The sequence below is a fragment of the Mycobacterium lentiflavum genome (assembly GCF_022374895.2).
GTDB classification, from domain to species: Bacteria; Actinomycetota; Actinomycetes; order Mycobacteriales; family Mycobacteriaceae; genus Mycobacterium; species Mycobacterium lentiflavum.
Map to the genome: position 1 here is coordinate 2,674,562 of NZ_CP092423.2, position 57,671 is coordinate 2,732,232.

Below are 57,671 nucleotides of genomic sequence, written 5' to 3' on the forward strand. Positions count from 1 at the left end.
CGATGCAGAGCGCAGCGATGTGCCCGCTTGCGGGAGAGAGGAGGGGCGCTCGTGACTGAAGACCTGCCCGACCTCGATCTCGCCCCGGGTATGGAAGGCATCCCCGACATCGCCGAAGCAGCGCCGCTGGACGACGAGGAGTTGCGCGGCGTGCTGGAGGCGCTGTTGCTGGTGGTGGACACCCCGGTCGCCGAGGAGGCGCTGGGCGCCGCCACCGGGCAACCCGTCTATCGGATAGCCGCGAAACTGCAGCTGATGGCCGAGGAGCTCACGCAACGCGACAGCGGCATCGACCTGCGTAGGACCGGCGAGGGCTGGCGGATGTACACCCGCGCCAAGTACGCGCCCTACGTGGAGAAGCTGCTGCTGGACGGCGCGCGCTCCAAGCTCACCCGGGCCGCGCTGGAGACCCTGGCCGTCGTGGCCTACCGCCAGCCCGTGACCCGTGCGCGGGTCAGCGCGGTGCGCGGGGTCAACGTCGACGCCGTCATCCGAACCCTGTTGGCGCGCGGCCTGATCACCGAGGCCGGCGTCGACGAGGACAGCGGCGCGGCCACCTTCGCCACCACCGAGCTGTTCTTGGAGCGGCTCGGGCTGGAGTCGCTGACCGACTTGCCCGATATCGCACCGCTGCTTCCCGACGTCGACGCCATCGAGGATCTGAGCGAATCCCTGGACAGCGAGCCACGTTTCATCAAACTGTCGGGCGGCCAGACGCCCGAACAGTCGCTGTCATTTGACGTGGACCAGGATTAATGGCCGAAGATCAGGGAATCCGGCTGCAAAAAGTGTTGTCCCAGGCCGGAATTGCGTCGCGCCGGGCCGCCGAGAAGTTGATCATCGACGGTCGCGTCGAGGTGGACGGGCAGGTGGTGACCGAGCTGGGCACCCGCGTCGACCCCGATGCCTCCGTGATCCGCGTGGACGGCGCCAGGATCGCCCTCGACGAGTCGCAGGTGTATCTGGCGCTGAACAAGCCGCGCGGGATGCACTCGACAATGTCCGACGATCGTGGCCGGCCGTGCATCGGTGACCTGGTCGAGCGGCGAGTGCGGGGGAACACGAAGCTCTTTCACGTCGGACGTTTGGATGCCGACACCGAGGGGCTGATCCTGCTGACCAACGACGGCGAGTTGGCACACCGGTTGATGCACCCCTCCCACGAAGTGCCCAAGACGTATCTGGCGACGGTCGCCGGAAAGGTACCGCGTGGGCTGGGCAAGCAATTGCGGGCCGGCATCGAGTTGGAAGACGGCCCAGCGCGTGTCGACGACTTCGCGGTGGTGGATGCCATTCCCGGAAAGACGTTGGTGCGCTTGACGTTGCACGAAGGACGCAATCGGATCGTGCGACGGATGCTGGCTGGGGTGGGTTTCCCGGTGGAGGCGCTGGTACGCACCGAGTTCGGTGGGATCGCGCTGGGTAAGCAGCGGCCGGGCAGTATCCGGGCGCTCAGCCAGGGCGAGATCGGGCAACTGTACCAAGCGGTGGGCTTGTGAGCGGAACGAGCGGAACGGGCGGCGTGGTGGTGGCGATCGACGGCCCGGCCGGAACCGGAAAGTCTTCGGTGTCAAAGGGATTGGCGGAAGCGTTGCAGGCGCGTTACCTGGACACCGGCGGGATGTACCGGATGGTGACGTTGGCCGTGTTGCGCGCCGGGATCGACCCGGCCGATGCAGAAGCGGTCGCACGGGTCGCCGAGACGGTGCAGATGTCGGTCGACTACCACCCCGAGGGTGATCGTTATTTCCTTGGCGGCGAGGATGTCTCGGCCGAGATTCGCGGCGACGAGGTCACCCGCGCGGTGTCGGCCGTGTCGTCGGTGGCCGCCGTTCGGACCCGGCTGGTCGCCTTGCAGCGCGAAATGGCCCAGGGGCCGGGCAATGTCGTCGTCGAGGGGCGTGACATCGGGACGGTGGTGTTGCCGAACGCGCCGGTGAAGATCTTCCTGACCGCGTCGGCCGAGACCCGCGCCCGTCGGCGCAATGACCAGAACATCGCCGCTGGTTTGGCCGACGACTACGACGGGGTCCTGGCCGATGTGCGCCGCCGGGATCATCTGGACTCTACCCGCACGCTGTCGCCGTTGCGACCGGCGGCGGACGCGGTGATCGTCGACACCAGCGACATGACCGAGGCGCAGGTGATCGATCACCTGCTGGAGTTGGTCAAGCAGCGAAGCGAGGCAGTGCGGTGAGTCAGGACGGTACCTGGTCCGACGAAAGTGATTGGGAGGTAGTCGATTCCGATTCGGGAGACTTCGACGAGCCCGGTCCCGCTCCGGTGGTCGCCATTGTCGGCCGGCCCAACGTCGGCAAGTCAACATTGGTCAACCGGATCCTGGGCCGGCGCGAAGCGGTGGTGCAGGACATTCCTGGCGTCACCCGCGACCGGGTGTCCTACGACGCGCTGTGGACCGGTCGCCGGTTCGTCGTGCAGGACACCGGGGGATGGGAGCCCGACGCGAAGGGTCTGCAGCAGCTGGTGGCCGAACAGGCGTCGGTGGCGATGCGTACCGCCGATGCGATCATTTTGGTGGTCGACGCTACGGTCGGTGCCACCAGCGCCGACGAGGCCGCCGCCCGCATCCTGCTGCGCTCCGGCAAGCCGGTCTTCTTGGCTGCCAACAAGGTTGACAGCGAGAAGGTCGAATCGGACGCGGCCGCGCTGTGGTCGCTGGGTCTGGGCGAGCCCCATGCGGTCTCCGCGATCCACGGCCGCGGTGTGGCCGATCTACTCGACGAGGTGTTGGCCGCATTGCCCGCCGTGTCCGAGGCGGCCCCGGCGGCCGGCGGCCCGCGCCGGGTGGCGCTGGTTGGCAAGCCCAATGTCGGCAAGAGCTCGCTGCTGAACAAGCTTGCCGGCGACGAGCGCTCGGTCGTGCACGACGTCGCGGGAACCACGGTCGATCCGGTGGACTCGTTGATCGAATTGGGCGGCAAGATCTGGCGTTTCGTCGACACCGCGGGGTTGCGCCGCAAGGTCGGTCAGGCCAGCGGGCACGAGTTCTACGCGTCGGTGCGCACGCACTCGGCCATCGATTCCGCCGAGGTGGTGCTCGTGCTGATCGACGCGTCACAGCCGCTGACCGAACAGGACCAGCGGGTACTGAGCATGGTGATCGAGGCCGGCCGGGCGCTGGTGCTGGCCTTCAACAAATGGGATCTGGTCGACGAGGATCGCCGCGAGCTGCTGGACCGCGAGATCGATCGTGAGCTGGCGCAGCTGCAGTGGGCGGAGCGCGTCAACATCTCCGCCAAGACGGGACGGGCCGTGCAGAAGCTGGTGCCGGCGATGGAGACCGCGCTGGCGTCGTGGGACGCCCGGATCCCGACCGGCCCGCTGAACAGCTGGCTCAAGGAAGTCGTCGCGGCCACGCCGCCTCCGGTGCGCGGCGGCAAGCAGCCGCGCATTTTGTTCGCCACCCAGGCCGCCGCCCGGCCGCCGACGTTCGTCCTTTTCACTACCGGCTTCCTCGAAGCCGGCTACCGACGCTTCCTGGAGCGGCGGCTGCGCGAGACGTTCGGGTTCGCCGGCAGCCCGATCCGCATCAATGTGCGGGTCCGCGAAAAGCGCACCGCCAAGCGCCGCTGACTCTCGGGGCCGCGCTGTATGCCCCCTTTCGTCCGCGTCGAGTGCGCGTCTGGGGCGCCCTGAGTGCACACTCGCCACCCTGACCGCACACTCAACGGCGCGTCGGGCGCTTGATCCCACAATGCGGTCAATGATGTCTGTATCACAGGATTCAACGTTGACTTTGGCGTCGGCCTAACAGTAACGTCCTCTTGTATAGCGGGTTGCTATACCCGTACTGCGGGATTGCATGGAGGCATCGTGAACGCGTCGCGATTCAGCGTGCAGGACAAGTCGATCCTGATCACCGGCGCGACCGGCGCCTTGGGCAGCGCGGCGACCCGGGCCCTGGCCGAGGCCGGGGCGCGGCTCACCCTGGCCGGAGGCAACACTGAGCGTCTGGCCGAGCTGGCTGCTGAGACAGGCCGGCACGACCTGGCGGTGGTGGTCCGCCGCCCCGATACCCCGGCCGACGCCCAGGCCATGGTCGATGCCGCGGTGGCCAAGCATGGCCGGCTCGACGGCGTCCTGGTTGCTTCGGGCATGAACCACGTCCAGCCGATCACCGAGATGGCCGTCGACGACTTCGACGACGTGATGAAGGCCAACGCGCGCGGCGCCTGGCTGGTATGCCAGGCGGCCGGGCGGGTGCTGCTAGAGCAGGGCGGGGGAGGCAGCGTCGTGCTGGTTTCCTCGGTGCGCGGCAGCCTCGGTCATCCCGCCGGCTACAGCGCCTACTGCCCGTCGAAAGCGGCGACCGACCTGCTGGCCAAGTCGTTGGCCGCTGAGTGGGGTCCCCACGGGATACGGATAAATGCCTTGGCGCCAACGGTTTTCCGCTCGGAACTAACCGAGTGGATGTATGCCGCCGACGAGAAGGGGCGCCAGACCCGCGAGGCGATGTTCGCACGAATCCCGTTGCGCCGCTTCGCCGAACCGGAAGACTTCGTCGGCGCGCTGATCTATCTACTCAGCGACGCGTCGAGTTTCTACACCGGCCAGGTGATGTACCTGGACGGCGGCTACACCGCATGCTGATACGAAAGGAACTGTCGTGACCATGACCTGGCCGCTCGGCGAAGCCGAATCGAAGCTAGAGTTCTACGATCTGTCCCACCCCTGGGGACATGGTGTGCCGGCGTGGCCGTACTTCGAGGACGTCAAGATCGAACGACTGCACAACATGGCCAGAAGCCGCGTCCTCACCCAAAAGATCACCACGGTTATGCATTCCGGCACGCACATCGACGCGCCGGGTCACGTGATCGAAGGCACGCCGCTGCTAGACGAGATTCCACTGAGCGCGTTCTTCGGCACCGGGGTCGTCGTGTCGATCCCGAAGCGGAAGTGGGAAGTCGTCACCGCCGCGGACCTGGAGAATGCCACGCCGCAGATCCGGCCCGGCGACATCGTCATCGTCAACACCGGCTGGCACCACACCTACGCCGACAGCGCCGAGTACTACGCGTACTCGCCGGGCTTCTACAGGGAAGCCGGGGAGTGGTTCGCGGCCAAGGGCGTCAAAGCCGTCGGCACCGATACCCAGGCTCTGGACCATCCGTTGGCCACCTCGATCGGCCCGCACGGCCCCGCCGAGCATACGGGTGGTCTATTGCCTTGGGCGGTAAAGGAATACGAGGAGCAAACCGGCCACAAGGTGCTCGACGACTTCCCGGAATGGGAGCCCTGCCATCGCGCGATTCTGTCCAAGGGGATTTACGGCTTCGAGAACGTGGGCGGCGACCTGGACAAGGTCACCGGCAAGCGGGTCACCTTCGCGGCTTTCCCGTGGCGCTGGGTCGGCGGCGACGGCTGTATCGTGCGCCTGGTGGCGATCACCGACCCCACCGGCAGCTATCGTCTCGAGACCGGAGCCTGACATGAGCGTGGACGCAGAAGAGGCCCGCGGCAGCGGAATTCAGGTCATCGCGCGCGCGGCCGAGATGCTACGGCTGCTGCAAGCGCATCCCGGCGGGTTGAACCAGGCCGAGATCGGCGAGCGGCTGGGCATGGCGCGCTCGACCGTGAGCCGGATCCTCAATGCGCTCGACGACGAGGGCCTGGTGGCGTCGCGAGCGGCGCGGGGTCGCTATCGGCTGGGACCCGAGATCGCCCGCATGGCCACCACCGTGCGCCGCAGCGTCGTGTTCGACGTGCACCCGTTCATCGAGGAGCTGTCCCGCGAACTGGAGGAGACGGTCGACCTGTCGATCCTGGACGGCGACCGCGCGACCTTCGTCGACCAGGTCGTCTCGCCGCACCGGCTGCGGGCGATCAGCGCGGTCGGAGAGTCGTTTCCGCTGCACTGCTGCGCCAACGGCAAGGCGCTGCTGGCCAACCTGTCGGCCGAGGAGCAAGCCCGTGCGCTGCCGAGTCGGCTCGCCAAGCTGACCGCGAACACCATCACGACGCCGGCGGCGTTGCGCAAAGAGCTCGACCGCGTCAAAGCCGAAGGCGTGGCGTATGACCGCGAAGAGCAGAGCGAAGGGATCTGCGCGGTCGGCGCGGTGCTCAAGAACGTGGGCGACGAGATGGTCGCGGTCAGCGTGCCCGTACCGTCGCAGCGGTTCTACCGCCGCGAATCCGAGCTCGCGCAGGCGCTGCTGGTCTGGGTCGAAAAGGTCGACGCCTGGTTCGCGAAAGCCGGCGACCACGAGGCTCGCAGGTCAGCCGGGCAATAGCGGCTAGGCGCCGCGGCTACGGTAGGCTGTCGACCTGCTGCTGGTGGACTCATCGGCACACGGGCTGTGGCGCAGTTTGGTAGCGCACTTGACTGGGGGTCAAGTGGTCGCAGGTTCAAATCCTGTCAGCCCGACACAGGTCAGCCCGACCAGCCCATCTCGAGCGGCCCCGACGCAATCAGGGGCCTGCTGGTTGAGCGACGTCCGCGCCGGAATCCGCTGCACTGCCGTCCGTCATGGTACGGCCGCGGAAGAAGTCCGGGGTTATCGCCCACCAGATCACCATCAGGATCGATCCCAGCAGCAGCGCGCCGATGCCGACCGCTGCGACGGCGCCGACTCCCAGGATCGTGATGTTGTTGCCGTTGTCGTCGGTCAGCCACTCGGGCCGAGCGTACTGGTTGAGCCCGTAGATGAGCACGATCAGTAGGGTGACGCCGCCCAGCAACGGGATAACGCCGCGCGCCACAAGATTTCGCACCGATCTGGTCAGGGTGTTGCGGTAGTACCACGCGCACGCAAATCCGGTGAGCCCGTAATAGAACGCGATCATCAACCCCACCGATCCGATCAGCGCGGCGAGCAGGTTCTCGCTGATGAGCGTGAAAAGGACGTAGAAAACGACGGACACCACGCCGACCGCGATGGTGGAGGTGGTCGGTGTGAGGTAGCGATGGTGGGTCTTGGCGAACGACTCCGGCAGCGCCTTGTATACCCCCATCGATAGGGTGGTGCGCGCGGTCTTCAAGATCGTTGTCTGCGTCGACGCCAGGGCAGATGTCAGGATCGACGTCGCCAGCAACAGCAGTGCGATCCTTCCGAGGATGCCGTTGCCGAACAGTGCTGGACCAATCGCTGCGAAGGTGTCTTTCGAGTTGTGGGGGTTGCTCAGCCCGATGCCCTGGGTCCCGACACCGGCGAACGCGATGGCCGACACGGTCACCAGGGTGTAGGTCGCGAGCAGCAGGAGAGCCGAGATGATGGCGGCACGGCCAGGTGTGCGGCTGGGGTCGTCGGATTCCTCGTTGCATGCGACGGCGGTGTCCCAGCCCCAGTACATGAAGATGGCCATCAGGGCTGCAGGGGCGATGGTGTTCCCGAAATCGAGACCGCCGGGCCAGAACCAGGACAGTGCCGGGTGCAGCGAAACCCCCTGTGCATCAAGGGTATAAGTCTTAATTAGTGCGACCACCGAGAACACGACTAGCACCACGATTTGAAAGGCCAGCAGCGCGTGCAGCACTCTGGCCGAGACCTGGATTCCGCGGTAGCAGATATAGGTCATCGTTACGATCCAGAAGACGCCTACCACCGTCGGCCAGAACCCGTTGCCGGCCACGTCCGCGAGCGAAAGCCAGCCCAGGTCTGCGGCGAATCTGAACGAATAAGCCGCGGAGATCTCCGCCAGGTTGGCCATCACAATCACTTCTGCGGCGATGATGCCCCAGCCACCCAGCCAGCCGACGATGGGTCCAAATGCCCGCGACGCCCAGGTGAACGTGGTGCCGCAGTCCGGTATGGCCCTATTGAGTTCCTGGTAGGCGGTGGCGATCAAGTACATCGGGATGAATGAAATGAGCACGACGGCTGGGGCTTTGACGCCGCAGAGTTGCGCGCCGCCACTGGCAACGATCAGACCCAGCGTCGCGGCGAGGCTATAGGCCGGGGCCATGGACGCCAACCCGACAACCACGCTGGAGAGCAGCCCGAGCGCGCCGCCCCGGAGGCCTTTGCTCCTGACGGTCACCGCTGCAGCCCCGCTCTCCCGACCGGTCATGACCTCACCTTTGCTCATCGCATCGCTTCGCACCATCTGGGGAGCATTTGGGACCGCACGGCATGCGAAAGGGACTGCGCCAGTGGGTGTCTGATCACTCGTTGCACCCGCTCGGGTCGGAAAGGACTTTGGACCCTATTTCTCCCATCGACGCGCGTGCAATCTTAATGTAACCGCATGACACATATACATTACGACGTCGCGACAGATAGATAACTGAAGGAGTTCCGTGTCCGAGGACTTGACTAACGTGCAGCTACTCCGCGAACTTGAACCGGTAGTTGAACGTCTACTCAACCGCCACCTGTCGATGTTCAAGGAATGGAATCCGCACGATTACGTGCCGTGGTCGGATGGCAGAAATTTCTATGCGCTGGACGGCCAAGATTGGGAGCCTGGACAGAGCCGACTCCCCGATGTCGCCCAGGTTGCGATGGTGCAAAACCTGCTGACCGAGGACAATTTACCGTCCTATCACCGTGAGATCGCGATGAACTTCAGCATGGACGGCCCCTGGGGGCAATGGGTGAATCGGTGGACCGCGGAAGAGAACAGGCACAGCACGGCGCTGCGCGATTACCTGGTGGTGACCCGCGCGGTCGACCCGGTCGAGCTGGAAAAGCTCCGCCTCGAGCAAATGACGCGGGGCTTCAGCCCCGGCCAGAACCGACAGGGCGATATGTTTGCTGAGAGCTTGTTTGACTCGGTCATGTATGTCTCGTTTCAAGAATTAGCCACCCGCGTCTCGCATCGCAACACGGGCAAGGTCAGCAATGACGCGATCGCCGAACAGTTGATGGCCAGGGTGTCGCACGACGAGAACCTGCACATGATCTTTTATCGGGATGTCAGTGCTGCAGGTCTGGACATCGCGCCCAATCAGGCGATGAAATCGGTGCACCGAATCCTGCGCAACTTCAAGATGCCCGGGTTCACGGTCCCGGAGTTTCGGCGCAAGGCGGTAATTATCGCCGTTGGCGGTGTTTACGACCCGCGCATCCATCTCAACGAGGTGGTCATGCCCGTGCTCAAGAAGTGGCGCATCTTCGAACGGGAAGACTTCACCGGCGAGGCCGCAAGGATGCGCGACGACCTCGCCTTACTGGTCAAGGAACTCGAAGAAGCCTCCGACAAATTCGACGAATCCAAGCAGCGCTATCTGGAGCGTGAGGCACGTAAGACCGAGAAAATCACCGTCAGCAAAGTGCTCCAAACGAAGGGAACGCTGACGCTAAGCGGGCACTGAGGACGCGGTGACCAGCGGATGGTGTTGCTGCGCCACTCGGAGCCGCCGCGGGCTCAGTGTCCGGCGGCGGTGAGCTGGTGATCCGCCTCGAGCAACATCCACGCGCTCAGCTGTACCGAGAGATCGCGGCCCGGGTTCGGTGGGGACGCGCGCGACGAGTCCGCGAGCTGGGTAAAGGTTTCCAGACCTGCCGGCGCAGTGACCGGGCGGTTCCAATGCGCACCGAACAGTGGCAGCCCGTCCACCTCGGCCCGGTTGTCCCAGGCGGCCCGCGCGGACGCGTGCACGAGCTCGGCGGCGGTGGTGTCGCCGAGGGCCACTGCGGTCTGAGCGAGATACCTGGCGAGGATGCCCATGAACAGCCCGGAGTCGTTCCCGGCGCACCCGGCGATCACACCCCCGTCGGCGAGCCTGTGGGCGGTAGCGGCGACGAGCGCCGCGGCACGGTCGCGATGGGTCGAATCGTTTGTGCGCAGCGCTAATTCGGTCTCCAGCCCGATGGCCACACCCTGACAGTAGGTCAGCAAGGAGCGGTCCATCCGCCCGCTAGGTTCGTGCACCCCGTCGAAGATCAGACCGCTTTCGGGGTCGCGCAGCCGGTTGTGCAGGTAATCGGCGAGTCGTTCGGCCCGGGACAGGTTGCCCAATCGCGCCATCGCGATGCCGGTCGGACCGATCCCGGAGGTGCTGTAGTAATCGTGGCCGATCTTCCAGGGCACCGCGCCGACGGTGGGGTTCCAGCCGTCGAGCAGCGCGGTCCGCAGCTTCGGAATGGCGTCGTCGAACCGGACGCCGAGCAGCCGGTCGGCGCGTTCGAGCGCCAACACCAACCACGACATGTCGTCGCAGTACGAGTTGGTCCAGGTGGCGAGATTGCGGGTGTGAATGCCGCGCGCGACGGCGCCGATGCGGTCGATGCGTTCGGGGGTGCGCGCGCGGTACGCGGCATCCACCGCGCAGTCCAGCAGGTGCGCCTGCCACCAGTAACACCAACGGAACAACAACAATTGGTCGAACAGGGAAGACGGCCAGTGCAGCGTGCCCAGTTGCATCCCGGACTGCCACCAGAGCGTGTGCACGTGCCGCTCCATGACCGCCCGCTCCGCCAGGTCCGCGCGCTCCGTGGGCCCCACCGGGCCGGGGGACGACTTCTGCATAATCGCCGCCGCCTGGGTCGGTTGATTCACCGCGGTGAGTGCGACGGCGCCCGCGACCGCGAAAAACAATCCGCGTCGGCTGATTCCCTTGTTCGGGCGATCCATCCGCTCGAGCTCTCCTTTGCTGAACGACGATCGGCGGCCGGAAACCGCGCAGCTATTTTATTCTGACACCAAATCTCGAAGGAGCAGAACGCCGGCGCGTCTGGACGTCGTGTCCGCCAACAGGGTTACTTTGTGTCCGACACGGTCGCGCACGCTGCAAATTCACTGTCGTGCAAGCAGACTCGATTGGCGTGCGGTAAGCCGATCATTCATCGGGGGCTTCTCCGGTTGCCTGGAATATGACACGACGTCCGATTTCGACGGCGTGGTCGGCGAAGCGCTCGTAAAAGCGGCCTAACAGCGTGACATCGACGGCGGTCGATACACCGTGCGGCCAGTCTTTCTCTTTGAGGACGGTGAAGAGGTGTTGGTGCAGCCGATTCATCTCTTCGTCATCCCGGCTGATCTGTGCCGCCTGCTCCGGATCGCGTGAGAGCACGACATCTCTTGCGCTTCGTCCCAAGTCCACCGCAATTCGTCCCATCTCGGCGAAGTCGCCAGTCACTTCTGTGGGTAATACCCGGTCCGGGTGTCGGCGGCGTGCGATCCTGCCGACGTGCAGCGCCAAGCCCCCCATCCGTTCGGCATCCGCGACGCTTTGCATGGAACCGACCACGGTTCGTAGATCGCTTGCGACGGGCGCTTGTAGGGCCAGCAACACGAATGCCGCATCCTCGGCATCACTTCGCATCTGGGCAAGGCGCGCGTGGCTCGCGATCACAGCTTCGGCTATCGACAGATCGGCCTGTAGTAGCGCGTGAGTCGCCCCCTCCATCGCCTCACCCGCCAGGCGGCACATCTCGCTCAGTGTCGCGGTCAGCGAATCGAGCTGCTCGTGGAACGCTGGGCGCATGGTGCAACCTTAATTGGGCCAGTACAAACGGTGGCGCCGTGGACAAACCAGTGACAGGCCGCTTCTGGTGAGTGCATGCTGATTGCTCCTCGATGAAATCACCCGTCCAGCAAATGTGACCCAGAGTTGCGACCACCGCTGCCGGTTCCGTGACACTCGCCGGGCGCTGCTTCCGCTGACACGCATCCTGGTACGGCACAACGTGTTTCGAGGACGGTAGCCCTTGATTCATGCCGGCAATAGGCTGCGAGTATGAAGCCTGTTGTGCTGCAACACTATGCGCTACGGAATGAGGCCTTGATGGCTTGGGCAGTAGACCGTCACTGATGCCGTGACGAATTTGACCGCGGTGCGGGTGACGCGATCGGGAACCAGGTGTAACGACGGACTGCCCGAGTACGTCGTATTCGTTTCCTCGTCGACGACGGACTGGAACGACCCGCCGCGATCGAGTTCCCCACAGATTTCGCGAGCCCGGTAGACCAACCCGGGCACGTTGTCGATGACGGGAATCTGTAGCTGCGCGAGCGTCGCCACAAACTGATCTTCCTGCGCATCGGCGCCCGCCGCGCCAGCACACGTGGTCGCGGCGGCAAGTATCGCCGAGGCGCTAACCAGTGCGCCTGCAACCCTGGTGATGTGGATGCGCACGGCAAGTTTCCCGCTTCGTCGGTGTCACCTGCTCGGCGTCTAATCAGTTCGACACCAACCGGTAACAATGGAGGCAACCAGCGCCTGCAATGATGGAAATCGTAACTGGCTACCACCGTGAATCACCACTCGGCTTTCGCGTGCACTCGCAGATTAGGGGAGGGGCGCGACGGTCGCGCAGGGGTATGACCGAATCGAACCGTAGCGGGATGGCGCCGTCTCACACGATGGCTGTCCACGGGCGGCCGATACCTGCTCTGTTGGTGGTGATCGCCGCCCTGATCGGCTCGGGTGTGGCCGGTGCGACGAGCGGGCCGATGCACCGGACCGCCGTGGGCACGGCAAACAGGGCTCATTCGGCAAACATTTCGTCATTTGGCGAGCGGGGCTGGCTGCTTACCGGACTGATCGCGCCGGCTCCCTCGGGGGACATCACACCGGACCCGCCGCCGGGCATCCCGGCACCGACGGCAAAACCGCTCGAGCCTCCCGTGGCGGCGCCGCCGCCGCGAGCACAACAGCCGCAAGCGCCTAAACCGCAACCACAGGCACCCTTACCGCAAGAGCAAGGACCCGCACCGGCGCCGGAGGCGCCGCCGCCTCAGGCTCCGCCGCCGGCTCCACCTCCGCCGCCGCAACCTCCCCCGTCGCCGCGGCCGCCGGGGGGCCATGTCCAGCTCTCGCCGTGAGACAGACGATCCCTGACACCCTTATGCGCCGAGACGCTGCGCACGGCCAGCGGCGCGGGCACACTTGTGGGCATGCAGATGCGTGAGCTCACCGTGTTGACCGAAGCCGCCCGAGCCTCGACGTCACCGCGGCAGGCGTGATCGTGGCGCCGGAGCCCGAGCGTCGCGTGCTGAACGGCCTGTCGGACATACGCGCGTTCTTTCACACGAACAAGGTGCCGCTGTACTTCATCTCGCCGACTCCGTTCAATTTGCTCGGCGTTGACCGCTGGATACGAAACTTCTTCTACCTCACCTACTTTGACTCTTTCGAGGGCACCCATTCGCGCGTGTTCGTGCCCCGGCGACGCGACCGTCGTGATTTCGATTCGATGGACGAGGTGTGCAGTCACCTGCTGTCCGATCCAGAAACGCTGGACTTCATCGGGGGCAAAGGTCCCGGCGGCAAGTGTTGCTTTGTGATGATGAACGAGGAAATCCAGGGCCTCGCGCGACAGGCGGGTCTCGACGTCATGCACCCGCCGATCGAGTTGCGCAATCGCCTGGGCTCCAAGATCGTCATGACGCGCCTGGCCAACGAGGCGGGCATACCGAGCGTGCCCAACACGATCGGACGGGCCGGCTCCTACGACGAACTGCTGGCGCTCGCACAAGACGCCGGATTGGGAGACGACCTGGTCGTCTCGATCGCCTACGGCAACGCCGGCAGCGGGACGTTCTTTGTGCACGGTCAGCGTGACTGGGACGAGCACGGTGGCGACATGGTCGGCCAGGAACTCAAAGTCATGAAGCGCATCCGCAACGTCGAAGTCTGCCTCGAGGGCGCCGTGACCCGACATGGCACCGTGGTCGGCCCCGCAATGACGAGCCTCGTCGGCTATTCCGAGCTCACCCCCAGCCGGGGCAGCTGGTGTGGCAATGACATCTGGCACGAGGTGCTGCCGCCCGCCCAGACCCACGCCGCGCGAGAAATGGTGACAAAGCTGGGCGACGTCATGCGCCGCGAGGGTTACCTCGGCTACTTCGAGGTGGACCTGCTGCATGACCTCGACTCCGACGAGCTCTACCTCGGCGAGGTGAATCCGCGCCTGAGTGGCGCCAGTCCGATGACCAACCTGACCACCGAGGCGTACGCCGACATGCCGCTGTTTCTCTTTCATCTGCTCGAGTACATGGACGTCGACTACGAGCTCGACATCGACGACATCAACGCGCGCTGGGAGCGCGGCTACGGCGAGGACGAGGTCTGGGGCCAGGTGATCATCACGGAGACGTCGCCGGATCTGGAGATCTTCACCGCGACGCCACGCACCGGGGTATGGCGCCTCGACGACGATGGCCGGGTCTCCTTTTCGCGAACCGCCAACGACTGGGCCACGCTGCTCGACGGCTCCGAGGCCTTTTACATGCGCGTCGCAGCGCCCGGCGACTTACGGTCCGAGGGTGCCCAACTCGGCGTGCTCGTCACGCGCTCACACCTGCAGACCGACGACTATCAGCTCAGCGACCGCTGCCAACGCTGGGTCAAGGGGATGAAGGCGAAGTTCGTCTCGACGCCCCTGACGCCGGCCGCGCCGATCGTCTCGCGGCTAGTCGCACGAGCGTGAGCCGCCCGGCCGATATTTCGCTGGACAATTGGCTGTCGCCGCCGTATGCGCATTGGTCGTTCCAGCACATCGACGACTTCGTGCCGACCGCGGTGATCCCGCGCGGCGACGGACCAGTTGCGGCGTTGCCCGCAGCCGGCGCACCGATCGCCGAGATTCCGGTGACCAGCACCGCGGGGACGGCCACCTCCGTGGGCGCGGTGATGGCCGGCACTGCCACCGACGGGTGGGCCGTCGCCCACCGCGGGTCGATCGTGGCCGAGGAGTACCTCGACGGCATGGGTGCCGAGACCCGGCACCTGCTGTTCTCGGTGAGCAAGTCGCTGGTGGGTGCGGTGGTAGGCGCGTTGCACGGCGCCGGTGCGATCGAGCTTGACGCGCCGGTCACGAAATACGTTTCTGCCCTTGAGAACTGCGGTTATGCCGGCGCGACGGTGCGCCACCTGCTCGACATGAGGTCGGGTATCGCATTCTCGGACAACTACCTTCACCCGACCGCGGAGATCCACGTTCTCGATCAGGCGATGGGATGGGCACCGACGAGCAGCCCGGACGTCCCGTCCACGCTGCGCGACTTCCTGCTGACCCTGCAGCAGAAGTCGCCGCACGGCGGCCCGTTCGAATATCGCTCGTGTGAAACCGACGTACTCGGTTGGATCTGCGAGGTGGCCGGCGGCCAGCGGATGCCCGGCCTGATGTCAGAGCTGGTGTGGAGCCGCATCGGCGCCCAATGCGATGCCACCATCGCCGTCGACACGGCCGGTACCGGATTCTTCGATGGCGGCATCAACGCCTGTTTGACCGACATGATCCGGTTCGGGTCGCTGTTCTTGCACGACGGTGTCTCGTTGACCGGACAGACAGTGGTGCCGGCCGCCTGGATCGCCGACACCTTCGACGGCGGTCCGGACTCACGTGCAGCGTTTGCCGCCAGCCCCGACGACACCCAAATGCCCGGTGGCATGTACCGCAACCAAGTGTGGTTTCCCTACCCGGGCAACAACATTGTGCTGTGCCAGGGAATGTGTGGCCAGATGATCTACGTCAACCGGGACGCTGAGCTGGTCGCCGCCAAGCTATCCACTCAGCCGGATGCCGGGGATCCGCAGATGCTGTGGGACACCCTGCACGCATTCGACGCGGTGGCAAGGGAATTGGCGGGAATCACGACCGAGTAGCCGGTGCTGCGTCGTCATTGATTCGGCTGGTAGACCGTCGGCGGTCCGAAGCCCGGACCGGTAAGGCAGCTGGGGCCGTTCTGTTTGGTGCAATCCAATACCTGACCCGGAGGTGGTGTCGGCGTCGTCGTTCCGGTGCCCCGGACAGTGAAGTTGAGGCCAGTCGCGCTTCCGGCACTGGCGCAGGAGCCGTAGGCGGGCACGGTCATCAGTGGGTATTTCGGCCACGATGGATCGGTGGGGACCTCAACTTGCCACCGCCCGTCGGTCACCACTCCGCAGCCGGTGTCGTACCCACCCGGTGGCTTCGGACCGATCATCACGTACATGCCGACGACGTCCTTTTGGGCAGAGCCCGACACGGTGAGTTTACCGTTCTTGAGCGGACCGAACGTGAGTCCGCTATCCGGCACTTTGGGCAACGTGGTGGTCGTCGGCGCCGTGTTTGTCGGCAACGGCGGTTGCTTGTCGCTGCTGAGCAGATTGATGGACGGCGGGATCGCGGTGATAATGGCCGCACACAGCGCGAAGAGTCCCGTTATCTTGGCCGCCGTCGCCACGGAGTCGCCCGGGCCGTTTCGTTGGTGCCTACCGATTCCAAACATCGCTCTACCTCCAAACCGCAGATCCTGTTCGCGCACAACGACTTTCGGTATGCAGGCCGGACTGTGCGCACATAACGTTCTAGCTCTTGGCATCTTCGGTTTGAGAATTGTCACGCCAGAGCGGGCGCGACGGCACGAGTAGTTCACTACTCCATTGGTTGTTTGTCCTGGCATGCGGTGGCTTGCGTTAGTTGCCTCGCAGGGCCGCGGTGACCGAGGCATACATCGTGGACTTGATGGCGCCGAGGGTGCCGCGGTCTTTTCCGAGTAGTGGCTGCAGCCGGTTGACGGCGGCACTGACCAGCTCTTCGTCTGGGGCGGTGTCGTCGACGAGGCCGGCGGCCTGCGCATCGGGTCCGGGAAAACGGCGGCCAGTCGTCATGGCCGTCACCGCCGACTGCGGCGACAGTTTGGCTTGCACCAGTGCGGCCATGCCCGTGGTGAAGGGGATCTTGATGTCGACTTCGGGAAAGCAGTAGTAGCCGCGGTCGGATCGCATCACGCGGTAGTCGTGTGCGATGCCCAACATGGCGCCCGCGCCGAAGGCGTGGCCGTTGACCGCTGCGACCGTGGGCCGCGGAAAGGTAAGCAGGCGAGCAAGCAGACCCTGCACCGCGTCGACATACCAATCCGCGCGGGTGCTGTTCGCGGACAGCCAATCGAGGTCGAGACCGTTGGAGTAGAACTTGCCGGTTCCCACGGTAACCAGAGCCTCGGCATTGTTCTCGATGTCCGTCAGGCGAGAGTTGACCGTGTCGAGCCATTCTGGTGAGAAACGGTTTTCATCGTCGCCCAAGGTCAAAATGGCGATGGACCCGTCGCGTTCAACCGTCACGGTCATGGTGTGCTCCCTTGTCTCTTTTGGTGGATGCCTTGATCGGGGGTGTCAGCGTCAGCACGGCACGCACGGCGACGTCGAGTCGTTGCAACGCCGAGCTGTCGGGCGGCTCCTGGCCGCGAATCACTAAGGCAGTAGGCAATTCGACAACGCAGGCGCGGATGGCGGCCACCGCGTAACGGTCGCGTCTGTTCCACATGCGCTCGCTGAGCTCGATGAGCAAACCGCCCAGCTCGTGATCGAGTCGACGCAAATCATCGGCCAATTCACTGGGTAATTCCCCGGATTCGAAGAGGTCGTCCCGGTGCACCGCGAGCAGGAATCGGGCCGAGCAGGGGTCCTGGCTGAAGAAGGTCGCGGGGCACCGGGCAGCGGCGACCACCGCGTCGGCAACCGGCTCCCGCGAGGTGCCCGACGACAACGCGTGCGCAACCGCCGTACGCTGGACGCTGAGATATCGCTTCGCGGCGCGCAGCCACACGTGACCCAGCAACCCTGCGCGGGAGCCAAATGCGTGATAGATCGCCCCATTCGATATCGACGTCGCCTCCGAAAGAGCGCGAATGGTGACGGCACGAGGTCCGGATTCTGCGGCCAGCCGCTCGGCCATATCCATCAACTGCGACAGATCGAGCACCCTGGGGCGAGGCATGTCGACACCATAACAGAGCAACCGCTCTGTTATGTCACGCCCGACGACGTGAACGTGAAGTGTCTCCGGGGTGACGGTTCGGCATGACGTCTGGCGATTCGACGCGCCGGGGTGGGCGGCGCGGGCTATGAATCTACGGTGAGCACCCACCATGTGAACCTGACCCCGCAGGAAAGCACGTTGATCGGCGAGAGTCATCCCGAGGCTCTCCAGCGCATGGACGAGCAGTCGCTGAAGGACTTGCAGACCCGGCTCAGGCAAGCGCGGGAGAAGAACTTCAGCTTGTTGCGGCGTCAGGGTGCGGCTCGGGTAGCGGCCGAAGGCGCCCGCGGCGCCGCGCAGCCGGCCAACGAAAAGCGCGGCGAAAAGGTGGAGATCTTCGACGAGGCGCTGGCTCGGGTGAGCGAGCGCCTTGATGCCATTGGCGACACGCAATAGCAATAGCGCTGGCCCGGGAAGGCCGGCAGCAGCATGCGCGTTGAAAGGCAAAGCGCTGCGCTGCCTTAGGAGACCTCGATGGGACTGCTCGACCACAAGACCGCTGTCGTTACCGGTGCCAACTCGGGTATCGGCCTGGCCACCGCCGAGCGCTTCATAGCCGAAGGTGTGGACCGAGTGTTCATCACGGGTCGGCGCCAACCCGAATTAGACTCCGCGGCAATGCAACTGGGCTCTCGAGCAATCGCCGTGTGCGGCGACGTCGGAAGGCCGGAGGACCTCGACCGCCTCTACGGCAAGGTCGAGGAGGCTGGCAAGGGTCTGGACATCGTCATGGCCAACGCCGGCGCCACCAGGGTCTCCCGCCTGGGTGAGATCACCGATGACGATCTCGACACGCTGTTGACGACGAACGTCAAAGGCGTCGTCTACACGGTCCAAAAGGCGCTGCCGCTGCTCAATGACAACGCGTCGATCATTTTGACCGGGTCCACCACCGCCGACCGCGGCCGCCCCGGGCTCAGCATCTACGCCGCCACCAAGGCAGCCTTACGGTCATTTGCCCGCACCTGGGCCAGCGAACTCGCCGACCGCAACATTCGCGTCAACGTCGTCGTTGCCGGCTCCACCGCCACCCCGGGCAGCGACGCACTGGCGGCGCAAACCAATCCGAACGCGTCGATCGAAGAGTTTCGCGCCGGTCGTGTCGCAACGATCCCGTTGGGACGGTTCGCCGACCCCGTCGAAATCGCCCACGCCGCGGTATTTCTCGCCAGCGATCTCTCCAGCTTCACGACCGGGTCGACGCTCACCGCAGACGGCGGATTCAACCAAGTCTGACGACAAGGACTCCCGGGTGTGCTTCTTCACAGGTAAAGTCGGCGCGAGTGGATATGACGGTTCGGCGTGGCATCCGGCGATTCGTTGCACCGGTGTGCCCGGTGCAACTCTAAACCGGTTGTCGCATAACGGATTTCGCACTCCGTCAGGCGCTGAGCGTGCCCCGCGGCGTCTTTTCGCCTTTCGGCGTGGTCGGGTCGCGGTGTAGGCCACCGAGGAGCTTGAATAGGACCGGCTCGATCTCGGTGACCGCTTGGGCGGGATCCTCGGCGGCGGCGATGATGGGCCCCGTCTTCTCAAGCAGGACGTAGAGCAGCTCGGCGGCCACACCGACCGGCACCGATGCCATTTCACCGGCCTTGATGAGCTCGGTGAGCACCGCGCGGAGCAGTGGCAGCGCCATTTCCTCGTCGAGTGCTTGTTGGCGGTCCCAGCCCAGCGCGCCGGGCGACTCACGCAGCAACATCCGCAACACGTCGTCCTCGGCATAACACCGCAGCACCGCGCGGATTCCGTCCATCGCCTGCTCCCATGGCCTGGCGTCATCCGGCATGGACTCGAGGGCGGCTGGCAGTACGGCCTGCATGATGGCGGCCTGGCTGGCCCGGAAGACTTCGGCGAAGATCGCCTGCTTGTCCTGAAAGTGGTGGTAGACGGCGCCCTTGCTGGATTGCGATGCGCGTGCGATCTCGTCGACCGAGGTCGCTTCGAAGCCTTTGGCGACAAAGAGGTCCCGGGCCGCGTCGAGTACTGCGGTCCGGGTGAGCTCCGCCTGCATCTCGCGGCGGTTCGCTCTGCCATGCCCCATTAACCAGAGCGTAACCACCGACTCATAGTCGGTATGCAATATGACTCGCAGCTTCCCGCCCTGTGGCCGATGCTATGGATGGTGTCGATGCCTAGTGTCCGCGGCGCCGGAGCGATCTCGTCACGTGGGATCGTGTGGTCGCGCGAAACCCAATCGCGTGCTTTTGTCTTTTGGCGCCGGGTCGCGGCGCAGGCCACTGAGCAGCTTGAATAGGACCGGCTCGATCTCGGTGACCGCTTGGGCGGGATCCTCGGCGGCGGCGATGATGGGCCCCGTCTTGCTAAGCAGGGCGTAGAGCAGCTCGGCGGCCACGCCCACCGGTATCGGCGCCACTTCACCGGCCTTGATGAGCTCGGTGAGCACCGCGCGGAGCAGTGGCAGCGCCATTTCCTCGTCGAGTGCTTGTTTGCGGTCCCAGCCCAGGGCGCCGGGCGACTCACGCAGCAACATCCGTGCCACGTCGTCCTCGATGTAACACCGCAGCACGGCGCTGATCGAAAGCAACGCCTGCTCCCAGGGGCCGGCGTCATCCGGCATGGACTCGAGGGCGGCTGGCAGTACGGCCTGCATGATGGCGGCCTGGCTGGCCCGGAAGACTTCGGCGAAGATCGCCTGCTTGTCCTGAAAGTGGTGGTAGACGGCGCCCTTGCTGGATTGCGATGCGCGTGCGATCTCGTCGACCGAGGTCGCTTCGAAGCCTTTGGCGACAAAGAGGTCCCGGGCCGCGTCGAGTACTGCGGTCCGGGTGAGCTCCGCCTGCATCTTGCGGCGGTTCGCTCTGCCATACCCCATTGACAAGAGCGTAGCCAGGTGCGTGGCGGTGGGGACCAGACTCTGGGTATGTCAACGTGTTCCTCAAAGCGAAGACGGTTTGACGAGCGCCTGGAACGGGCGAACCGCACGACCGATCGCCGTCGCGCGGTAATCGCGGAGACGCCGCTCAACTAACTTTCAGCTTCCCGTCACACGGTTCCTATCGGCTATTCACAAGCGTTGTTAACAATGTGGACGAACCGACCTTCAGTTTGTAGAAGACTTTCAGTCTGTAGCAGACTCTCAGTCTGCTACGCTGCTCACTGTGATTGCGAGTGGGGGACAAGAACGAAGGTCGGCGAGTGTAGTGAAGCGGCTTTCGTGGCACTTGGAGAAAGAAGACAGTCAGCTCAGCGACCTGCGAGCGCTGGCCCGCCAAGGCGATTCGCGGATCGATACGCTTCGGGATCAACTGGGCCGGTCACATGCCGAGTTGGAATCCGTGTCGGCCCGTTTCACCGAAGTAGCCGCGGCCATCCCTGACGACATCGGATTCCTAGGTGATCGACTCGCCGCAATTCTCAACGCGGCCAGCCTGGAGGCCGAGGAGATTAAGGGCGAGGCGCGTCGCTTCGCGGAAACCGTTCGGGTCAACGCTGAGGAGGGCGCCGCCGAGATCCTCGCCGACGCCCAGCGGCAGTATCAGTCGGCAACCACAATGCGGGATGAGGTTGAAGCGGAGTGCGAGCAGGCTCGGGCTGACATTGCGCTCCTGCGGGAGCAGGCCGCCGCCGATGCCGCCGAGATTCTGGTCGAGGCGAAGGACCAAGCTGAGGCAGCGTTGATCCGGGTTCAGCGTCAGGTTGATGCGCAGGTTGCAGCGGCGAAGGCCAAGTTGGATGAGCTCAATGGGGTACGCGCGAAAGTTATTGCGCAGCTTAAGGATTTCTACGACACGTTTAACACCCTGGATCGCCCCTGGGGAGAAGATGACCCCGTCCGGACCATTTCGCCGTCCTCGGACCGACGCTCCGCTTACGGTGCGCATTCGGCCCGCGATGTTGATGGGGCTCACGAGCTGCTTGGCGATGTTGGGTAGTTCGAAATTTGCCGCAGCAACCACTAGCTATACGAGAAGGTCAGATGGCAAGCGCAATACCGGTTTTCGAGACGCAATTGCGCGGCTTCGATCGCGCCCAGGTAACTGACTACGTCTCCCGTATTCACGGCGAGATCGAATCTCTCCAAGATCAGATTCAGGTCCTTGAGCGAAACGCTTCGCACGCCGAGAGCGATCGCGAACGGCTAAACACCGAGATCGATCAGCTGCGTGGCGACATCCAGCGCCTTTCCGGTCCGATCGAGTCGGTCGAAGGCATGTCGGATCGCATTGCTCGAATGATGCGGGTGGCCTCCGATGAAGCCCGTCGCACCAAGGCAATGGCCCGCGAAGAGGCCGAGGCGCTGACCCGTGAGCTGCGCGAGGAGGTCGAGAAGGCCCGACAGGACCGCGCCATCGCCAGCGCAGCGCTGGCCGAGCTCCAGGCTTCCACCGCGGCGCGCCGCGAACAGACGTTGGCGGAGGCCAAGGCCCAAGCCGAGGAAGTGCTGCAATCAGCGTATGACGAGCGCGCCCGCCTGGCCGAGGAGGCCGAAGAGGCCGAGCGCCGTCGCCGCGAGATGCAACAGCACCTCGCCGAGGAGGACGAACGTCGTCGGCGCGAGGCCCAGCGTCGCCTGGAGGAGCAAATCAAGTCGCGCTGGGAGCAAGCCGAGATTCAGCTTGCGGCCCTGGAGAGGGAGGGCCGTCTCAAAGCGGCCGGCTTAATAGCCTCCGCCGAGCGCGATGCGCAATCGATCAAGGAGCGCACGGAGGCGGATGTCAAGGAACTGCTCAAGACGCGCGGAGATGTCCTTGCTGCGTTGAGCGATATCCAGACCCGGATTGAGACTGCTGTGCGCCGCGACCGGATCGCCGTTGTCAAGACACCGGCGGTGAGCGAAGAAGCCTAAGCCTCCAGTCCACAGGCACGTCCAGGCGCTGGAGATAAGTCCAATTCCATTGTCCTGCTGCATATCGCGATGACTGCCGAAACCAGGCCATGGCCGAAAACGGGCCTCCTGCGCCAACCCCTTTTTAGCGACTATTTGGCGCCGTCGGCGAGTACGCTCGTTGTAATCGATTGTCGAGGTGCGCGCATGAACATGGCCATCAAGGACCGGATTCATTGGGCGGCGGGGTATGGCGTTTCCCGTGCGGCGCTGAAACTGGTCGCGCGGCGCGGTGATGCGGTGGCGCAGCTGGTGATCGATAACCACCGGCACGCCAACATGTATCAACTGATCGAAGAGATACGACAGCGCGGCCGCCTCACTGCTTTCCCCGGTGCTGGATTGATCACCGCTGATGTGGAGATCGTCCGTGAAGTATTGCGCGACAATCGATTTCGGACAATCAAGCCTGCGGATCAGGCGCCATCTCGCGTCGCACGGTGGGTCCTGGCCAAGACCAATCCGAAGGTATTGAATGCCATTCAGCCGCCGTCGATGCTAGTCACCGATCCGCCCGAGCACGCGCGGCTGCGTCGCCTGGTGTCCCGGGCCTTTACGCCGCGTGCGCTGGAAGCGCTGCGTGATCGCGTCCAGCAGATCGTCAACGACCTGCTGGATGGCTTGGCCGGGGCAATCGAATGCGATTTGGTCGCCGCGTACGCGTCTCGAGTTCCCGTCGAAGTCATTGCGGAAATGCTGGGCATCCCAACAGCGGAAACTGCGCAGCTCGACGAGGTGGGGCAGGACTCAACCCGGTTGCTCTCCAGCGCGGCGCCAGGCTGGCGGGACTTTCAAGCGTCCATCAATACGGCGCGAGAATTCGAGCATTACCTGGCGATGCACGTCGATCGGCTGCGTCAGCGCGGCGACGACGAGAGCATCCTGGCGGCCGTTCTGCAGGACGGTGATCTGACCGAATACGAGGTCCGGCTGTTCGCGGCGCTGCTGCTCGGCGCCGGCTTCATCACCACAACCCATGTCATGGGCAAGGCGATCGTGACGCTCCTACAGCACCCCGATCAGCTGGACCGGCTGCGGACAAATCCCGAGGGCTGGCCTAACGCGGTCGAAGAGATGTTGCGCTATGAGACCGCCGTTCAATGGGGAGTGCGGGTTGCCACCGAAGCTCTCGACCTGGACGGCTACCCCGTAGCCGCGGGCCAGGCCATCTTGCTGCTGTTGGGCGGAGCCAATCGCGATCCGGCGGTCTTCGAACGTCCCGGTGAATTCGACATCACCCGCGCCAACGCCCGCGAACACGTCAGCTTCGGCAGTGGCATACACGTTTGCCTGGGCGCGACGCTGGCGCGCATGGAGCTGCACATCGGCCTACAGTCGTTATTTGCACGTTTCCCCGATCTGGTGCTGGCCGGCGAACCGACCTGGAACGACAGCATGGCGCTCCACGGACTCAAACACTTGCCCGTGCGCCTGCGGCCCACGGCCGCGATGGCTTCCTGACCCGATCGCCTGGCGCCCGACACACGGGAGCGGCTGGCTGACCACGAGGTTAATTTCGCTAACCTGGTCTAAGACGGTCGGGCCGTCGCCCCTGTTTCCCGGTACATGAAAAGGATGCTCTTGCGCGCGATTGCGTGCTCAAGGAGGCCTTGAGCATGTCGCACTCGTGACAACGAGGTGCGGATTCCGCGACTGGCAGGGGAGGGCCAGCAAATCGACGATCTCGTTCCGGTGGGTACGCCCATCGACCTCGACAACTGCGCCCGCGAGCCGATCCACGTCCCGGGCAGCATCCAGCCCCGCGGGGTGCTCGCGGTGGTCCGCGAGCCCGCCTTCGAGGTGCGTCAGGTCAGCGCCAATGTCGCCGAGCTGCTCGGTCGCCCCGTCGACGCCGTGCTGGGCCGGCATCTGTCGGCCCTGATCGGCCACCAACAGGCCGCCCGCGTCGAGCAGGTGGCCGCGAGCTACGGCAGCCTGCGCCAGCACAATCCGCTCGAGTGCGTGATCGACGTGGCCGGCGAGCCACGAGCGTTCGACGCCATCCTGCACCGCGAGCCAGGTGGGGTGCTCTTGGTGGAGCTCGAGATCGCCTACGGCCCACGGCCGTTCTCCTTCCCGAACACCTACCAGGCGGTGCGCGGCGCCGTGGAGGAGCTGAACCGGGCCGCTACGCTGACCGAGCTCTACGCCACCGCCGCGCGGGCCGTCCGCGATCTCACCGGTTTCGACCGGGTGATGGTGTACCGCTACGACGAGGAGTACAACGGCGAGGTCGTCGCCGAATCGAAACGCGACAACCTCAATTCCTTTCTAGGCCTGCACTATCCGTCCACCGACATCCCCGCGCAGGCGCGCGCGCTCTACGAGAAGAACTGGATTCGGCTCATCTCCGACGTCGACTACGCGCCGGCACCGCTGGTGCCGAGCGTGGACCCGGCGAGCGACACCCCGCTGGACCTCACCTACGCGACGCTGCGCAGCGTCTCGCCCATTCACGTCGAATACCTGCAGAACATGGGCGTGCATGCGTCGATGTCGATCTCACTGCTGCGCGAGGGGCGGCTGTGGGGGCTCATCGCCTGCCACCACTACGCAGGCACTCATCTGCCGCCGTTCGGCACCCGGGCGGCGACGGAGTTCCTCGGCGCGACCCTGTCGTTGCGGCTCGTCGACCGGTTCGAGGACGAACAACTGCAGAAGCGGCTGGCCGCCCAGGCGGTGCTGGGCAAGCTGACCGCTGCCACCCTCGACGACGGCGAATCGCTGACGGCGGCGCTGCTCGGGGCGCCCGACCTGCTCGACTTGGTCCCCGCCGAAGGTGTTGTCGTCAACATCCAGGGCGACCGCCAGGCCCGAGGGTCGGTTCCGCCGCCGCGGGTGGTGGCCGCGGTGATCGACTGGGCACGCGGCGCCGACGACGAGATCGCCAGCAGTGAATGCCTGGCCAGCGAGCTCCCCGCGCTCGACCTCGACCCGCAGTTGGCCGCCGGCGCGCTCGTGATCAATTTGCCCGACGGCCAGTACGCCGTCTGGTTCCGTCGCGAGGTGCTGCGCTCCGTTGACTGGGGTGGCGACCCGTACAACAAGGCGATCGCGGTCAGCGAGGGCGACGGCGTGCGGCTCAGCCCGCGCAAGTCGTTCGACCGATGGCGCGAGATCGTCCACCAACGCAGCGAACCGTGGAAGCCCAGCGAATGCGAGTCCGCTGAGTCGTTGCGCCGCCACGTGGTGGAGTCGCTGTACCGTCGCACCCGCGGCGCGTTGCGCATGGCCGAGATGGTGCAGCGCAGCCTGCTGCCCGAGTCGATCCCTGCGCTCGAAAGTTGGCGGCTGTCAGCCTATTACGAGCCGGCCGCGGGGGGTAACGTCGGCGGGGACTGGTACGACGCATTCGAGCTGCGCGACGGCCGGTTGATCCTGTTGGTCGGCGACGTCGCCGGGCACGGCATCACCGCGGCCGGCACGATGGCACAGCTACGCAACGCGCTGCGGGCGCAATTGTTCGCGGGCGCCACACCGGCCGAGGCACTCACTCAGCTCAACGACTTCTGTGTTCACATGCTGCCCGGCGCGTTCGCCACCGTCGTCGCCGCGCGGGTCGACCTCGACTCGGGCGTGGTGCAGGCCGCGTGTGCGGGCCACCTGATCCCGTATCTGACCAACTCGGCGACGGTCCTTGCGCCGATCGAACTTTCGCCGCCAATCGGCATCCGCGGCGTGACGTACGCACCGAGCGAATTCACCGTCGAGCCCGGCAACGGGTTGGTCATGTACTCCGACGGCCTGGTGGAACGCCGCGGCGAGGTGATCGACGAAGGTCTGAACCGCCTCGCCGAGACCCTGGGTCGCGCGTGCGATGCCCCGGCCTCCAGGATCTGGACCGCGATGGACTCGGGCAATATCGACGACGACGTCACGATCGTCGCCCTCTGGCGTCCCCGAACTTTCGCGGTGCCTACTGCTGGTAGACCGGCAGGTTGTCGGACAGTTCGTCGAACACCGCCTGATTGAGGCCGAACGCGATCTTGACTTCGTCGACTGCACGACGAACCGCGTCGGGACCGAGGCGCAGTGCATCGAGGCGAGCCCGATAGCGGTCTTTGAAAGGCTTGGGGCGCATCGGGAATCGGTACATTGCCAGCCCGGCGCCCCCGAGCGAAAATGTGCGGTCGAGAATTCTGCCGATGGCCTGGCCGCCGGAGAGGTCCCCGAGATAGCGGGTGTAGTGGTGGGCCACCAGCGCTCCGCCCCACGAGGCCGTCTCGATACGGTCGCGGTAGGCCTCCGCGGCGGGTGACTGGATCGTACTGGCGCCGTTGGGCTTCCAGTGTTTGAGGTCCGCCTCGATGGCCGGCAGGCGCTCCAACATCGGATCGTATACCGCGGCCACCAACGGATCGTCGCGACGGCCGCGGACGGCGCCCTCCAAGGCGGCATAAACCACGCGCAGCCGAAGCAGGTAATCGGCGTAGCCGTGATTGTTGACCCGTCCCGCCAGCAACTCGGTCACGAACGGCGACTGCTCCGCCCGGGCGTGCTCTTCGGCCGAGCCTTCCTTCATCGCGACCGAAAGCGGCCGGTCCGTCTCAGCGGCGCGCACCGGCATTGCGTGCTCTCCTCGATGTAGCGGCACCATCGTCTTGGATGCTACCGAGCCAGCACCCACGGTGGCAGGTTGATCCTTGCACCACGCAGTTGGTCGGTCCTGGCTACGCTCGTGGATCAGCGCGGAGCGTGTGCACCAAGCGCCTCGCCGGCCTTCGAGGTGAACCCCGCGGCAAGCTGCTCGGAGGTCGTGGTGATCTGAAGCGCGAGATCGCCCGGCGGAGAACTAAATTGACGACCCCGACAGTTTGGTGCCTACTGGCAACACGCAGGAAGGCGGTCCGACCACCGGGTGAATGACGGATTTGCTGGGCAAACTCGGCCGGTTGGGCGACAGTGGAGTGTTGATCGATGCCGAGTTCACCAATGAACGCAGCGCCTCCGCGGAAATCGCTAGCCGGCGGGACGGGCCTTCAGCCGCTGCCGATGCCCTGAGCAAGCTGCGATACCCCGACGACGGTGAACATCACTATCAAGATCTGCCGACGATATGTTCGCACCCAATCGTGTAGGAGACGCAGCAACGCGTGGGTTTTCGCCGGGGTGGCCAGATAGCCGACCAGAATGATTTCGACCGCGGCGTACATCACGACGACGAATGCGATTGCGGCGCTGATCTGTGTGGCCATCGTTGCACCGGAGGCCACGATGATGGCGACCATGAAGAGGACTCCGTCGACGGGCACAGAAGCGAGTCCGATCGCCCATGCCACCCATAAGGATCCGCCCTCCCATGCAATGCGGGCACGCTCGAGCAAGCGCCGCGTCACGGATCGGCCAGTCGCCGGATCGTCTTGTGTGCGGTCCAGTAGCCGTGGCAGTGGCAGTGCCCCAACGGGATCCGGCATGACCCCCGATGTGCCGCCGCTTGGTGTCGGTACGGGTGAACGATGACGCGCCACGACGCGTAATGACATGATGGCCGCGATCGACAGCCCGATCACGCCGATTCCGATCTGTAGTGCCGCGAGGGTGGAACCTGTTGTGGCGGAATTCGACTCACGATGACCGGATTCGAACGTTCGGGTGAAGTGCAACACCACGAGGGGAATCAGCAGCTCTGGAACGCATATGGTCAGGCCGCCCAGCCAGTAAGCGAGCAGGTTCGGCGCCGGCCGCGGCCGAGAAATCATCAGTAGTGCCAAGCCAAGACGCATCGGGTTGAGCGCAGCCAGCAGCGCCAGCCCAAACACCGACCCCCACATGGGCGCAGCACTACCCGAGTCTGTTCCGGCCTAAACCGGGCGCGGCCGCGGGCGGTTGCCGTTGCTGATGCAGGTTGGTCGGACTTGTTAGCCCGCACCGCATCACCGCGCCGAGCGGCACAGTCTGCGTGGCGGCACGAGCAACGTCCCGCCGCGTGGCGGCGGTAGCCGACGACACATTCGTTGTCGGACAAGTAAGTCGGGGGTACAACGGTTGCGAAAGTGGCCGCACACCCGGCATCCGCAAGAGATGCGGATTTGCTGGCAGCAAAGTAGGCGCAACAGTGCACGCGTAGAGTCAAACGATTTGCTGTGAATTTCGTGCGAATCGCGGTAAAACGACGTCGGGGCGTTTCGCCCTGGTACGAACGGGTATCAGGCGCCGAAAGGTGGATCGGGGGTCGGCATGTATGTCGATTGGGGTATTGCGAGGCGGATTGGGGTTGGTCGGCTTTTTTGTGGCGACGATCACCGAGAACCTCGGGGCTTTCCGGTATGTCACTCATCTGGCGCACAGCTTGGCGTCCTAGGGTGGGTCGGGGCTGGGAACAGACCGCCGCCTTGATGACCGTCTAGGCGGCGCTGCCACGACAAGGGTCGTCGGCACGGATATCGTGTCGACGAGACGGTCGATCAAACGCTCGAGCCGCATATGGCTTCGATGCTGTGATGCCGCGTCGGCCTTGAGCTCGCTCAGGTGCCGCACAGTGCTGTGCAATTTTCGTCGATAGTGGGGGTCAATTCAATGCAAACCAATCCGTTTGATGACGACGACGGCGATTTCTTCGTTCTGGTCAACGACGAGGAGCAGCACAGCCTGTGGCCGGACTTCGCCAATATCCCGGCAGGTTGGCGCGTGGCCTACGGAAAGGCCGACCGCACAGCATGTGTGGACTACATCGAACGTAATTGGCCTGACATTCGTTCAAAGAGTTTGCGGGAACGGTTGGCGCAGCCGAGTTTCTGATCGGTAATTCAACCGGGTGCGGGGACCGGTGCAGTTCGGGGGGACGACGTGGAACTTGACGACCGAGCGCTGCCGCTAACACGCGGTCAGCTCGATATATGGCTAGCGCAACACACCGGTTCTTCGGGTCCGGAGTGGCAGCTCGGCCAATTCGTACGTGTCGAGGGCACCGTCGACGCCGATCTGCTTGAGCGGGCAATCCGCCGGGCGATCCACGAGGCTGAACCCCTTCGAGCGGCCTTCTTCGAAGTGGACGGCCAGGTCTTCCAACGGGCGATCGAAGATCCGGATGTCAGGCTGGATGTCTATGATTTGACCGGCTCGGAGGATCCCGCGCGGGACGCGCGTGAGATGGCGACGTCGATCCAGCGCACGCCGATGCCGCTCGATGGGTTTCTCCTGAGATTTGCGTTGTTCCGAACGCGGCCCGACGAATGTTACTGGTTCACCTGCTGCCATCACATCGTCATCGACGGCTCGGCGATCGCGTTGGTGGGCCGTCGCATTGCAGCCATCTATACCGCGATGGCTTCCGGTTCGGCTGTATCTCCCGCATTCTTCGGGTCGCTGCGCGACCTCATCGGCATTGAGCTGGAGTACGAAGCGTCCAGCGAGTACCTCGAGGATCAGGCCTACTGGGCGCAGCACCGTCCTGCTCAGGACGGCGCCGATGTCGCGCTGCCGCCGAGCGGAAACGAGCTGGACACGTATTGGCCCTCGGAGCCAGTGCAACTGGACCCGTCCGCCGTCGGCCGAATCAAGACCCTCGCCAAGCAGCTGGGCGTTCGTCAATCCGCGATCATCACCGCGGCGTGTGCACTTCTGGTTCGCGCATATACCGATGACGGTTCCGATGAACTGGTGCTCGACTTCCCGGTCAGTAGGCGAGTGCGGCCGGAGTCAAAGATCCTTCCCGGGATGCTCACCGGGGTCGTTCCGCTGGTGCTGAAGTCGTCGCCGACATCCACAATCGGAGAGTTCTGCCAGCAGGTCGATACCAGAACACGAGAAGCACTGCGGCATCAGCGATTTCCGGTGCATGCCGCGGGCACAGCTGGCCTTCGCGACCCCAGGCGGGCGGCGAATCGGGTTGTCGTCAACTTCATCCTGGCCCGTCTCGCCTTGGATTTCGGCGGTGTTCCGGCCACCGCAACCTTTACCACGTTTGGCCCGGTCGCCCACTTCGGGTTGTTCTTCCTCGGGTATGGAGGCCAGAATTTTCTCAGCACCGTCGGCGCCGGGCAACCATTTTCTCGCTTCGATGCCGCCGAACTAGCCGAGCGATTCGAGCGAGTGTTGGCGGCGATGAGCGCCGATCCGACCCGGCCCCTTTCGTCGGTCGATGCCCTCGACGACGCCGACCTTCTCCATCTCGACGTAATGGGGAATCGAACGGCGTTGGCGGCAGCCAACACCCCGCCCGTTTCGATTCCCGCACAATTCGCCGAGCATGTCGCGCTAACCCCGGACGCAACGGCGTTGAGCTGTGGCGAGCGTCGGTGGACCTATCACGAGTTGGATGAAGCATCGAACCGGTTGGCGAACCTGCTCGCGGCACGCGGGGCGGGGCCGGGACAGTCGGTGGCTCTGTTGTTTTCGCGGTCGGCCGAGGCGATTGTGGCGATGCTGGCGGTGCTGAAGGCCGGTGCGACATATCTGCCCATCGACCCGGCATCGCCGTCGACCCGTCTCGGCTTCATGCTTGCCGACGCGGCTCCGATCGCCGCACTCACCACTACTGAGCATGCCGACCGGCTGGATGGGCATCAGGTTGCGCGCATCGATATCAACGACCCTGCAATTGACAAACAACCCGCCACGCCGTTGGCAGCCGCGGATGCGTCGGACATTGCCTACTTGATCTACACCTCGGGCACCACCGGCACGCCGAAAGGTGTTGCGGTTAGCCATCACAACGTGACCCAGCTGCTGACGTCATTGGATGCCGGACTGCCGGCGGCCGGGGTGTGGTCGCACAATCATTCGCTGGCCTTCGACGTCTCGGTGTGGGAGATCTTCGGTCCGCTACTGCGCGGTGGCCGACTGGTGGTGGTCCCCGAAGATGTGACCCGCTCTCCAGAAGATCTGCGCGCGTTGCTGATCGCCGAAGCGGTCTCCGTGCTGACCCAGACCCCCTCGGCGGTGGCGATGCTGGACCCTCGGGGTCTGGAGTCGGTGTCTTTGGTGATGGCCGGGGAAGCGTGCCCGGCCGAGGTGGTCGACCGCTGGGCGCCGGGACGACTGATGGTCAACGCCTACGGCCCGACCGAGACGACGATGTGTGTGGCAATCAGTGCCCCCCTGACCGCGGGCCGCGGGGCACCGCCGATCGGGTCGCCGGTGACCGGTGCGGCGTTGTTCGTGCTCGACAGCTGGTTACGCCCCGTACCCGCCGAGGTGGTCGGCGAGTTGTATGTGGCCGGTGACGGCGTGGCCACCGGATACCTACGGCGGTCCGCGTTGACCGCGTCGCGCTTTGTGGCCTGTCCGTACGGGCCGCCCGGAACGCGCATGTATCGAACCGGGGACCTGGTGTGCTGGGGCCCCGACGGGCAGCTGCAATACCTGGGGCGCGCCGACGAGCAGGTCAAGATCCGCGGTTATCGCATCGAAGTCGGCGAAGTGCAAACCGCTTTGGCCGCGCTGGACGGCGTCGAGCAAGCCGCGGTGATCGTGCGTGAGGATCGCCCCGGTGACAAGCGGCTCGTCGGTTACCTGACCGGTACCGCGGAGCCGCTCGCGGTGCGGGCCGCGCTGGCCGAGCGCCTGCCCGCCTATCTGGTGCCCGCCGCGATCGTGACGGTGTCTGAGCTCCCGCTCACGGTCAACCGGAAACTCGACACCCGTGCCCTACCGGCACCGGGGTACACCGGCGGCGACTACCGCGCCCCGGCCAGTGCCGTCGAGCAGCTCCTGGCCGATATCTACGCCCAGGTTCTAGGCCTGGAGCGGGTCGGCGTCGACGAATCGTTCTTCGAGCTCGGCGGCGACAGCATCTTGTCGATGCAGGTGGTGGCGCGGGCGCGTGCGGCCGGACTGCTATGTCGTCCGCGCGACGTCTTCGTGGAGCAGACGGTGGCCGGGCTGGCCCGAGTGACCACCGTGGCCGATGGTGCCGAGCGTACGGTCGACGAGGGAATCGGGCCTGTCGCGACCACGCCAATCATGTGTTGGCTGAACAGTATTGAGGGCCCGGTCGAGCAGTTCAATCAGACGGTGCTGATGCAGGCACCCGCGGCCGCCGGCGAATCCGACGTGGTCGTGGTGTTGCAGGCCCTGTTGGACCGGCACGCCATGTTGCGGCTGTGCGTCGCAGACAGCGCCGACGGTTGGTCGTTGACCGTGCCCGAGGTGGGGTCGGTGGATGCGCGGGCGTGTCTACATGCGGTGGACGCCTTGTCCGACGAGGCGCTGGTCGACGCACGGTCGCGGTTGAACCCGGCGGCCGGAATGATGGTGTCCGCGCTGTGGATTGGTTCCACCTCCGAGCTGGCGTTGACCATTCACCACCTGGCCGTCGACGCGGTGTCGTGGTGGATCCTGCTGGAGGATCTCAACACGGCGTGGGCTCAGCATCGCGCCGGGCAGCCGGTGGTGCTGCCAGCGACAGGGACGTCGTTCGCCCGGTGGTCGGCGGGGCTCGTCGAGCATGCGGGTACCGCGGCCGTGCTGGAGCATGCCGACGCGTGGAAGCATCTGGCGGCGACCCCAGCGGCGCTGCCGGCGGTGCAGCCGGAGATCGATACCTACGCCACAGCCGAGAACCTCTCGGTCGCGTTGGATCCGGAGACCACCGGCACGCTGCTCGCTGAAGTTCCGACGGCGTTTCACGCCGGAATCCACGAAATCCTCTTGATTGCATACGGATTGGCGTGGGCAGAGTTTCTGGGCACGGGTGCGTCGCCCATCGGGATCGACGTCGAGGGTCACGGACGTCACGAGGAATTCGACGCCGATATCGACCTGTCCCACACCGTGGGGTGGTTCACCACCAAATACCCTGTCTCGCTGGCGGTCGGCGGGTTGTCCTGGGCACAGGTAGCCGCCGGCGACGCGGCACTGGGTGCGCGAATCAAGGCCGCCAAAGAGCAACTTCGTGCGGTACCCGAGGGTCTGACCTACGGGTTGTTGCGCTACCTGAACGACGACGTCGACCTGGGCGGTTCGGATCCGACCATCGGGTTCAACTATCTCGGACGTCTGGGCGCCGCGGTGCACGAGGCGTCCGACGACGTGTGGTGGATCGGTCCGGAAGGTATGTCGACCACCGGTGCCGCCGCGGCAGTGCCCATGCCGCTGGCGCACACCGTCGAGCTCAACGCCGTCACCGTCGACACCGTCACGGGCCCAGAGCTGCATGCCAATTGGACATGGGCGCCCTCGGTGCTAGACGCCGCCGAGGTCACCCGGCTCAGCCAGCTGTGGTTCGACGCGCTGGCGGGCATCTGCGCGCTTGTGCGATCCGGCGGCGGCGGTCTGACCCCGTCGGATATCGCGCCGGCTCGGCTGACTCAGCTCCAAATCGACGAACTACAAAGGCAATACGAGATTGCCGACATTCTTCCGCTGACCCCACTGCAGCAGGGATTGTTGTTCCATTCCGGCGCGGCGCTGACTGACGACGATATGTACGCGGTGCAATTGGATTTCACCGTGACCGGTCCGCTCGACCCGCACCGGCTGCGCGACGCGGTACAGACGGTGATGACCCGGCATCCGCATCTGGTGGCCCGATTCAGCGACCAGTACGACGAGCCGGTGCAGATCATCCCGGCCAATCCCACCGCCGAGTGGCGCTATCTCGATTTCGCCGGCGACACCGATCGCGACGAGCGGATTCAACAGCTGTGCGCGGCGGAGCGTGCAGCGGTATGCGACTTCGCCGACCAGCCCGCCTTCCGTGCGTTGTTGATCCGCACCGCGGAGCAACAGCACCAATTCGTGCTGACCAATCACCACATCGTGCTCGACGGCTGGTCGCTGCCGATCCTGTTGCGCGAGATCTTCACGATCTACTACGGGCAGCGTCTGCCCGCAGCCGCACCTTATCGCAGCTTCATCACCTGGCTCGCCAACCGCGACCTGGACGCCGCCCGAGCGGCGTGGGGCGACGTGCTGGCCGGCTTCGAGACCCCTACGCTGCTCGGCCCCGAGGACGGACTGGGCTTGGGACAGCGAGGCTTCCATTCGGTTCGAGTGCCCGAGCAGACCACCCGGGCCCTCGGCGAACTGGCGCGCGTGTGCCACACCACCGTCAGCACCGTGCTGCAAAGCGCCTATGCGCTGCTGTTGATTTCGCTGACCGGCCAGCGTGACGTCGTCTTCGGCACGGCGCGCTCGCGGGCGGGCGATCTCGAAGTGGCCGGCGCGGAATCCATGGTGGGGCTGCTGATCAACACCGTCCCGGTGCGCGCGACCATCACGACCGAAACCACCACACGTGACTTGGTTCGCCAGCTGCAAAGCGACCACAACGACACGATCGACCATCAGCATCTCGCGCTGAACGAGATCCACCGGATCACCGGCCACGAACGACTTTTCGACACCGCCTTTGTCTACGAGAACTACCCGGTCGACACTGCCGCGCTGGCCAGCGTCAACGAGTTGGCCATCGCCGACGTGGTGAACCGTGAATACAACCACTACCCGCTGACCGTGGAAGCGCTGCCGGGCCGCGAACTCGACCTGCGCGTCGAATACGACACTGGCGTGTTCACCGTGGCCGACATCGAGAAGCTGATCGAGCGGTTACGGCGGGTGTTGGTCGCGATGACTGCCGATCCGACCCGGCGGCTGTCAACGGTGGATCTGCTCGATGCCGGCGAGCGTGATCTGGTGCTGGCGCAGTGGTCCGGCGCCGGCGTCCGGGCGCCGGTGGGGCTGGCGCCGCAGTTGTTGGAGCAGACGGTGGCGTCGGCGCCGGACGCGGTGGCGCTGGTCGACGGCGACCGGGAGCTGTCGTATCGCGCACTCGACGAATGGTCGACGCGACTGGCGCGGCTGCTGATCGACACGGGTGTGGGTCCGGAGCGCGCCGTGGCCGTCGCGACGGAGCGCTGCGCGGAGCTGGTGGTCGCATGGTGGGCAGTGACAAAGGCCGGCGGAATTTATGTGCCGATCGATCCGTCCCAACCCGTCGAGCGGATCACCACGGTGTTGGATGCCGCCGGCACGGTGTGCGTATTAGTTTGCGGCAGAGATACTTTGGACGGAGCCGCGGAGCGGCCGGTGCTCCGCATCGACGATCTGGACGTGTCCGAGCGTTCCGCGCAACCGATCACCGACGCCGACCGGCTGGCGGCGCTGCGGGTGGACAACACCGCGTATGTGATCTTCACGTCGGGCTCCACCGGCGCCCCCAAGGGCGTGGCGGTCACCCACGCCGGTCTGCTGGGAGTGGTGGACGCGCAACGCGAGATGTTCGCGCTGTCCTCCGACGCGCGGGTGCTGATGGTCGCCGCACCGACGTTCGATGCGTCCCTTTTCGAGGTCCTGCTCGCGGTGGAGTCCGAGGGCAGGCTGGTCGTGGCGCCGCCGGACATCTATGCCGCGGAGGCGCTGACCGCACTGGCCGAGTGCCAGCGGGTCAGTGCGGCGGTGTTGACGCCGACCGTGGTGTCCTCGCTGGATCACGAGCGGCTGGACAGTTTGGACACGCTGATCACCGTGGGCGAGGCCTTGCCGGCGGAGCTGGTGGCGACCTGGGCGCCCGGCCGGCGGATGGTCAACGCCTATGGCCCGAGTGAGACGACCATCTGGGTCACCTGCACGGGCCCCCTCGCCGCCGGGCAGCCCGTCACGATCGGCAGCCCGATCCCCGGGGTGTGCGCGTTGGTGCTCGACGCCTGGCTGAAGCCGTCCCCGATCGGGGTGGTGGGCGAGCTGTACCTGGCCGGTCCCGCGTTGGCCAGCGGGTATGTGGGACGCGTCGGACTGACCGCTGAGCGGTTCGTGGCCAACCCGTACGGGGCGGCCGGGGAGCGGATGTACCGCACCGGCGACCTGGTGCGCTGGACGCCCGCCGCGACCCTGGAGTATCTGGGCCGCGCGGACAACCAGATCAAGCTGCGCGGGCAGCGCATCGAACTGGGTGAAATCGAAAACACGTTGCTGGCGTGCCCGCAGGTCAGCCAGGCCGCTACCACCGTGCATCACAGCGCCACCGGCGGTGCCCATCTCGTCGCCTACGTGACCCTGAATCACGACGAGACTCCCGATCACGACGCCGAAATCGTTGAAGAGTGGCAACACATTTACGACGACCTCTACGGCGGCGACCACGGCGCGCCGGAGTTCGGCATGGATTTCCGCGGCTGGAACAGCAGCTACACGGGCGAGCCCATTCCACTGAAGGAAATGCACGAGTGGCGTACGGCCACGGTCGATCGGATCATGGCGCTGCGCCCGAGGCGGGTGCTGGAAATCGGTGCGGGCACGGGACTGATCCTGTCGCAAGTCGCTCCGCGATCCGAACACTATGTCGCCACCGATATGTCGGCGGTGGCCATCGACAACCTCGGCCGGTCGCTGGAACAGCTACAACTCCCGTGGCGCGATCGAGTCGAATTGCGGGCCCAGCCCGCTCACATCACCGAGGGACTGGCGCGAGGCTACTTCGACACCATCATCGTCAACTCGGTGGTGCAGTATTTCCCGAACGCGGGATACCTGGCCGACCTGATCGACCACGCCATGGAGCTGCTGGCCCCGGCTGGTGCGCTGTTCATCGGGGATGTGCGCAACCATGGTCTGCAGGGCGCATTCCAGACCGGGATCGCGCTCGCCCGTACTCCCGATGCCCAGGCCGCCGAGATCCGGCAACGGGTGCACCACGCCACCCTGAGCGAACCCGAATTACTCTTGGCGCCAGCGTTTTTCACCACGTTGGCTGCGGACCGACCGTCGGTGGCCGGACTGGACATCCAGGTCAAACGCGGATCCGGGGACAACGAACTCAACCGGTATCGCTACGACGTCGTCATCCACAAGAATCCCGCGCCGGTGCGCTCGCTCGCCGACGCGCCGACCTGGTCATGGGCTCAATGTGCCGGTCTGCGTGGGCTGCGCAGCCGGCTGGAATCGCACCGTCCCGCGGTGGTGCGCATTACCGAGATCGCGCACGCCGGGGTGGTTTCCGATGTCCGCGCCGAACAGGCGCTGGCCGGCGGCCTAACCGTCGCCGATGCACTCGTCCACGCCCGGGCAACCTCCGACGCCGCCGTAGCAGAAGAATTGCACCGCCTCGGGGAAACCGCCGGATACCACGTCGCCGTCACCTGGGGCGCCCAACTCGGCACCCTCGACGCGGTCTTCCGCGCCGCCGACGGTCAGAGCTCCCCGGCGGTAACCGATCTCTACCTGCCACCATCCAAGGCACAGCGGAACAGCGCATACGCCAACGACCCGCGCACGAACACCAAAATCAGCGCGGTGCGTCAGCGGTTGAGCGCGTGGCTGCCCGACTACATGGTGCCGGCTCACATCATGGTCCTCGACGAATTCCCGATGACCGCCTCGGGCAAGCTCGACCGCCGGGCCTTGCCGACGCCGGAGTACCAGGACGCCGATCGTTACCGCGCCCCGGCCGGCGCGGTGCAGGAGATCCTGGCCGGCATTTACGCCCAAGTGCTGGGGCTGGAGCGAGTCGGGGTGGACGACTCGTTCTTCGACTTGGGCGGCGACTCGCTGTTGGCGATGCGCCTGATATCAGCGATCAATTCCAGCCTGGATAGCGACCTTTCGGTGCGCACCATTTTCGAGGCGCCCACCGTCGCGCAGTTGGCGCCGCGCGTCGGCGGGGATGCGGCGCGGCTGGAGCCATTGGCTGCCGGTGCGCGGCCGGACGTGATTCCATTGTCGTTCGCCCAGAGCAGGTTGTGGTTCATCGACCAACTGCAGGGACCGTCGCCTATTTACAACATCGCGGTGTCGTTGCGGTTGCGCGGGCGGCTCGACGCCGACGCGCTGGCTACCGCGCTCACCGACGTGGTGGGCCGCCACGAAAGCCTGCGCACGATATTCGCCTCAACAGACGGCATACCGCACCAGGTCATCGTCCCGGCCGAACATGCCGAATTCTGCTATGACGCGGTCGATGCCAGCCGGTGGTCGCAACGACAGCTGGCGGTAGCCATTGAGGACGCGGCCGGCTACGCCTTCGACCTGGCCAGCGAGAGTCCGCTTTACGCAAAGCTTTTCAGGGTTGCCGACGACGAGCACGTGCTGGTGGCAGTTGTGCACCACATCGCCGGCGACGGCTCGTCGATCGCCCCCTTTGCGCGCGATCTGGGTGTCGCCTATGCCAGCCGGTGCAGGGGCGAAGAACCCGGATGGGCCGACCTGGCCGTGCAGTACGCGGATTACGCGCTGTGGCAACGCACCCACCTCGGCGACGCCGCCGACAGCGACAGCCCGATCGGCGCTCAGCTCGCATACTGGGAAAAAGCCTTGGCGGGAATGCCCGAACAGCTCCAACTGCCGACCGATCGCCCGTACCCACCGGTTGCCGACCATCACGGTGCCCGGGTGGCGGCGGACTGGCCGGCCGAGCTGCAGCAGCAGATCGCGCAGGTGGCCCGTGCCCACAACGCGACCAGCTTCATGGTGGTGCAGGCGGCGTTCGCCACGCTATTGTCCAAGATCAGTGCCAGTCCCGAAGTGGCCGTGGGCTTCCCGATCGCCGGGCGCCGCGAGGCGGTACTGGACGACTTGGTGGGATTCTTCGTCAACACGTTGGTGCTGCGCGTCGACGTGTCCGGCGATCCCAGCTTCGTCGAGCTGCTGGCACAGGTGCGTCGACGCAGCCTGGCCGCGTTCGAGCATCAAGACGTGCCGTTCGAGTTGCTGGTCGAGCGGCTCAACCCGACTCGATCCCTGACCCGTCATCCGTTGATCCAGGTGTTGTTGGGCTGGGAGAACTTCGCCGGGAACGACGGGCTGATCCTGGGTGATCTGCACGTCACGCCAACTCCGGTGGATACCCACACTGCCCGGATGGATTTGGCGTTCTCACTGGCCGAACGCTGGACCGAGGACGGCGAGCACGCCGGTATCGCCGTGATGGCGGAATTTCGCACCGATGTTTTCGACGCGAACACGATTGAGGGTTTGATCGATCGATTGCACCGGGTGCTGGTGGCCGTCACGGCCGAACCGCAGCGCCGACTGTCCACCGTGGATCTGCTGCATGCCGCCGAGCATGCCCGGCTGAAGCGGTGGGGCAATCAATCGGTGTTGACGCGGCCCACGACACCCACGTCCGTCCCGGTGTTGTTCGCCGCGCAGGCAGCGCGCACACCGGGGGCGGTGGCGCTGGTCGGCGCCGGGCGCAGTCTGACGTACCGGGAACTCGACGAGGCGGCCAACCGATTGGCACACCTGCTGACCAGCAGGGGAGCCGGTCCGGGAACGTCTGTGGCGGTGATGTTTTCGCGGTCGCCCGAGGCGATCGTGGCGATATTGGCGGTGCTGAAGTCCGGGGCTGCCTACCTGCCGATCGACCCGGCGCTGCCTGCGGCCCGGATCGAATTCATGCTGACCGACGCCGTGCCGATCGCCGCGCTCACCACCGCCGAATTGGCCGGGCGGTTCGGGGGATTCAACCTGGCGGTCGTCGATGTCGCCGATTCCGCCGCGGCCGCCCAACCCGGCACGGCACCCGCCGGGCCCGCGCCCGACGACCTCGCCCACATCATCTACACCTCGGGCACCACGGGTGTTCCCAAAGGCGTTGCGGTGACGCACAACAACGTCGTTCAGCTCTTCGACGCGCTGCAGATCGGGGTCGAGTTGTCGCCCGAGCAGGTCTGGACGCAGTTCCACTCCTATGCCTTCGACTTCTCGGTGTGGGAGATCTGGGGCGCGTTGCTGCATGGCGCCCGGCTCGTGGTGGTGCCCGAGTCCGTGTCGCGCTCACCCGAAGAATTCCACGCCTTACTGGTCGGGCAACGCGTGACCGTCCTTACCCAGACCCCCTCGGCGGTGGGAATGCTGTCCACCGAGGGCTTGGACTCCACGGCGCTGGTGATCGGTGCCGAGCCGTGCCCGCCCGAGCTGGTGGATCGATGGGCGCCCGGCCGGGTCATGGTCAACGTCTACGGTCCGACCGAAACCACGATGTGGGCGTCTAAGAGCGCGCCGCTGAAGGCTGGATCGGGTTTCCCGGCGATCGGCTCACCGGTGTCGCGGGCCGCCTTCTTTGTGCTGGACGGATCGTTGCGACCGGTGCCCGCCGGGGTGGTGGGCGAGTTGTATCTGGCCGGCGACGGCGTCGGCGTTGGATATTGGCGCCGCCCCGCTCTGACCGCGTCGCGGTTTATGGCGTGCCCGTTCGGTGCGCCGGGAGCACGGATGTATCGCACCGGCGACCTGGTGTGCTGGGGTCCCGACGGGCAGCTGCGTTACTTCGGCCGCGCCGACGAGCAGGTCAAGATTCGCGGCTACCGCATCGAACTCGGCGAAATCCAGGCCGCGTTGTCCGAGTTCGCCGGCGTCGAGCAGGCGGTGGTGATCGCTCGCGAAGACAGTCCGGGCGATAAGCGCCTCGTCGGTTATGTCACCGGCAGCGCCGATCCGGTCAAGGCGCGCGCCGCGCTCGCCGAGCGGCTACCGGCCTACATGGTGCCAGCTGCAGTGGTTTCCCTTGCCGCACTGCCGATTACGGTCAACGGGAAACTCGACGCGCGTGCCTTGCCGGCGCCGGATTACCAGAACACCGATCGTTACCGCGCTCCGAGCGCCGCGGTCGAGGAGCGACTGGCCGATATTTACGCACACGTGCTGGGTGTCGAGCGGGTGGGGGTGGACGACTCGTTCTTCGACCTGGGTGGCGACTCACTGTCGACAATGCGTCTGATTGCGGCGATCAACACCACGCTGAATGTCGATCTTGCGGTGCGCGTCGTATTCGAAGCGCCCACCGTTGCGCAGCTGGCGCCCCGCCTGGCCGAGAGCACGGGACGCGTGGCCCCGCTGACGGCAGGTGTGCGGCCGGCGGTGATTCCGTTGTCGTTCGCGCAGAGCCGGCTATGGTTCGTCGATCAACTGCAGGGCGCCTCACCCGTCTACAACATGGCGGCGGCATTGCGGCTGCGCGGGCACCTGGACACCCAGGCGCTCGGTGCGGCGCTGGCTGATGTGGTGGCGCGTCACGAAAGCCTGCGCACCGTGTTCCCGGCCATCGAGGGAACGCCTCAGCAGGTCGTACTACCGGCCGCCCAAGCCGATTTCGGCTGGGACGTTATCGATGCCGACGGATGGCCGACGAGCCAGGTGGACGAGGCGATCAGGGCGACGGCCCACTGCACGTTTGACTTAGCCGCCGAGATCCCGCTGCAGGCAAGGCTTTTCGGTGTAGCGAAAGACGAACACGTGCTGGTGATCGTGGTGCACCACATCGCCGCGGATGGTTTGTCGCTGACGCCCTTCGCCGCGGATTTGGGTGTAGCGTATGCCAGCCGGTGCGCCGGGCAGGCCCCGGGCTGGGCCGAGTTGTCGGTCCAGTACGCGGATTACACGCTGTGGCAGCACGCGCAATTCGGCGATCTCGACGACAGTGGCAGCCGCATCGGAGCTCAGCTGGCTTACTGGGAGCAGGCTCTGGCCGGGATGCCCGACCGGCTGCAGCTTCCGACCGATCGCCCCTACCCCCGGGCCGCCGATCTGCGCGGCGCGACTGTCGACGTGGACTGGCCCGCGGACTTGCAGCAGCGCATCGCGCAGGTCGCTCGTGAACACAACGCCACCAGCTTCATGGTGGTGCAGGCGGCGCTGTCGGTGTTGCTGTGGAAGCTCAGCGCCAGTTCCGATGTGGCGGTGGGCTTCCCGATCGCCGGGCGGCGTGATCCTGCGTTGGATCAATTGGTCGGGTTCTTCGTCAACACCTTGGTGTTGCGTGTCGACCTCGCCGGGGATCCCAGTTTTGCCGAACTGCTCGCCCGCGTTCGGGCGGGCAGCTTGGCGGCTTTCGAGCACCAGGATGTGCCGTTCGAGCTACTGGTGGAGCGGCTCAACCCGACGCGATCCCTGACACATCATCCGCTGGTGCAGGTCATGTTGGCCTGGCAGAACTTCGCCGGGCATGACGACCCGGCGGCCGGGTTGGCGCTGCCGGGCCTTGAGGTGTCGTCGGTGCCGATCGGCGCCGAGTCCGCCCGCATGGATTTGGTGTTCTCGCTGGCCGAACGTTGGGGCGAGGGCGGTGAACCCGCCGGGATCGGCGGGAAGGTGGAATTCCGCACCGACGTGTACGACGCCCACACCATCGAGGTGTGGAGCGAGCGGCTGCGTGCGGTACTGGTCGCGATGACGGCCGCTCCCGCTCAGACCTTGTCCGCGGTGGATCTTCTGGATGCCGCCGAGCATGCCCGGCTGGACGAATTCGGCAATCGCGCCGTGCTGGCTGCGCCGCCAGCCGCCGCGGTGTCGATCCCGGCGTTGTTCACCGAGCAGGTGACTTTGGCGCCTAACGCCGTGGCACTGGTTTGCGGTGGCCGGTCGGTGACGTACCGCGAATTGGATGATGTATCGAACCGGCTGGCGCACTTGCTGATTGAGTACGGCGCGGGCCCGGGTTGCTGCGTGGCAGTGCTGTCCTCACGCTCGGCCGAAGCGGTCGCGGCGATCGTGGCCGTACTGAAGACGGGCGCGGCCTACCTTCCGATCGACCCCGGGGTACCGGACGCCCGGATCGAATTCTTGCTCGCCGATGCCGAGCCGGTGGCAGTAGTCACCACCGCGGACCTGGCCGACCGGGTCGACGGACATGGCGTGGCCGTCGTCGACGTCGACGATCCCGCGGTGCACACCCAACCCGGCACGGCCTTGCCGGCGCCGAACATCGACGACATCGCCTATCTGATCTACACCTCCGGCACCACCGGAACCCCGAAAGGTACTGCGGTCACGCATCACAACGTGACCCAGCTGCTGGCGTCGTTGAATGCCGGTTTGCCGGTACCCGGGGTGTGGACGCAAAGCCACTCCCTGGCCTTCGACGTCTCGGTGTGGGAGATCTTCGGTGCGCTGCTGCGCGGTGGACGGCTCGTGGTGGTTCCCGAAGCGGTGACCCGTTCACCCGAGGAGTTCCACACGCTGCTCGTCAACGAAGGCGTCACGGTTCTCACCCAAACTCCCTCCGCGGTGGGTGTGCTCGCCACGGACGGCTTGGAATCGGTGGCGGTGGTGATGGCCGGCGAGGCCTGCCCCACCGAAGTGGTGGACCGCTGGGCACCGGGGCGGGTGATGGTCAATGCCTACGGCCCGACCGAGACGACGATGTGCGTGGCGATCAGCGCCCCGCTGGCAGCGGGCGAGGCGGTGGTGCCGATCGGGTCGCCGGTGCCGGGCGCGGCGCTGTTCGTGCTCGACGAGTGGCTGCGGCCGGTGTTACCGGGGGTGGTCGGAGAGTTGTACGTGGCGGGTGGTGGGCTCGCGGCCGGGTACATCGGCCGCGCCGAGCTGACGGCATCCCGGTTCGTGGCATGCCCGTTCGGTCAGCCGGGCACACGCATGTACCGCACCGGGGACCTGGTGCGGTGGGGTGCCGACGGCCAGCTGCAGTACCTGGGCCGCGCGGACGAGCAGGTCAAGATTCGCGGCTACCGCATCGAGCTCGGCGAGGTGCAGACGGCGCTGGCCCGCCTGGACGGCGTGCAGCAGGCGGTGGTGATCGCCCGCCAGGACCGCCCCGACGCCGTGCGCCTGGTCGGGTATCTCACCGGGACGATCGATCCGGCGCAGGCACGCGCGGCGCTGGGCGAACGGCTGCCCGCCTACATGGTGCCGTCCGCAGTGATGGTGTTGCCGGAGCTGCCGCTGACATCCAACGGGAAACTCGACACCCGCGCCCTCCCGACGCCCGAATACACCGCCGGGGTATACCGGGCGCCGGGCAATGCCGTCGAGGAGATCCTGGCCGGCATTTACGCCCAAGTGCTCGGCGTCGAGCGAGTCGGGGTCGACGACTCGTTCTTCGACCTTGGTGGGGACAGCATTTCGGCGATGCGGGTGATCGCCGCGATCAACACCACCCTCAGTGCCGCCCTCGTGGTGCGCACCGTATTCGAGTCGCCCACCGTCTCCCAGTTGGCGACCCGGCTGAATGAGGGGACCAGTTGGCTCGAGCCGCTGGTAGCGGTCGAGCGACCGGCGGCGATTCCATTGTCGTTCGCGCAGAGCCGGTTGTGGTTTCTCGAGCAGCTGCAAGGACCCTCGGCGATCTACAACATGGCCGTCGCGTTGCGCCTGGACGGGCCGCTCGACGCGCAGGCGTTGGGTGCCGCACTGACCGATGTCGTGACCCGCCACGAAAGCCTGCGAACCTTGTTCATTGCCCCCGAGGGAACACCGCAGCAAGTCGTGGTGCCCGTCGATCGCGCCCAGGTGGACTGGCAGATCGTCGACGCCAGCGAATGGCCGGCGGCCCGGCGTGACGAGGCGGTCGACGCCGCGACGCGCTACACGTTCAACGTGGAGACCGAAATACCGTTGCGCGCCAGGCTGTTCCGCATCGCCCAGGAAGAGCATGTACTGGTGGCCGTGGTGCACCATATCGCCGCCGACGGCTGGTCGATCACTCCGCTGGCCCGCGACATCGGTGTGGCCTACGCTGCCCGCTGCGCCGGGCAGTGCCCGCAGTGGGCTGATCTGCCGGTGCAGTACGTCGACTACACGCTCTGGCAGCGCGCACAATTCGGCCATCTCGACGACCGAGATGGCCCCATTGCGACACAGATCGCCTTCTGGGAGAAGACACTTGCGGGCCTGCCCGAGCGGCTGCAGTTACCGACCGATCGGCCCTACCCGGTCGTGGCCGATCAGCGCGGCGCCACGGTGGACGTGCGCTGGCCGGCGGAGTTGCAAGTGCGGGTTGACCGGTTGGCCCGTGCGCACAACGCGACCACGTTCATGGTGGTGCAGGCCGCACTGGCGGCGTTGCTGTCCACGCTCAGCGCGAGTTCCGATGTGGCGGTAGGCTTCCCGATCGCCGGACGACGCGACTCCGCGCTCGACGATCTGGTCGGCTTCTTCGTCAACACCCTGGTGCTGCGCGTCGATGTGTCCGGGGATCCCACCTTCGTCGAACTGCTGGCCCAGGTGCAACAGCGCAGCCTGGCCGCCTACGAACATCAAGATGTGCCATTCGAGGTGCTGGTCGAGCGGCTCAACCCGACCCGGTCCCTGGCCCATCATCCGCTCGTGCAGGTGCTATTGGCCTGGCAGAACCTGCCCGGGCAAAGCGACGACCCCACAGCCGGGTTGGCGCTGGGCGATGTTCGGGTCACCCCGATGCCGGTGGATACCCAGACGGCCCGGATGGATCTGACCCTGTCGCTGGGCGAACGGTGGACCGACGCCGGTGAACCCGCCGGCATCGGCGGAACGGTGGAATTCCGCTCCGATGTGTTCGACGCCGGCACCATCGCGCTGCTGACCGAACGGTTGCGGCGGATGCTGATGGCGATCACGGCCGATCCCACGCAGGCGTTGTCGGCTGTTGACCTGCTGGACGCGACCGAGCACCGTCGGCTCGATGAACTCGGAAACCGGGCGGTGTTGACCCAGCCGGCGACCGCGACGCCGTCGATTCCGGTGCTGTTCGCCGAACAGGTCGGCCGCACCCCGGACGGCGTGGCCGTCACCTGCGACGGCCGATCGATGACCTACCGAGAGCTCGACGAGACCTCCAACCGCATGGCGGAGTTGTTGGTCGGTCATGGGGCGAAACCGGGTTCGTCTGTGGCGTTGCTGCTTTCGCGATCCACCGAGGCGATCGTAGCGATCATCGCGGTGCTGAAATCGGGGGCAGCCTACCTGCCGATCGATCCAGCACTGCCGGCCGCCCGCATCGGATTCGTGTTGGCCGACGCGACGCCGGTTGCGGTGATCACTACCGCTGCGCTGGCAGACCGGCTCGACGGGCACGGTGTCGCGATCATCGATGCCGAGGCCCCCGGGTTGCAGGGGCACCCAAGTATCGCGCTGCCCGCACCCGCCGCCGACGATATCGCGTACTTGATCTACACCTCCGGCACCACCGGTGTCCCCAAAGGTGTTGCGGTCAGCCACCGCAACGCCGCACAGCTGCTCACCGGCATGGCTTCGGAACCACCCTTCGGCGGGGTGTGGTCGCAATGGCATTCGCTGGCCTTTGACGTCTCGGTATGGGAGATCTTCGGTGCCCTGTTGCACGGCGGCCGACTGGTCGTGGTGCCGGAGTCGGTGGCGCGCTCACCGGAAGACTTCCACGCGTTGCTGGTCGCCGAGCACGTCAACGTGCTGAGCCAAACTCCCTCGGCGGCAGGGATGTTGTCGCCCGAGGGGCTCGACGTCACGGCATTGGTGGTGGCCGGTGAGGCGTGTCCGGCCGAGCTGGTCGAGCGCTGGGCGCCGGGCCGGATCATGGTCAACGCCTACGGCCCGACCGAGGCGACGGTCTATGCGGCCGTCAGCGCACCGCTGGCCGCGGGATCCGATGTCGTGCCGATCGGCTCACCGGTGCCGGGCGCTGCGCTTTTCGTACTCGACAAATGGCTGCGTCCGGTCCCGGCCGGCGTGGTCGGCGAATTGTATGTCGCCGGTTCCGGTGTGGCAGTGGGGTATTGGCAGCGTGCCTCATTGACGGCAGCGCGGTTTGTGGCGTGCCCGTTCGGGGCGGCCGGGGCCCGGATGTATCGGACCGGAGACCTGGTGTGCTGGGGTGCCGACGGGCAGCTGCAATACCTGGGCCGTGCCGACGAGCAGGTCAAGATCCGTGGTTATCGGATCGAACTCGGGGAGGTTCAGGCGGCGCTGGCCAACGTGGATGGCGTGCAGCAGGCCGTCGTGGTTGCCCGTGCGGACCGCCCCGGCGAAAAGCGCCTCGTGGGGTATGTCACCGGCGACGCCGACGCGGCCGGTGTGCGTGCGGCGCTGGCTGAGCGGCTGCCGTCGTACATGATTCCGGCCGCGGTGGTGCCGATCGAGACGCTTCCGCTGACCGCCAATGGAAAACTCGACATTCGCGCCCTGCCTGCGCCGGAATACGGCTCCGGCGAATATCGTGCGCCCGACACCGCCGTCGAGGAGATCTTGGCCGGCATTTACGCCGAGGTGCTCGGGCTACAGCGCGTCGGCGTAGACGATTCGTTCTTCGACCTTGGCGGGGACAGTATTTCGTCGATGCAGGTGGTGACCCGGGCCCGGGCGGCCGGTCTGGTCTGCAAGACCCGCGATATTTTCGTGGAGCAGACCGTGGCGCGGCTGGCGCGGGTAGCCTGCCTGGTCAGCGACGACGATGTGATCGACGAGGGCGTAGGGGAACTGCCCCCAACCCCGATCATGCGGTGGCTGCACAGCGTGGACGGCCCGGTGGACCAGTTCAACCAGACGGTGGTGGTGCAGGCGCCCGCCGGGGTGTGCGAGCCCGATGTCGCAACTGTGTTGCAGGCGTTGGTGGATCGGCATCCCATGCTGCGGGCGCGCATCGACGACGCCTGGGCGCTGACGGTGCCCGCGGCAGGCGCGGTAGACGCACGCGCACGCCTGCGGTCGGTGGATGTGTTGACCGACGCGGCGTTGGTGGCGGCACGGTCCCTGCTGGATCCGGCCGCCGGGATCATGCTCAGCGCGTTGTGGGTTACCTCCACCAGCCAGTTGGTGGTGATCATTCACCACCTGGCCGTCGACGGCGTGTCCTGGCGAATCCTGTTGGAGGACTTGAACATCGCCTGGGCTCAGCACCAGGGCGGGCAGCCGGTGGCGCTGCCGCCCGGCGGCACGTCGTTCCAGAGGTGGGCTGCACTGCTCACCGAGCACGCCCGACACCCCGATATCACGGCGCACGCGGCCAGCTGGCAGGCCGTGGCCGCGACTCCGGCTGCGTTGCCCGCCGTGCAGGCCGGCGTCGATACCTACCAGAGCGCCGGGCACCTCTCGGCGGAGCTGGACGTCGAGACCACCCGGACGCTGCTGGCTGACGTGCCCGCCGCGTTCCACGCCGGGATCGACGACATTCTGTTGATCGCACTGGCCTTGGCGGTGGCCGAATTCCTCGGCAACCACGACGCGCCGATCGGTATCGACGTCGAGGGCCACGGCCGTCACGAGGAGTTGGCCGACGTCGACCTGTCCCGCACCGTCGGGTGGTTTACCACCAAATACCCGGTGTCGCTGACGGTCCAGGAACTGTCCTGGGCGCACGTGGCCGCCGGCGATGCGGCGCTCGGCGCTGCGCTCAAGCATGCCAAGGAACAGCTGCGCGCCCTTCCCGACGGTCTGACCTACGGGCTGCTGCGCTATCTGAACGACGACGTCGATCTGGACGGCGCCGACCCCCCGATCGGATTCAATTACCTGGGGCGCCAGGGCGGTGTGGCCGCGCTCTCCGAGCAGATGTGGCGACCTGTGCAGGACGGCTGGGCGGCGACCGCCGCGGCCTCGGCCATTTCGATGCCGCTGATGCACACCCTGGGGCTCAGCGCCGCCACCGTCGACACTGACACCGGCCCTCGCCTGCACGCGAATTGGACGTGGGCGCCCTCGGCACTTGATCCCGAACACGTCAGTCGGTTGAGCGGGCTGTGGTTCGAGGCCCTGGCCGGTATCTGCGCGCACGTGCGCTGTGGCGGCGGCGGGTTGACCCCGTCGGACATCGTCCCGGCCCGCTTGAGCCAACAGCAAATCGACGAGTTGCAGCGGCATCACCGAATCGCCGACGTGCTGGCACTGACCCCGGTGCAGCAGGGCCTGCTGTTCCATGCGAACACCGCGCACGCCGGTGACGACCTGTATGCGGGACAACTGGACATCAGCGTGACCGGACCGCTCGACCCGGATCGCCTGCGCGCGGCCGTGCAGACGGTCGTCAGCCGACACCCGCATCTGGTGGCGCGCTTCTGCGACCAGTTCGACGAGTCGGTACAAGTTATTCCCGCCGACCCAGTTGCGTCTTGGCGCTACCTCGAGCTCGATCTCGACCCGGAGATCGAAATGCTCTGTGCCGCAGAGCGGTCCGCGGTGTGCGAACTCGGCGATCAGCCCCCGTTCCGGGTGGCTTTGATCCGTACCGCCGCCGATCGGCACCGGTTGGTGCTGACCAATCACCACATCGTGCTCGACGGCTGGTCGATGCCGATTCTGCTGGGGGAGATCTTCGCCGGCTACTACGGGCAGCGGTTGCCCGCCGCGGCGCCCTACCGCACTTTCGTCTCCTGGCTGGCCGAGCGCGACCTCGACGCCGCCCGCACGGCCTGGTCCGCGCTGTTAGCCGGCTTTGACACGCCGACGTTGGTGGGCCCACAAGATCGTCGCAAACGGGGGCAGCAGGGTGTCGAAACAACCGCATTGCCGGCCGATCTCAGCCGCGCGATCGGCGAGCTCGCGCGCTCGTGCCACACCACCGTCAACACCGTGCTGCAAGGAGCCTTCGCACAGCTGCTGTGCTGGATGACCGGACATAACGACGTCGTCTTCGGTACCACAGTCTCGGGTAGGCCTGCCGATCTGGTCGGCGCCGACTCGATGGTCGGTCTGATGATCAATACCGTGCCGGTGCGCGCGCGTATCACCGCCGCGACCACCACCGCCGATTTGTTGAACCAACTTCAAGGTGCCTACAACGACACGCTCGAGCACCAGCACCTGGCGCTCACCGAAATTCATCGAATCACCGCTCAAGACAACCTTTTCGACACCCTGTTCGCGTTCGAGAACTATCCGATCGACACCGGCGCGTTGCTGGGCGATCACGAGCTGAACATCACCGGCATCACCACCCGCGAGTCCACCCACTACCCGTTGACGGTGCAAGCCCAGCCGGGCCACGAGCTGCGCCTGCGCGTCGAATTCGACACCGATGTGTTCGACGCGCACGCGATCGAAACGCTGATCGGGCGATTGCGGCGCGTGCTCGCCGCGATGACCACAGACCCGCGGCGGTGTCTGTCGTCGATGGACGTGCTGGACACCGCCGAACACGCCCAGCTGGACCGATGGGGCGACCGGGCGGTGCTGGCCAGGCCAGCGACCGGCGCGTCCATCCCGGCGCTGTTCGCCCAGTGGGTGGCCCGTACTCCCGACGCGGAGGCGATTACCTGCCGGGGTCGGTCGGTGACCTACCAAGAGCTGGACGAGGCTTCGAACCGGCTGGCGCACTTGATGATTGCCCGTGGGGTTTGTCCGGGTGAATCGGTGGCTCTGCTATTCACCCGGTCTGCCGAGGCGATCGCGGCGATACTGGCCGTGCTGAAAACCGGTGCGGCCTACCTGCCGATCGATCCCGCGCACCCGGCAGCCCGGATCGCTTTCATGCTGGACGACGCCCGCCCGATCGCTGCGATCACCGCCACCGCGTTCGTCGACAGATTCGACGGACAGCAGTTGGTGGTCATCGACGTCGACGATCCGGCCGTGCACGCCCAACCCTGCACCGCGCCCCCGGGCCCGCTGCCGGATGACCTCGCCCACATCATCTACACCTCGGGCACTACCGGTAAGCCCAAGGGCATGGCGGTCAGTCACCACAACGTGACTCGGTTGTTCGAGTCGCCGGTCGGCGTGGAGTTCGGGTCGCAACAGGTGTGGACCCAGTTCCACTCCTACGCATTCGATTTCTCGGTCTGGGAGATCTGGGGTGCACTGCTGCACGGCGGACGCCTGGTAGTGGTGCCGGAGTCGGTGGCCCGCTCACCAAAGGACTTCCATGCCCTGCTGGTCGCCGAGAAGGTAACGGTCTTCAGTCAAACCCCGTCCGCGGTGCGGAATCTGTCGCCCGAGGGTCTGGACGGGGCCGCGTTGGTCGTCGGGGCCGAGCCGTTGTCCGCAGAGCTGGTGGATCGCTGGGCATCCGGACGGAAACTGTTCAACGTTTACGGACCCACCGAGACAACGATATTCGCCTCCGTCAGCGCACCGCTCACGGCGGAGTCGGGGACGCCGCCGATCGGTTCGCCGGTGCCTGGTGCCGCGTTGTTCGTGCTGGATGGCTGGCTGCGCCCGGTGCCCGCCGGAGTGGTCGGGGAGTTGTATGTGGCCGGACGCGGCGTCGGCGCCGGGTATGTGCGCCGGAGTTCGTTGAGTGCTTCGCGTTTTGTGGCCTGCCCGTTCGGCGAGCCCGGCGCGCGGATGTACCGCACCGGGGACCTGGTGCGCTGGGGCTCCGAGGGACAACTGCACTATGTAGGCCGCGCGGATGAGCAGGTCAAGATTCGTGGCTACCGCATCGAACTCGGCGAAATCCAAGCGGCCCTGGCCGATATCGACGGCGTCGAGCAGGCAGCGGTGATCGCCCGCGAAGACCGGCCGGGCGACAAGCGTTTGGTCAGCTACGTCACCGGCGTGGCCGACCCCGCCCAGACACGGACCCGATTGGCCGAGCTGCTGCCGTCCTACATGGTGCCCGCTGCGGTAGTGGTCGTGCCGGAGCTGCCATTGACGGTCAACGGGAAGCTCGACACCCGCGCCCTGCCGGCACCCGAATACGCCGCCGCCGGATATCGAGCCCCGGCAAGCCCCACCGAAGAGATCGTGGCCGGCATCTATGCCCAGGTGCTCGGTGTCGAGCGCGTCGGCGTAGACGACTCGTTCTTCGACCTTGGCGGGGACAGCATTTCGGCGATGCGTCTGATCGCCGCGATCAACACCAGCCTGCAATCCGACCTCGCGGTGCGGGTCGTCTTCGAGTCGCCCACGGTCGCCGAACTTGCGCCGCGGATTGGCGCGGGGGTGAGACGGCTGCAGCCGTTGGTTGCCGGTCCGCGGCCCACGGTGTTGCCCCTGTCCTTTGCCCAACATCGGTTGTGGTTCATCGACCAATTGCACGGTCCCTCACCGGTTTACAACGTCGCGACCGCGCTGCGGCTGGAGGGGCCGCTCGATGCCGACGCGTTGGGAACCGCGCTGACCGACGTCGTGGCCCGCCACGAAAGCCTGCGGACGCTGTTCGTGGCCCCCGACGGTCTGCCGCAGCAAGTGGTAGTCCCCACCGCGCAAGCCAGTTTCGGGTGGGAGGTGATCGATGCCGGCACATGGTCGACGCGCCAGCTCGACGAGTCCATCGACACGGTCACCCGCCACACGTTTGACCTGGCTACCGAGATTCCCTTGCGAGCAATCCTGTTCCGGATCGGTGACCGCGAGCATGTGCTGGCCGCGGTGGTGCACCATATCGCCGCCGACGGCTGGTCGATCACCCCACTGGTGCGCGACCTGGGTGTCGCCTACGCCAGCCGGTGTGCCGGCCAGGCCCCGGGATGGGCCGAATTGCCGGTGCAGTATGTCGACTACACCCTTTGGCAGCGCGCACATTTCGGTGACCTCGACGACGACGACAGCCTGCTCGCCGCGCAATTGGCCTACTGGACGCGGACGCTCTCCGGATTGCCCGAACGGCTGCAACTTCCGACCGATCGTCCCTACCCGCTGGTCGCCGATCAGCGCGGCGCGAGTGTGGACGTCGAGTGGCCGGCAGAGTTGCAGCGGGGAGTCGTCGCCCTGGCTCGTCAGCACAACGCGACCAGCTTTATGGTGATGCAGGCGGCGCTGGCGGTGCTGCTGTCCAAGATCAGCGCCAGTTCCGATGTGGCGGTAGGCTTCCCGATCGCCGGACGGCGAGACCCCGCGCTCGACGATCTGGTTGGCTTCTTCGTCAACACGTTGGTGCTCCGGGTCGACGTCGCCGGTGATCCCAGCTTCGCCGACGTGCTGGCTCAGGTGCGCCAGCGCAGCCTGGCCGCCTACGAGCATCAGGACGTGCCTTTCGAGCTGCTGGTCGAGCGGCTCAACCCCACCCGGTCGTTGGGTCATCATCCCCTGGTCCAGGTGATGCTGGCCTGGCAGAACCTTCCCGGGCACGGCGCCGACTCCGCGGCCAGCCCGGCCCTGGGCGACGTTCAGGTTACGCCGAGGCCGGTGGATACCCAGTCGGCGCGAATGGATCTGACGTTCTCGTTAGCCGAACGCTGGACCGAGGCCGGTGAGGCCGCCGGGATCGGCGGCAGGGTGGAATTCCGCACCGATGTGTTTGACGCTCACAGCATCCAGACGCTCACCCAGCGGCTGTACCGGGTGTTGGTGGCGATGACGACCGATGCCGCGCAGGCGTTGTCGGCGGTGGAATTACTTGATGCGACCGAGCATGCGCGTCTGGCTCAGATCGGCAACCGCGCGGCGCTGACCGGGCCGGCCAGTGCGCCGGCGTCGATTCCCTCGTCGTTCGCCGCGCAAGCCGCGCGCACTCCCGAGGCCGAGGCGCTGAGCTGGGGCGAGCGCCGGTGGACGTATCGCGAACTCGACGAGGTGTCGAACCGGCTGGCGCACGTGTTGGCCGGCCACGGGGCAGGACCGGGTTCCTTTGTGGCGCTGTTATTCTCACGATCCGCAGAGGCGATTATCTCGTTGCTCGCAGTGCTCAAGTCCGGGGCGGCCTACCTGCCCATCGACGCGGGACTGCCCGAGGCGCGGGTGCGGTTCATGCTCGCCGACGCTTCGCCGGTCGCCGTGCTCACCACTGCGGACCTGCGCCCACGGCTCGACGGGTATGGGGTGCCGGTCATCGACTTCGATGACGCGGCTGACACCGAGCCCGGCAGCGGCGTGCCGGGGCCGGGTCCGGATGACCTCGCGTACCTGATCTACACCTCGGGCACCACCGGCACACCGAAAGGCGTTGCCGTCAGCCATCGCAGTGTGACCCGGCTGTTCGACGCACTCGATACCCGCGTAGACCCGACCGGTGTGTGGTCGCAATGGCATTCACTGGCCTTCGACGTCTCGGTGTGGGAGATCTTCGGCGCCCTGCTGCACGGTGGTCGGCTGGTCGTAGTGTCCGACGAGGTGGCCCGCTCGCCGCAGGATTTCCATGCGTTGCTGGTTGCCGAGCAGGTCACCGTGCTGAGCCAGACGCCTTCTGCGGCCGGGATGCTCGCATTGGACGGGCTGGACGCGACAATCCTGGTGGTCGCCGGCGAGGCGTGTCCGGCCGAGTTGGTCGAGCGCTGGGCGCCGGGGCACGCGATGCTCAATGCCTATGGCCCGACCGAGGCCACGGTCTACGCCGCGATCAGCGCACCGCTGACACCGGGATCGGGTGTGGTACCGATCGGCTCGCCGGTACCGGGGGCCGCCGCGTTCGTGCTCGATGCGTGGTTGCGACCGGTGCCCGCCGGTGTGGTCGGTGAGCTATACCTCGCCGGTTCCGGTGTGGCAGAAGGGTATTGGCGGCGCGCTGGGCTGAGCGCATCGCGGTTCGTGGCGTGCCCGTTCGGAGTCCCCGGAGCACGGATGTATCGGACCGGGGACCTGGTCTGCTGGGGTGCCGACGGGCAGCTGCAATACCTGGGACGCGCCGACGATCAGGTCAAGATCCGCGGTTACCGCATCGAACTCGGCGAAATCCAGGCCGCCCTTTCGGCACTCGATGGCGTGGATCAGGCCGTGGTGGTGGCCCGCGAAGACCATCCCGCCGCCGTGCGACTGGTCGGCTACGTGACGGGTTCGGCCGATCCATCCGAGATTCGGTCTCGGCTGTCCGAACGGCTGCCGTCCTACATGGTCCCGGCCGCCGTCGTCGTGCTGGAAGCGCTGCCGTTGACGGTCAACGGCAAGCTCGATGCCCGTGCCTTGCCGGTACCCGAATACGCCGCAGGTGAGTACCGGGCCCCAGGCAGCGCGGTGGAGGAGATCCTCGCCGGCATCTACGCCGACGTGCTGGGGCTGGAGCGCGTCGGTGCGGACGACTCGTTCTTCGACCTTGGCGGGGACAGCATTTCGTCGATGCAGGTGGTGACCCGGGCCCGGGCGGTCGGCCTGGCCTGCAAGACGCGCGACATTTTCGTGGAGCAGACGGTGGCGCGGCTGGCCCGGGTGGTCGAGGCGGCCAGTGCCGACGACATCGTCGATCAGGGTGTCGGCCAACTGCCGGCGACCCCGATCATGCGGTGGCTGCACAGCGTCGACGGACCGGTGAGCGAGTTCAATCAGACGATGGTGATCCAGGCACCCGCCGGCGCGAGCGAAACCGACGTGGCAGTTGTCCTGCAAGCGTTGGTCGATCGCCATGCCATGCTGCGCCTGCGCGTGGACGACGACACCAAGGGTTGGTCGTTGACGGTGCCGGAGGTGGGCGCGGTGGATGTGCGCGCATCCCTGCACTCGGTACAGGTGTTGTCCGACGAGGCGTTGCTGGAGGCGCGGTCGCAGTTGAACCCGGCGGCCGGGGTCATGCTCAGTGCGCTGTGGGTGTCCTCCACCGGCCAGTTGGTGGTCATCGTTCATCACCTCGCGGTCGACGGCGTCTCTTGGCGAATTCTGTTGGAGGACTTGAACATCGCCTGGGCCCAGCATCGTGGTGGACAGCCGGTGGTGTTGCCATCCGGCGGCACTTCGTTCCGGAGATGGGCGTCGCTACTCGCCGAGCACGCCGGACGCCCGGAGGTAGCGGCGCACGCGGCCGCCTGGCAACACGTGGCCGCGGCGGCGGGCGCGCTGCCGGCGGTGCGCCCCGGGCTGGACACCTACGAGACGGCGGGACATCTCTCGGCGCAGCTTGATGCCGAGACCACTCGGATGCTGATTGGTGAGGTGCCCGCCGCGTTCCACACCGGGGTTCAGGACATTCTGGTGATCGCGTTCGGGTTGGCGTGGGCGGAGTTCCTGCCCGACCACGCGTTGCCGATCACTATCGACGTCGAGGGCCACGGGCGCCATGAGGAGCTGGCCGACGTCGACCTGTCTCGCACCGTGGGGTGGTTCACCACCAAATATCCGGTGTCCCTTGCGGTCGGCGGATTGACCTGGGCGCAGGTGATCGGGGGCGACGCCGCGCTGGGCGAGATGATCAAGCAGGCCAAAGAGCAGCTGCGCGCGCTACCGGACGGCCTGACCTACGGCTTGCTGCGCTACCTGAACGACGACGTCGAACTCGATGGCGTCGATCCGCCGATCGGGTTCAATTATCTTGGGCGACTGGGCGGTTCGGCGGCCGAGCTATCCCGCGAGTTGTGGCGGGTCAGCGAGGACGGGGCGGCGATCACCGGCGTCACGACGGCGGTGCCCATGCCGTTGATGCACACCGTGGAACTCAACGCCGTCACCGTCGACTCCGATACCGGCCCGCAACTGCACGCCAATTGGACCTGGGCGCCCTCGGCCGTCGAGCGCGAGCAGGTAACCACGCTGAGCCGGTTGTGGTTCGAGGCCCTGGCTGGCATCTGCGCGCATGTGCGATCCGGGGGCGGTGGGTTGACCCCGTCGGACATCGTCCCGGCCCGCTTGAGCCAGCCTCAGATCGAGGAGTTGCAGCGCACCTACGGGATCGTCGACGTGCTGCCGTTGACCCCGCTGCAGCAGGGGCTGCTGTTCCACGCCAACACCGCCCAGCCAACCGGGGACGATCTGTATGTCGTACAGGCCGTGTTCACCGTGGCCGGTGCGCTCGACGCGGGCCGCCTGCGTGACGCCATGCACGCCGTGGTCACCCGCCACCCGCATCTGGTGGCCAGGTTCACCCAACAGTTCGACGAAGCGGTGCAAGTCATCTTGGCCGAGCCCGAAATGGTCTTGCATGAACCAGAACTCGACGGCGAAGCCGGACTCGACGAACAGCTGCGGCGGCTCTGCGCAGCCGAGCGCGCCGCGGTCTACCACCTCGCCGAGCAGCCGCCACTGCGGGTGGCGCTGATCCGCATCGCCGAGCAGCGCTACCGGTTGGTGCTCACCATGCACCACATCGTGATCGACGGCTGGTCGCTGCCGATCCTGCTGGGGGAGATCTTCGCCGGCTACTACGGGCATCGACTGCCCGCGGCCGCGCCCTATCGCCGTTTCATCAACTGGCTGTCTGATCGAGACCTCGACGCGGCCCGCGCAGCCTGGCGCGACGTGCTGGCCGGCTTCGACGTTCCCACCTTGGTCGGCCCCCCGCAGCGTCGGCAATTGGGCGCTCGGGGCGTGACATCGTTTGCGGTACCGGCGGATACGACACGCGGGCTCGGCCAGCTGGCACGCTCATGCCACACGACCCTCAACATCGTGCTGCAGGCGGCCTGGGCGCAACTGCTGTGCTGGATGACCGGACAGCACGACGTCGCATTCGGTACCACGGTCTCGGGTAGGCCGGCCGATCTGATCGGCGCCGAATCGATGGTGGGCCTGCTCATCAACACCGTCCCGGTGCGGGCCAACATCGCCGGGACAACCTCCAGCGCGGTCCTGATCGAACAGTTGCAAGGCGCCTTCAACCACACACTCGAGCATCAACACCTGGCGCTCAACGAAATTCACCGAATCACCGGTCACGACATGCTGTTCGACACCCTTTTCGGCTTCGAGAACTATCCGATCGACGCCCGCGCGCTGTCGGCGGAGCACGAATTGACCATCACCGAAGCCAGCGTCAGCGAGCACAACCACTACCCGCTGACGATGCAAGCCGCCATGTCGGGCTCCGAGTT

The 57,671-nt window shown here is 66.1% G+C and carries 29 protein-coding genes and 1 tRNA gene (1 of these 30 cut by a window edge); 19 read left to right on the forward strand and 11 right to left on the reverse strand.

Going from position 1 to position 57,671, the window contains the following annotated elements; all coding sequences use genetic code 11:
* Window positions 1-90 precede the first annotated feature (90 nt).
* From scpB to MJO58_RS12645, 8 genes are all read left to right on the forward strand, one after another.
* Window positions 91-756: an SMC-Scp complex subunit ScpB gene (gene scpB, locus MJO58_RS12610; protein ID WP_420845421.1), complete on the forward strand. Its 666-nt coding sequence runs from the start codon at window positions 91-93 to the stop codon at window positions 754-756.
* Window positions 756-1,499, forward strand: coding sequence for a pseudouridine synthase (locus MJO58_RS12615; protein WP_239723005.1), 744 nt, complete (start codon window positions 756-758; stop codon window positions 1,497-1,499). The genes scpB and MJO58_RS12615 overlap by 1 nt, the downstream gene beginning before the upstream one ends.
* 23 nt (window positions 1,500-1,522) lie before the next feature.
* Window positions 1,523-2,197, forward strand: a complete 675-nt coding sequence (gene cmk, locus MJO58_RS12620; RefSeq protein ID WP_239723258.1) for a (d)CMP kinase — start codon at window positions 1,523-1,525, stop codon at window positions 2,195-2,197.
* Window positions 2,194-3,594 carry a ribosome biogenesis GTPase Der gene (gene der, locus MJO58_RS12625; RefSeq protein ID WP_090601778.1) on the forward strand — a complete coding sequence of 467 codons (1,401 nt, stop codon included), beginning with the start codon at window positions 2,194-2,196 and terminating at the stop codon, window positions 3,592-3,594. The genes cmk and der overlap by 4 nt, the downstream gene beginning before the upstream one ends.
* 240 nt (window positions 3,595-3,834) lie before the next feature.
* Entirely contained in the window at window positions 3,835-4,611 is a 777-nt protein-coding gene (locus tag MJO58_RS12630) for an SDR family NAD(P)-dependent oxidoreductase (protein WP_239723006.1), read from the forward strand.
* A 16-nt stretch (window positions 4,612-4,627) separates the two neighbouring features.
* Entirely contained in the window at window positions 4,628-5,452 is an 825-nt protein-coding gene (locus MJO58_RS12635) for a cyclase family protein (RefSeq protein WP_239723007.1), read from the forward strand.
* Window position 5,453: 1 nt separating this feature from the next.
* The gene (locus tag MJO58_RS12640) at window positions 5,454-6,254 is read left to right on the forward strand and encodes an IclR family transcriptional regulator (RefSeq protein WP_239723008.1); all 801 of its coding nucleotides are present in this window, start codon (window positions 5,454-5,456) and stop codon (window positions 6,252-6,254) included.
* Between the two features lie 60 nt (window positions 6,255-6,314).
* Window positions 6,315-6,388: transfer RNA gene (locus MJO58_RS12645), tRNA-Pro, on the forward strand.
* A gap of 44 nt (window positions 6,389-6,432) precedes the next feature.
* Here MJO58_RS12645 and MJO58_RS12650 read toward each other — a convergent pair.
* Window positions 6,433-8,049: an APC family permease gene (locus MJO58_RS12650; protein WP_434086367.1), complete on the reverse strand. Its 1,617-nt coding sequence runs from the start codon at window positions 8,047-8,049 to the stop codon at window positions 6,433-6,435.
* 211 nt (window positions 8,050-8,260) lie between these two features.
* Between MJO58_RS12650 and MJO58_RS12655 the strand changes: the two genes are divergently transcribed.
* Complete coding sequence (locus MJO58_RS12655) at window positions 8,261-9,277, forward strand: acyl-ACP desaturase (RefSeq protein WP_239723009.1); 1,017 nt, start codon at window positions 8,261-8,263, stop codon at window positions 9,275-9,277.
* A 53-nt stretch (window positions 9,278-9,330) separates the two neighbouring features.
* On the opposite strand, the gene MJO58_RS12660 is transcribed toward MJO58_RS12655, so the two are convergent.
* From MJO58_RS12660 to MJO58_RS12670, 3 genes are all read right to left on the reverse strand, one after another.
* Window positions 9,331-10,539 carry a glycoside hydrolase family 76 protein gene (locus MJO58_RS12660; protein WP_239723010.1) on the reverse strand — a complete coding sequence of 403 codons (1,209 nt, stop codon included), beginning with the start codon at window positions 10,537-10,539 and terminating at the stop codon, window positions 9,331-9,333.
* A gap of 205 nt (window positions 10,540-10,744) precedes the next feature.
* Window positions 10,745-11,392: a phosphate signaling complex protein PhoU gene (phoU, locus tag MJO58_RS12665; protein WP_090601784.1), complete on the reverse strand. Its 648-nt coding sequence runs from the start codon at window positions 11,390-11,392 to the stop codon at window positions 10,745-10,747.
* 282 nt (window positions 11,393-11,674) lie between these two features.
* Window positions 11,675-12,043 carry a DUF732 domain-containing protein gene (locus MJO58_RS12670; protein ID WP_090601786.1) on the reverse strand — a complete coding sequence of 123 codons (369 nt, stop codon included), beginning with the start codon at window positions 12,041-12,043 and terminating at the stop codon, window positions 11,675-11,677.
* A gap of 826 nt (window positions 12,044-12,869) precedes the next feature.
* Between MJO58_RS12670 and MJO58_RS12675 the strand changes: the two genes are divergently transcribed.
* Both MJO58_RS12675 and MJO58_RS12680 read left to right on the forward strand, forming a co-directional pair.
* Entirely contained in the window at window positions 12,870-14,339 is a 1,470-nt protein-coding gene (locus tag MJO58_RS12675; protein ID WP_239723011.1) for a biotin carboxylase, read from the forward strand.
* Window positions 14,336-15,517, forward strand: a complete 1,182-nt coding sequence (locus tag MJO58_RS12680; protein WP_239723012.1) for a serine hydrolase domain-containing protein — start codon at window positions 14,336-14,338, stop codon at window positions 15,515-15,517. Before MJO58_RS12675 ends, MJO58_RS12680 begins: the two co-directional genes overlap by 4 nt.
* Window positions 15,518-15,531: 14 nt before the next feature.
* Here MJO58_RS12680 and MJO58_RS12685 read toward each other — a convergent pair whose 3' ends face one another.
* The 3 genes from MJO58_RS12685 to MJO58_RS12695 form a co-directional block, all read right to left on the reverse strand.
* On the reverse strand, window positions 15,532-16,122 hold the full coding sequence (locus MJO58_RS12685; RefSeq protein WP_239723013.1) for a hypothetical protein: 591 nt from the start codon (window positions 16,120-16,122) through the stop codon (window positions 15,532-15,534).
* Between the two features lie 187 nt (window positions 16,123-16,309).
* Window positions 16,310-16,963 carry an enoyl-CoA hydratase-related protein gene (locus MJO58_RS12690; RefSeq protein ID WP_239723014.1) on the reverse strand — a complete coding sequence of 218 codons (654 nt, stop codon included), beginning with the start codon at window positions 16,961-16,963 and terminating at the stop codon, window positions 16,310-16,312.
* Window positions 16,947-17,597, reverse strand: coding sequence for a TetR/AcrR family transcriptional regulator (locus tag MJO58_RS12695; protein WP_239723259.1), 651 nt, complete (start codon window positions 17,595-17,597; stop codon window positions 16,947-16,949). Before MJO58_RS12695 ends, MJO58_RS12690 begins: the two co-directional genes overlap by 17 nt.
* Before the next feature lie 153 nt (window positions 17,598-17,750).
* On the opposite strand from MJO58_RS12695, the gene MJO58_RS12700 reads away from it, so the two are divergent.
* Both MJO58_RS12700 and MJO58_RS12705 read left to right on the forward strand, forming a co-directional pair.
* Window positions 17,751-18,050, forward strand: a complete 300-nt coding sequence (locus MJO58_RS12700) for a hypothetical protein (RefSeq protein WP_239723015.1) — start codon at window positions 17,751-17,753, stop codon at window positions 18,048-18,050.
* Window positions 18,051-18,128: 78 nt separating this feature from the next.
* A complete protein-coding gene (locus MJO58_RS12705; RefSeq protein ID WP_239723016.1) occupies window positions 18,129-18,890 on the forward strand; it encodes an SDR family NAD(P)-dependent oxidoreductase in 762 nt (253 codons plus the stop codon).
* Window positions 18,891-19,035: 145 nt separating this feature from the next.
* Here the strand turns inward: MJO58_RS12705 and MJO58_RS12710 are convergent, their stop codons facing one another.
* Both MJO58_RS12710 and MJO58_RS12715 read right to left on the reverse strand, forming a co-directional pair.
* Window positions 19,036-19,698, reverse strand: a complete 663-nt coding sequence (locus MJO58_RS12710; RefSeq protein ID WP_239723017.1) for a TetR/AcrR family transcriptional regulator — start codon at window positions 19,696-19,698, stop codon at window positions 19,036-19,038.
* A 120-nt stretch (window positions 19,699-19,818) separates the two neighbouring features.
* Window positions 19,819-20,490 carry a TetR/AcrR family transcriptional regulator gene (locus tag MJO58_RS12715; protein ID WP_239723018.1) on the reverse strand — a complete coding sequence of 224 codons (672 nt, stop codon included), beginning with the start codon at window positions 20,488-20,490 and terminating at the stop codon, window positions 19,819-19,821.
* Between the two features lie 328 nt (window positions 20,491-20,818).
* Here MJO58_RS12715 and MJO58_RS12720 point away from each other — a divergent pair, with 328 nt between their 5' ends.
* The 4 genes from MJO58_RS12720 (at window position 20,819) to MJO58_RS12735 (ending at window position 26,475) form a co-directional block, all read left to right on the forward strand.
* On the forward strand, window positions 20,819-21,550 hold the full coding sequence (locus MJO58_RS12720) for a M protein (RefSeq protein ID WP_239723019.1): 732 nt from the start codon (window positions 20,819-20,821) through the stop codon (window positions 21,548-21,550).
* 44 nt (window positions 21,551-21,594) lie between these two features.
* A complete protein-coding gene (locus MJO58_RS12725; protein ID WP_239723020.1) occupies window positions 21,595-22,464 on the forward strand; it encodes a coiled-coil domain-containing protein in 870 nt (289 codons plus the stop codon).
* Window positions 22,465-22,650: 186 nt separating this feature from the next.
* Window positions 22,651-23,964 (forward strand): cytochrome P450, encoded by a 1,314-nt coding sequence (locus tag MJO58_RS12730; protein ID WP_239723260.1) that lies wholly within the window; start codon window positions 22,651-22,653, stop codon window positions 23,962-23,964.
* Window positions 23,965-24,195: 231 nt separating this feature from the next.
* Window positions 24,196-26,475 (forward strand): SpoIIE family protein phosphatase, encoded by a 2,280-nt coding sequence (locus tag MJO58_RS12735; protein WP_239723021.1) that lies wholly within the window; start codon window positions 24,196-24,198, stop codon window positions 26,473-26,475.
* Here MJO58_RS12735 and MJO58_RS12740 read toward each other — a convergent pair.
* Both MJO58_RS12740 and MJO58_RS12745 read right to left on the reverse strand, forming a co-directional pair.
* Window positions 26,420-27,070 carry a biliverdin-producing heme oxygenase gene (locus MJO58_RS12740; RefSeq protein ID WP_239723022.1) on the reverse strand — a complete coding sequence of 217 codons (651 nt, stop codon included), beginning with the start codon at window positions 27,068-27,070 and terminating at the stop codon, window positions 26,420-26,422. The genes MJO58_RS12735 and MJO58_RS12740 overlap by 56 nt on opposite strands.
* 412 nt (window positions 27,071-27,482) lie before the next feature.
* Window positions 27,483-28,274, reverse strand: coding sequence for a GAP family protein (locus MJO58_RS12745; protein WP_239723023.1), 792 nt, complete (start codon window positions 28,272-28,274; stop codon window positions 27,483-27,485).
* A gap of 745 nt (window positions 28,275-29,019) precedes the next feature.
* On the opposite strand from MJO58_RS12745, the gene MJO58_RS12750 reads away from it, so the two are divergent.
* On the forward strand, window positions 29,020-29,241 hold the full coding sequence (locus tag MJO58_RS12750) for an MbtH family protein (RefSeq protein WP_090601812.1): 222 nt from the start codon (window positions 29,020-29,022) through the stop codon (window positions 29,239-29,241).
* Between the two features lie 48 nt (window positions 29,242-29,289).
* Window positions 29,290-57,671: the 5' portion of a non-ribosomal peptide synthase/polyketide synthase gene (locus tag MJO58_RS12755; RefSeq protein WP_239723024.1), read on the forward strand. Its footprint extends 2,737 nt past the window's final position; the window shows 28,382 of its 31,119 coding nt (coding positions 1-28,382); its start codon is at window positions 29,290-29,292; the stop codon falls past the right edge of the window.

What these genes read in the sequence shown, in the direction of transcription:
- scpB (WP_420845421.1), top strand. Translation starts at nt 91, where the DNA reads ATGGAAGGCATCCCCGACATCGCCGAAGCAGCGCCGCTGGACGACGAG.
- MJO58_RS12615 (WP_239723005.1), top strand. Translation starts at nt 756, where the DNA reads ATGGCCGAAGATCAGGGAATCCGGCTGCAAAAAGTGTTGTCCCAGGCC.
- MJO58_RS12640 (WP_239723008.1), top strand. Translation starts at nt 5,454, where the DNA reads ATGAGCGTGGACGCAGAAGAGGCCCGCGGCAGCGGAATTCAGGTCATC.
- MJO58_RS12650 (WP_434086367.1), bottom strand. Translation starts at nt 8,049, where the DNA reads ATGAGCAAAGGTGAGGTCATGACCGGTCGGGAGAGCGGGGCTGCAGCG.
- MJO58_RS12660 (WP_239723010.1), bottom strand. Translation starts at nt 10,539, where the DNA reads ATGGATCGCCCGAACAAGGGAATCAGCCGACGCGGATTGTTTTTCGCG.
- phoU (WP_090601784.1), bottom strand. Translation starts at nt 11,392, where the DNA reads ATGCGCCCAGCGTTCCACGAGCAGCTCGATTCGCTGACCGCGACACTG.
- MJO58_RS12685 (WP_239723013.1), bottom strand. Translation starts at nt 16,122, where the DNA reads ATGTTTGGAATCGGTAGGCACCAACGAAACGGCCCGGGCGACTCCGTG.
- MJO58_RS12690 (WP_239723014.1), bottom strand. Translation starts at nt 16,963, where the DNA reads ATGACCGTGACGGTTGAACGCGACGGGTCCATCGCCATTTTGACCTTG.
- MJO58_RS12705 (WP_239723016.1), top strand. Translation starts at nt 18,129, where the DNA reads ATGGGACTGCTCGACCACAAGACCGCTGTCGTTACCGGTGCCAACTCG.
- MJO58_RS12710 (WP_239723017.1), bottom strand. Translation starts at nt 19,698, where the DNA reads ATGGGGCATGGCAGAGCGAACCGCCGCGAGATGCAGGCGGAGCTCACC.
- MJO58_RS12715 (WP_239723018.1), bottom strand. Translation starts at nt 20,490, where the DNA reads ATGGGGTATGGCAGAGCGAACCGCCGCAAGATGCAGGCGGAGCTCACC.
- MJO58_RS12725 (WP_239723020.1), top strand. Translation starts at nt 21,595, where the DNA reads ATGGCAAGCGCAATACCGGTTTTCGAGACGCAATTGCGCGGCTTCGAT.
- MJO58_RS12730 (WP_239723260.1), top strand. Translation starts at nt 22,651, where the DNA reads ATGAACATGGCCATCAAGGACCGGATTCATTGGGCGGCGGGGTATGGC.
- MJO58_RS12740 (WP_239723022.1), bottom strand. Translation starts at nt 27,070, where the DNA reads ATGCCGGTGCGCGCCGCTGAGACGGACCGGCCGCTTTCGGTCGCGATG.
- MJO58_RS12745 (WP_239723023.1), bottom strand. Translation starts at nt 28,274, where the DNA reads ATGTGGGGGTCGGTGTTTGGGCTGGCGCTGCTGGCTGCGCTCAACCCG.
- MJO58_RS12750 (WP_090601812.1), top strand. Translation starts at nt 29,020, where the DNA reads ATGCAAACCAATCCGTTTGATGACGACGACGGCGATTTCTTCGTTCTG.